Below are 46082 nucleotides of genomic sequence, written 5' to 3'. Positions count from 1 at the left end.
CTGGGCTTCGATGAACTGAAGCAAGTCGCTGTCGAATCCTGCGTAACTACTTGTTTACCAAGGAGTTTTCCGTTTCGACTGCGCCGGAAGTGGGGCGAATTATAGACTTCCAGAATCTGCCGTCAACCCTTAATTACGCTTTTGTTGCAGAAAGTGGTTTTTTCGCAATAAGGCGCGGGATTCGACGCATCACGGGCGGTATCCGCAGCACCAGAAGCAACGCACCTATAGAGGCATAGATAGCCCACTCCTTCAGATCCGCACGCACGATCCACAACATATGCAACAAGCCAAGCCCAAGAATCACATACACCAGACGGTGCAGCTTCTTCCAACGACTACCCAACCGGCGCTGACTGTAACGATTCGACGTCACCGCCAATACCAACAGGAACAGGAAACCCAACGCCCCCACAATAATGTAGGGTCGCTTACGCAGCTCCACCCCCAGTTGCGACCAGTCCAGCCCAAGCACAAACACACAATAAGCAGCCAGGTGCAGCGCCACATAGGTAAAGCACCACAACCCCAACTGCCGGCGCACCGCTATCCACCCCGCCCAACCGCTGAGCTTCTGCAGCGGGGTCATTGCCAGAGTGACCAGCAACAGAATCAATGTACCGAGCCCCAGCCGATCTACCAGCACCTTGCCCGGATCCGGCCCCAGGGCAGAACTCCACGCCTCATAGAGCCACAACAGCGGCCATATCATCGCCACGATGAAGACGCCAATACGCCAGATCGGGTAACGCATCAGTAGTTCTTCCGCAGGTCGAGATCGGTATAAAGAGACGCCACCTCATCCGAGTAACCGTTGAACATCTGGGTCTCACGCACATTGGGACTGAACAGGCCACTCGGCAGACGACGCTCCCGCGCCTGAGTCCACCGAGGGTGATCGACCGTCGGGTTCACATTCGCATAGAACCCGTACTCATTGGCAGCAATGCTTTGCCAGGTGGTTTTTGGCTGCTCACTCACGAGACTGATGCGTACAATGGATTTCACACTCTTGAAGCCATACTTCCACGGAACCACCAGACGCAGCGGCGCGCCGTTCTGGTTAGGCAATTCACGCCCGTACATCCCTACTGCCAGGATCGCCAGAGGGTTCATCGCCTCATCCAGACGCAGCCCCTCTACATAAGGCCAGTCGATCAAGCCAAAACTCGAACGCTGCCCCGGCATGCTCTTTGGGTCCTGGAGGGTTTCAAAACGGATGTACTTGGCTTTAGAGGTCGGTTCAACCTGTTTGAGCAAAGCCGAGATCGGGAAACCGATCCAGGGAATCACCATGGACCACGCCTCGACGCAGCGTAGACGGTAGATCCGCTCTTCCAACTGATAGGGTTTCATGAAGTCTTCCAGGGCATAGCGGCCTGGCTTCGCAACCTCGCCATCAATGACAACACTCCAGGGTTCGGTCTTGAGTGAGCCCGCATTCGCTGCCGGATCACCCTTGTCGGTACCGAACTCATAAAAGTTGTTGTAGTGCGTGGCGTCCTTGAAAGGCGTGATCGCCTCGTCCTTCACCGTGACAGCTTGCCATTTTGTGCCTGGCAGCTTGTCGGCAAACCAGCTCGGCGCCCTGCCCGCCTCGACATCGGCATAACGCGAGACCTCGTCAGCACTGGCCCAGCGCGGCAAGCTGCTGGCTGCAATGCCGGCAAGCGCACCACCGAGCAAGCTGCGGCGAGAGAGATAGAAGGATTCAGGGGTGACATCCGACTCGTGGCAATCGGACGCTTTGGGCAATTTGATTAACATGGCAACTCCGCAGCATTGGAGAACTGATGCACCAATAGACTGCGGAGTATGGGGGAAATTACATTAAGGCAATGTTTTGTCGCGGCGCAGATGCAGCAAGTACTGAACCGGCCCCGAAGCAGCGTAGACAAGGAACGCCAGCAACAGAATGCGCGGCGGATCACTGAACACCACGGCGAACACCAGCACCACTGCCAGAATTGCCACGAAAGGCACGCGCCCCTTCAGGTCCAGCTCCTTGAAGCTGTTGTACTTGATGTTGCTGACCATCAGCATGCCGGCAGCCGCCACCATCAAGGCCACCAGGAACGACATCTTCGAACCCTGGATGCCGTAATCACTGAACGCCCAGACGATACCCGCCACCACGCCCGCCGCAGCGGGGCTGGCCAGACCAATGAAGTAACGCTTGTCGGCAGTCCCTACCTGGGTGTTGAAGCGCGCCAGACGCAAAGCGGCACCCGCGACATAGATGAAGGCGACCATCCAACCGACCTTGCCCATATCACCCAGCGCCCACGCAAATGCGAGCAACGCAGGGGCGACGCCAAACGCGACCATGTCCGACAGCGAGTCGTACTCTGCACCAAAGGCGCTTTGCGTGTTGGTCATGCGCGCCACACGGCCATCCAGGCCGTCGAGCACCATCGCGACGAAGATTGCGATGGCAGCAAAACCGAAATACTTGCTGGCGCTCACTGCATCACCCGCCGCCAGCGCGCTTTGGGCGCTCATGGAGTTGATGATGGAATAGAACCCGGCAAACAGGTTCGCCGTGGTGAACAGATTGGGCAGCAAATAGATGCCACGATGCCGGACCTTGCGGCCTTCAGCGTCATGCCCTTCTTCGACATGCTCATCGATCGGTAGCAGGCTTTCGGCGTCAGGAGCCTGGTTTGGCTCTTCGGGACGTTCGCTCATGGACTTTACCTTGCAACGGTGTGAAAAAAATTCGACCAATACTTGCGGCGAGTGTTCGCCCGCAAACGATGCAGCTTTATACCAGAACCCGCCTCCCAAACGAAAAAACGCGGCATAAGCCGCGTTTTCTCTGGATACGTACGACTTAGTTCTTGGCTTTGTCGACGATCTTGTTGGCACCGATCCACGGCATCATGGAGCGCAGTTGCTCGCCGATGACTTCGATACCGTGAGCGGCGTTGTTACGACGCTTGGCGGTCATCGAAGGGTAGCCGGTAGCGCCTTCGCTGATGAACATTTTGGCGTATTCGCCGTCCTGAATACGTTTCAGGGCGTTGCGCATGGCCTGACGGGACTCGGCGTTGATCACTTCCGGGCCAGTCACGTACTCGCCGTATTCGGCGTTGTTGGAGATCGAGTAGTTCATGTTGGCGATACCGCCTTCGTACATGAGGTCAACGATCAGCTTCAGTTCGTGCAGGCATTCGAAGTAGGCCATTTCCGGCGCGTAGCCAGCTTCGACCAAGGTTTCGAAGCCGGCTTTTACCAGTTCGACGGTACCGCCGCACAGTACGGCTTGTTCACCGAACAGGTCGGTTTCAGTCTCGTCCTTGAAGGTGGTTTCGATGATGCCGGTACGACCGCCACCGACGCCAGCAGCGTAGGACAGTGCTACGTTCTTGGCGTTGCCCGATGCGTCCTGGTAGATCGCGATCAGGTCAGGGATACCGCCGCCTTTGACGAACTCGGAACGCACGGTGTGACCCGGTGCTTTCGGCGCGATCATGATCACGTCGAGGTCAGCGCGAGGCACAACCTGGTTGTAGTGGATCGCGAAGCCGTGGGAGAAGGCCAGGGTAGCGCCCTTCTTGATGTTCGGCTCGATTTCGTTCTTGTACAGCGCGGACTGGAACTCGTCCGGAGTCAGGATCATGACCAGGTCGGCAGCAGCAACAGCGGAAGCAACGTCAGTCACTTTCAGGCCGTGGGCTTCAGCCTTGGCAACCGTGGCCGAGCCTTTGCGCAGACCAACAGTCACGTCAACGCCGGAATCTTTCAGGTTGCACGCTTGGGCGTGGCCCTGGGAACCGTAGCCGATGATGGCGACTTTCTTGCCCTGGATGATCGACAGGTCACAATCTTTATCGTAATAAACTTTCATGAGGTTCCTCTATATATCCAGGCCTTAAGGCCATTCGCTAATTTGGGTTAAATGCTGAGTACTTTGTCGCCACGGGCAATCCCGGTGACACCACTGCGTACTGTTTCCAGAATCGAGGCCGTCCCGATCGACTGGATGAAGCTGTCCAGCTTGTCGCTTGTACCGGTCAGTTGAACGGTATAAACGCTGGCGCTCACATCGACGATCTGCCCGCGATAAATGTCGGTAGTCCGTTTGATCTCGGCACGTTGGGCACCCGTGGCCTTGACTTTAACCAGCATCAGCTCGCGCTCGATGTGGGCACTCTCCGACAGGTCGACCAGCTTGACCACTTCGATCAGCTTGTTGAGGTTCTTGGTGATCTGCTCGATCACCTCATCGTGACCAACAGTCGTCAACGTCAGGCGCGACAGTGTCGGGTCTTCGGTCGGGGCCACGGTCAGGCTTTCGATGTTGTAGTTGCGTTGCGAAAACAGGCCGACAACACGAGACAGAGCGCCGGGTTCGTTCTCCAGAAGCAGGGAGATAATGTGCCGCATGATTAAGTACGCTCCGTCTTGTTCAGCCACATGTCGCGCATAGAGCCGTCTTTGATCTGCATCGGGTAGACGTGCTCGCTGGTATCCACCTGAATATCGATGAACACCAGGCGGTCCTTCATGGCGAACGCCTCTTCCATCTTCGGCTTCAGATCTTTCAAATCGGTGATGCGAATGCCGACATGGCCATAGGCTTCAACCAATTTTACGAAATCTGGCAGCGACTCCATGTAGGAATGGGAGTGACGGCTGTTGTAGCTCATGTCCTGCCATTGACGAACCATGCCCAGCACGCCGTTGTTCAGGCAGACGATCTTCACCGGAAGGCCGTACTGCAGGCACGTCGACAGTTCCTGGATGTTCATCTGGATGCTGCCCTCACCGGTGACGCACGCGACGTCGGTGTCCGGGAAGCTCAGCTTCACGCCCATGGCCGCTGGGAAACCAAAGCCCATCGTGCCCAGGCCACCGGAGTTGATCCAGCGGTTAGGCTTGTCGAACTTGTAGTACTGCGCGGCGAACATCTGGTGCTGGCCCACGTCGGAGGTCACAAAGGCATCGCCCTTGGTCACTTCGCACAGGGTCTCGATCACGGTTTGTGGCTTGATGATGCTGCCGTCGCCCTTGTCGTAAGGGAACAGGCCGCGATCCCCGCGCCATTCGTCGATCTGCTTCCACCAACTGGCAACGGATTCCTTGTTCGGCGTCTCGCCGATGTCCTTGAGCGCGGCAACCATTTCGGTCAATACGCTTTCAACAGGACCTACGATCGGCACGTCGGCCTTGATGGTCTTGGAGATGGACGCCGGGTCGATGTCGATATGGATGATCTTGGCATTCGGGCAGAATTTGCTCGCGCCGTTGATCACTCGGTCATCGAAACGCGCGCCCACCGCCAGGATCACGTCAGCGTGGTGCATGGCCAGGTTGGCGGTGTAGCTGCCGTGCATGCCGAGCATGCCGACGAACTGACGGTCCGAACCCGGGAAGGCGCCGAGGCCCATCAAGGTATTCGTCACCGGCAGGTTGAGCAGCTTGGCCAGCTCGGTCAACGGTGCAGAACCGCCGCCCAGAATCACGCCACCGCCGGAGTAAAGCACTGGGCGCTTGGCCGCCAGGAGCATTTCTGCAGCCTTGCGGATTTGCCCCGAATGCCCACGGACGGCCGGGCTGTAGGAACGCAGCTTGGCTTTCTTCGGGAAGACGTATTCGAATTTTTCGGCCGGGTTGGTCATGTCTTTCGGGATATCGACCACCACAGGACCCGGGCGACCGGACTGTGCGAGGTAGAAAGCCTTTTTCATGACTTCCGGGATTTCCGACGCATGCTTGATCATGAAGCTGTGTTTCACGATCGGCCGGGAGATACCGATCATGTCGGTTTCCTGGAATGCATCGGTACCGACCATGGTACTAGCCACCTGGCCGGAAATGATCACCATCGGGATGGAGTCCATATACGCAGTCGCGATGCCGGTAATGGCATTGGTTGCGCCTGGGCCGGACGTTACCAGTACCACGCCGGCTTTACCGGTGGCACGGGCATAACCGTCAGCCATATGGGTCGCGGCCTGTTCGTGGCGAACCAGGATGTGGGTAACAGCCGGTTCCTTGAACAGTGCGTCGTAGACATGCAGCAGAGCACCACCTGGGTACCCGTAGATATAGTCGACGCCTTCGTCACGCAAAAAGCGGACGAGCATCTCACCGCCAGATAAAAGCTCCACGTTGTTCACCTCTAAAACGCCAGAATACCGTCCGTTGAAAACCGACGGGTCTTAATAGGTTTACTTCTCAACAGAGCATGAGCGACGGTGGTCGCCGACTACGTCAGCACTGACTGAGCAAGTATTGGGATCGTCCCAAGTGTTGCGGGCTTTTCCCACCCAGCGCGAGGTAACGCGTTGCGGGTGTTACAGGTCGGCGCGGATGTGCGCCTCATGATCTGCTGAGCGGGCCTGCTTCTGGCAGTCCCGATACAGCGGACTTTGGATTCTTCTGTTTCAGGCCCTTCAAGTCAAGCAATAATTGCGCTTTTCTCCAACTAAGCGCATGAGAACGTAGAAGAAAGGGCTCTGAGGAGGGATAAAACTCGCCTGAATGTCGTCAAGCGGTAGAAATGTGCGCAAGACTGCCGGAAAAACCGGCAGTCAGGCAATTAACGAGCGTCGACGATCAATTGGTCGAACTTTTTCAGCGCATTACGCAAGCCAAGGCTTTCCAGCGGGCGATCGGCATAGACCATCTCGGCCATTTCCAGGATGCCCGACGCATTGGGCAGCGGCAGGTCCTGTTCGAGGATCTGCTTCATGCGCACCAGGAATATCCATTGGAGCCACTGATGAAAATCCAGGGTATCCACCGAAAACGGCTCGACACTGCTGAGCGCCTCGACGCTGGGGGACACGTCGTCCCACCAGCCCTGCACGCGCAACGCTCGTTCAATCAGCAATAACTGTTCGGCAATGGCGGGAAAGCGTGCATCCATCAGAGGCTGACCTTGGCTTTCTGGCGCGCCTGGGCAGCACCGGCAGCATCGCCTTGTGCGGCACGCGCGTCGCCAATCAGGGCCCACAGGCTGGCTTGCAGGTCAGGACGACCGTTGGCCAGGGTCAGGCCACGACGGGCGAACTGCTCGGCCTGCGGTGCGTCACCCTGGGCCATGCGTACCTGAGCCAGGCGATACAACACTTGCGGCTCACGCGGAGCAACGCGCTGAGCACGCTCAAGGCTCGACGACGCACCATTCAGATCACCACCCGCCTGCTGTTGCTGGGCAGTGGTCAACAGAGCCAGCACCGGGCCGTCCAATTGCTCGTCAGCTGACAGGCCACCGGCGCTGGAGGAGGACGGAATGCCACTCGGCGTCGAAGGCATGTTGTAAGTGCCCTGGTTGACCGGGGCCGTCTGGATCGGTGTGGTATCGATAGGACCGGAGTTGCTCGGCCCTGGAGTCCACGGCTCGGCGCTGATTGGCGCCGATGTCGCTGCGCCACCGCCTGGCACCATCACAACCACGCCCGAATCCTGCGGCATGGCTTGTGGCTTGGCTTGGGCGGGACGGTTGGTCACGGTCTGGCGGAAACCGCCATTGGCCGAGATCCGGTCGTTATTGGAGACGGCGGTGCTCGAGTCCACCACGGGAATGGAGCCACGCTGCACGCTGGCGCAACCATTGAGCAAAGCCAGAGCTGTAATAGCTGGAATCCACCACTTGTTCACTTGAAACCCTCTTTGCTTAATTCATCCAGCCCTTGACCCAATCCATCACCGACTCCGCATCAGCAGGGGCACTACCACCGCATGCGGCGCCGGGTGGCGGTTCGCTGCCGCGAATATACGGCATCTGCACCGCGCCCGGACAGTTGGCATCGGAGCCCTGACCGGTGTGCGGATCAATCCAGGCCTGCACGATGTTATCCGGTTGCGGCATGTTCAATGGCAGCGGGTCGGCCTTGCGCATGAAACTGGTCCAGACCTGCAGCGCACCCGTGGCCCCCGTGAACGGTGTCTTGCCGTTATCGTCGCGCCCCAGCCACACCACCGCCAGCACATCCTGGCCGAAACCCGCGAACCAGCTGTCACGCGAATCGTTACTGGTGCCGGTCTTGCCTGCCAATGTCAGGTTTGCCGGCAGCACGCTGTAGACCGAACGCCCGGTACCTTCACGCATCACGCGCTGCATGGCGTTCTGGATCAGGTAGATGGAGCCGGCATCGAAACGCTGCTGGATCTGGAACGGATAGCGTTTGAGCGGCTCGCCCTCGGCGGTCAACACGCTGCGGATCCCGCGCATCGGGGTATTGAAACCACCGTTGGCGAGGGTCTGGTACATGGTCGCGACCTCCATCGGCGTCATCGCGCCAGCGCCCAGCAGGATCGATGGGAAAGCTGGGAACTCACGATTGACACCCAGCCGCGCGATCGTCTTGAGGACGTTCGGCACGCCGACTTCAAGGCCCAGCCGCGACGTGGAGATGTTGTAGGAGTGCGCAATCCCCTGGTACAGGAACACCGTACCGTGGGAGCGACGATCAAAGTTCTGCGGCGTCCACACCTGGCCATCGCCCCCTTTGACCGACAGCGGGTCATCCGACAGCCAGCTGGTAAGGGTGTATTTGCTCGGTTTTTCCAGCGCCGTCAGGTAAACCGCCGGCTTGACCAGCGAGCCAATCGGCCGCACCGCATCCAGCGCACGGTTGAACCCGGCAAAACTGGCCTGGCGGCTGCCGATCATGGCCTGCACTTCACCGGTTTCCGGGTTGGTCACGACCATGGCCGCTTCCACTTCATCGGAACCTTTACGGCCTGTCAGGCGCTTGAAGGTGTCATTGACCGACGCTTCGGCTTTCATCTGCAGGATCGGGTCGAAACTGGTGAAGATTCGCAGGCCTTCTTCGGTCAAGTCTTCATCGCGGTAGTCTTCACGCAACTGGCGCTTGACCAGGTCGATAAAGCCCGGGAAGGAGCTGTCCGCAAGCTTGCCACGAGTGGTTACACCCAACGGCATCTTCTTCGCTGCTGCCACCTGCTCAGCCGTGGCGACGCCCTGCTGTTCAAGCACATCCAGCACAAGGTTGCGGCGTTCCAGCGCACGCTCTGGATTGCGGCGCGGGTTGTAGTAGGAAGGCCCCTTGACCATGCCCACCAGCAGCGCAACCTGGTGCAGCTTCAGCTCGGACAGCGGCTGACCAAAGAAGAACTGACTGGCCAGGCCGAAACCATGCACTGCGCGCTGGCCATCCTGGCCGACGAAGACCTCGTTGAGGTACGCCTCAAGGATTTCCTGCTTGCTGTAGTGCAACTCCAGCAGCATTGCCATCATCGCTTCGGTGAGCTTGCGGGTCAGGCTGCGCTCGTTGGTCAGGTAGAAGTTCTTGACCAATTGTTGCGTCAGCGTACTGCCGCCCTGGGTCATCTTGCCGCCGGAGGTGTTCACCCAGACCGCACGGGCGATCGACTTCGGCGAGACGCCCCAGTGATGGTAGAAATCGCGGTCTTCAACGGCAACCAGGGTTTCCAGCAGGTAAGGGGGTACCTGATCAAGCTTGATCAGGATGCGATCTTCAAGGTTTTTCGGGTAAATGCCGCCGATCATCAGGGGTTCGAGACGAACCACAGGCAGCTTCGAGCCGTTGAGGGACGACAACTCGGCGACGTAATCACCGGAAAAACGCACGCGCACAGGCTGGGATTTTTCCAGGCCTTCGTAGAACTGGAAGCCACGGGTGTTCAGGTCGACAGTGTTACCACTGACGGCGGCCGCGCCCGGACCATTGCTCACAGGCTCGCGGCGATAGCCCAAGGCGTCGAGCTCGGTCAGGAAGTCATCCTTGCTCAGCTTCTGGCCGGTGAACAATTCCAGCGGGCGCGCGTACACCTTGGCCGGAATGGTCCAGCGCTTGCCGGAGAACTTCTCCTGCACCACGGCGTCGAGGTACACCGCAAAGCCGGCGAGCACCACGAGGCCTACAAGGCCGAGCTTGAGCGCCCAGCCCAGCCAGGGGCGCAGGCCGCGGGAAGGAGGTTTTTTACGGGAACGGGGAGATCGGGTTCGAGTCATGGCGGCGGATTATACGCACTTTATTGATGATCAACATGAGCCGGACAGCGGTTTGCACGACTGGCCGCAGCAGCCATAATGCCCGCCATGTTTTCCCCCAGACTCTGAAGGATCGCCCGTGAGCCAGTCCCTGATCGCCGCCTTGCAAAACCCGGCTTTATATCCCCATCCGGTTGAAACGTTCCAGGTCATCGAAACCCATATTTCCTGGGTCGTACTGACCGGTCCCTATGCCTATAAATTGAAGAAACCGATGAACTTCGGTTTTCTGGACTTCACCGACCTGGAAAAGCGCGGCCACTTCTGCAACGAAGAGCTGCGCCTCAATCAGCGCCTGACCGAAGATTTGTATCTTGAAGTGTTGCCGATCACCGGCACCGCCGAAGCCCCGCAGTTGGGCGGCGACGGCCCGGTCATCGAGTACGCACTGAAAATGCGTCAGTTCCCGCAGAGCCAACTGCTCAGCACCCTGCAAGCCAACGGCGAACTGACCAGCGCGCACATCGATGAAATGGCCAAGCAGATCGCGCAGTTCCACCTCGCTGCGCCGAAAGTGCCGCAGGAACACCCGGCCGGCACTCCAGACGAAGTGATGGCACCGGTTCGCCAGAACTTCGAGCAAATCCGTCCGTTCCTCAGCGACAAGGCCGACCTGGCACAACTGGAAGCACTGCAGGCCTGGGCCGAAAGCAGCTTCGAGCGCCTCAAGCCGCTGTTTTCCCAGCGCAAGCTGGAAGGCTTCACCCGTGAATGCCATGGTGATATTCACCTGGGTAACGCCACCTTGATCGATGGCCATGTGGTGATCTTCGACTGCATCGAATTCAACGAGCCTTTCCGCTTCACCGATGTGTACGCCGACACCGGTTTCCTGGCGATGGACCTTGAAGACCGTGGCCTGAAATCCCTGGCGCGCCGCTTTATCAGCCAGTACCTGGAGTTGACGGGCGACTACCAAGGCCTGGAAGTGCTGAACTTCTACAAGGCCTATCGCGCCCTGGTACGCGCCAAGATCGCGCTGTTCAGCATGCCGAGCGAAGCCAGCCCGGTGCAACGCGCCACGACCCTGCGCCAGTACCGCAACTACGCCAACCTGGCGGAAAGCTACAGCACCATTCCGTCGCGCTTCCTGGCGATTACCCACGGTGTTTCGGCCGTGGGCAAAAGCCACGTGGCCATGCGCCTGGTGGAAGCCCTGGGCGCCGTGCGCCTGCGCTCGGACGTGGAACGCAAACGCATGTTCGGTGAGCAACACGTCGAAAACACACCACAGGCTGGCATCTATGCGGCTGACGCCAGTGCGGCAACCTACGCACGCCTGAATGAAATCGCCGATACCGTACTGCGCGCCGGCTACCCGGTGGTGCTGGATGCCACTTTCCTGAAACGCGAACAACGCGATGCAGCGGCCAAGGTTGCCGAAGCCACCGGCGCGCCGTTCCTGATCCTGGATTGCAACGCACCGCAAGCCGTCATTGCCAGTTGGTTGGCACAACGTCAGGCGGATAAAAACGATCCTTCCGACGCAACACTGACGGTTATCGAAGAACAGCAAGCCAACCGCGACCCGCTGACCGCCGAGGAACTGCTCCTCAGCAAGCGCGTCGAGACCAATGAAAGCGGCACCCTCGATGCTTTGGTGGCGCATATTCGCCAGCGCTTGCCAGGTTTGTAAGAAAAATTTCTTGGTCGTGTCGTCTAGATAGGGCGCACGACCGAGCAATAGTGGCACTATAATGGCGTCATAAATCCAACAGGAGTCGCCGTCATGAGTCACCCCAAGCTTCTTGATACTCCGCTCTACTCGCTCCTGCATAAAGACGATATCCGAGGCTTTAACCAGGAACGCCCGAAAGACGGCGTCATCGACATGCGCGGCGGCGACTTCCGCGGGTTGGACTTGCGCGAGCTGAACACCACCGGCGTGGATTTTACCGACGCCTATTTCCGCTCCGCCGATTTGCGCGGCCTGGATCTGCGGGACTGCCCGCTGGAAGGCGCGAGCCTGGCTCACGCGCAGATTTCCGGAACCTACTTCCCGCCAGAACTGACCGCTGATGAGATCCTCATGTCGGTCAATTTCGGCACCCGCCTACGCTATCGTACTCGCTGAACCTCGCTGTTTCAGTCCCGGCATCGCGCAGGCGTGCCGGGCTCCCGCCTGCCTGCTGCCCCCATTCCTCATCTGCCTTTAGGCCGTTTCCGACTAAAGAACCACGCTTTTCTTACTGAGCGCTACACTCCTGTTCAGGCCTGCCTGGTCACGATACCCACCGCACCATTCGGCCGTCGCAAGGAGGCTTGATGAACGATGAGCTGCAACACCTGAAAAACCTTGGCAAGACGTCGGCACAGTGGCTGCATGCGGTGGGCATCCACAGTGCGTCCGACTTGCGTCGCCTGGGTGCTGTCGATGCTTACCGGGCCGTGCGCACCCGCGGGTTTCGCGCATCGAAAGTGCTGCTGTACGCAATCGAAGGCGCATTGATGGACGTGCACTGGAACGACATTCCTGCCGAGCGTAAGGAAGCGTTGAACCGTCAACTGGACGCTATTTCGGCGCGCCAAAAAAACTAGATCAACTGCCAAGACCAACGTTTACAGGCATTCCGAACGCACGTTTGAGAAAACCTGAAGAGACCCTGAAAACAAATGTTGACTCTCAAATGAGAATCGTTATGATTATCACAACTGGTCGCGAGATCAGCCGATAACTGAAAGACCATTGGTTCGGACTCTCAGATTATCTCCTCATCAGGCTAATCACGGTTATTTGACCCGGCTCTTGCCGGGTCTTTTTTTGCCTGTAGAAAGCTATCGGTAGAAACCTGCGCGCACGGAAACTCAGCGCGCAATGATCAACGGATGGCCGCGCTCCGGATGGGGCTGAACGAGCACATCCAAACCGAACACCGCCTTCAGCGGTTCAGGCTGCATCACGTGTGCCGGCGTATCCAAGGCATGGGGTCGCCCCGCCTCCAGCAACAGAATACGGTCACAGTAACGGGCTGCGAGGTTCAAGTCATGAAGGATCACCAGCACCGCCGCCCCACGATCGGCGAAGGTACGAATGGCCTGCAAGGTGGTGTGTTGGTGCAAAGGGTCCAGCATCGAGGTCGGCTCATCCAGCAATAACGTCTGCCCCGCCTCTCCTGGCCATAATTGCGCAAGTACGCGCGCCAAGTGCACCCGCTGGCGCTCGCCACCGGACAAGGCCAGATAACTGCGACCGCTCAAGTGCCCAACATCTGCCGCCTGCAGGGCAGCCGCGATAATCTCGTCATCGCGCACGCGCCCGGTCTGGTGGGGCAGACGCCCCATGCCGACAACCTCTTCAACGCGAAAAGCGAAGTCCAGCGTCGAGGTTTGCGGCAATACCGCCAGGCGCTGGGCCCGTTGCGAGCCACTCCATTCGTTCAGTGGACGTTGATCCAGCCACACTGTGCCTTGGTCAGGATGCAACTCGCCGCACAACGCACCGAGCAATGTACTTTTGCCCGCACCATTGGGGCCCAGCACGCCGAGCACTTCGCCTGGCAGCAGATCGAGCGTGACATCTGCCAACACCGTCTTGTGACCGCGACGGATCTGCAAGTCTTCCACACGCAGCATCAGGCACGCCCCCGCAATAACAGGTAAAGAAAAAACGGTGCGCCGATGAACGCAGTGACGATACCAATCGGCAGTTCGGCCGGCGCCAAGGCAAGCCGCGCAACCAAGTCGGCAAACAACAGCAGGCTTGCACCCGCCAGGACTGAAGCCGGCAACAACACACGGTGATCAGGCCCCGCCAGCAAACGCACCAGATGCGGCACCACCAGCCCCACAAAACCGATCATGCCCGCTGCGGCCACCGCGGCCCCTACACCTAACGCCGTGCAGAAGACCAATTCGCGCTTGAGCCCCTCCACATCGATGCCCAGGTGATTGGCCTCTGACTCACCCAGCAGCAAGGCATTCAGCGCTTTGGCCCGGCGTGGCAACCACAGCGCCACACCCGCGCTCACCAGCAACAGGGGCCATAACCGCGAATAGCTGGCGCCGTTGAGGCTGCCCAGGTTCCAGAACGTCAGGGTGCGCAAGGTGGCGTCGTCGGCCAGATAGGTGAACAGGCCCACCGCCGAACTGGCGAGGGCTGTCAGGGCGATGCCGGCAAGCAGCATGGTCGCGACGTTGGTCTGGCCGTTGCGTCGCCCCAGTCGATAGACCAGCGCAGTGACGCCCAGGCCACCAAGGAATGCGCAGAGGGACAAAAGATAAGGCGCGAACGCATCCGGCAACCCGCCAAAAACCGCGCCCCCGACAATCGCAACTGCCGCCCCCAGCGCGGCACCGCTGGAAACCCCCACCAACCCCGGGTCAGCCAAAGGGTTACGGAACAACCCCTGCATCGCCACACCCGACAAGGCCAACACGCCGCCGACGGCCAACCCCAGCAGCGTGCGCGGCAAACGGATCTGCCCCAGGATCAGCTCGGCCTGCTCCAGGCCTTGGGCCTCGATGGGCACGCCCATCAACCGTAACGCGGCCTTGAGCGTATCCAGCAACGGCAAGCTGACCGGCCCCAGCGCCAGCGAGAGCCAGATCGCCAATACACACAACAGCGCCAACCCTATAAACAGCGTCTTCGGTTTAACCAGAGTGGTCATGGGGCAGGCTTAGTCTGAAGCGGATAAAACCCGGCCGACAGACTCACCAGGCTTTGCGGCAGACGCGGCCCAAGCCCGCCGACCAGCAAGGTGGGATCCACCTCAAACACTCGCCCGCTCTTGGCCGCCGGAGTGGCCGCCAAGATCGGGTTTTCCTTGAACAGTGCGGCACGCGCCGCATCACCGGAAAGGGCACGATCAGCAAACACCAGCACATCCGGGCTCAACCCCGCCAACGACTCCACAGAAAACGGCTTGTAACCACTATGGGTCGCCAGATTGCGCCCGCCGGCCTGTTGCAGCACCCAGTCAGCCGCCGTGTCTGTGCCTGCGATCAGCGACTTGCCGCCCGAATGGCCGATCAACAGCAACACGCCTGGTGCCTTTTGCGTAGATTGGGCCTTGGTAACCCAGCGCTTCTGCTGGTCCAACGCCTGCTCATATCCGGTAAACAGTTCGTTGGCCCTGGCCTCATTGCCAAGCAACTTGCCCAAGTGCTGAAGGTTGCCTTTTAACGTCGGCAGATCCGGCTCCGCCGAGAACATCTCCACCTTGACACCCGCGTTGCGAATCTGCGCCAACACAGGCGGTGGGCCCATTTCTTCAGTACCGACCAGCACCTGCGGGCGCAAACTCAGAATGCCTTCAGCCGATAGCTGCCGCTGGTAGCCAATGCTCGGCAATGCCTTGAGCGACTCCGGGTGCTGGCTGGTGGTGTCCACGCCCACCAATTTCGACTCACCGCCCAGGGCCGCCACCCATTCCGACAGCGCCCCACCGGCACTCACCCAGCGTTGTGGCAGTTCAGAGGCTTGAGCCCCGTGGTTGACCAGCAGTCCGACAACAAGCGCAATAGCGCTGGCACTCAGGCGCATAACAGGGTTTCCTTCCAAGGGCAGGGCCGCTCAAGCGCTCATCGATGTGACAGGGAACGCCTGCCTGGCATCGTATTGAGCGCCCGACCAGCTAACGGGCGAAGCCGGCATTTGATAATTGTTTGCATTTGAACGTCAAGGCACTTAAAGGATTGAAATGAAGTTTCTCTGCTCCTCCGAAGCCCTCGCCCCCAACTGCAGCCTCGGTTTTGATATCGACGGTTGCAAGCTGTTGGCGGTGCGCCGGGACGGCATTGCCTACTTCTACGTCAATCGTTGTCCCCATCGCGGCATTCCACTGGAATGGCAGCCCGACCAGTTTCTCGACACCAGCGCCAGCCTGATCCAGTGCGCCACCCACGGCGCCCTGTTCCTGATCGAGAGCGGCGAGTGCATCGCCGGCCCTTGCGCCGGCCAGAGCCTCACCGCCGTGCCCGGCCGCGAGGACGCCCAAGGCCTGTGGGTGGAACTCTAGTCGAGCAGCACGTCCAACCGCCGGTCCACACAGATGTCTTCGGATGTCACCCGCACGCCATACGCCAGCACTTCTACCCCCGCCGCCTTGGCTTCACGCAGGGCGGCAGCGTAGGCCGCGTCGATTTCCACGGCCGGGCGCACGGCCTCAATCCCTGAAAGATTGACGCAATACAACTGCACCGCACGCACACCCTCCCGCGCCAGATGCGCCAGCTCGCGCAAATGCTTGGCGCCACGCTGGGTCACAGCATCGGGAAACGCCGCGACCGCAGAGCCATCGAAACCCAGTGTCACACTTTTGACTTCGACATAAGCCGCGCCGTCGGGATAGTCCAGGCGAAAGTCAATGCGGCTTTTCTCCTGACCGTAAGGCACTTCGCGCTTCAATGCGGTAAAGCCATTGAGTTCGGTGATGACCCCCGCCAGCAACGCCTCTTCGACCAACTGATTGGCGCGCGCGGTGTTCACGCACGCCAAACGGCCCTGGGGCGTCTCGGCGATTTCCCAGGTGCCAGGCAACTTGCGCTTGGGGTCATTGGAACGACTGAACCAGACCTGCCCGCCTTCGACCATGCAATTGAGCATCGAGCCGGTGTTGGGGCAGTGAATGGTAAGTAACTCGCCGGTAACGGTTTCGATATCGGTGAGAAAGCGCTTGTAGCGGCGAATCAGCCGCGCTTCTTCGAGGGGAGGATTAAAGCGCATCAGCCTTGCCAGCTCCGCAAGCCACGGGCGATGCGTTCTACCGCCTCCTGCAGCCGATCGAGGTTTTGCGTGTAGGCAAAGCGCACATGATGGCCAGCTTGATAGCGACCGAAATCCAGGCCGGGGGTAAAGGCCACATGCTCGGTTTCGAGGAAGTGACGACAGAATGCGAAGGCATCACCGCCGAACGCGCTGATATCCGCGTACAAATAGAACGCCCCTTCCGGCTCGACGGCGATGCCAAACCCCAGCTCGCGCAAGGCGGGTAGCAGGAAGTCGCGACGACGGCCGAACTCAGCGCGGCGCTCTTCCAGAATGCTAAGGGTTTGCGGGGTGAAACAGGCCAATGCCGCATGCTGGGCCATGCTCGGCGCACTGATGTAGAGATTTTGCGCGAGCTTCTCCAATTCACCCACCGCCGCCGGTGGTGCTACCAGCCAACCCAGGCGCCAACCGGTCATGCCGAAATACTTCGAAAAACTATTCAGGACGAACGCGTCGTCGTCGACTTCCAGCACGCTAGCCGCATCGGTGCCATAGGTGAGGCCATGGTAAATTTCGTCCACCACCAAATGACCGTTGCGCGCCTTGATCGCGCCGGAAAGCTCGGCCAATTCGTCGCGTGTGAGGATCGTGCCGGTCGGGTTGGCCGGGGATGCCACCAATGCGCCCACACTGTCCTGATCCCAGTGTTTAGCCACCAAGTCAGCGGTCAACTGATAGCGCACTTCAGGACCGACCGGCACCAACTGCGCCGCGCCCTCCACCAGTCGCAGGAAGTGGCGATTGCACGGGTAGCCAGGGTCGGCGAGCAGCCAATGCTTGCCCGGGTCCACCAGCAGGCTGCTGGCGAGCAACAAGGCACCGGAGCCACCGGGCGTGATCAGGATGCGCTCGGGGTCCACGTTCAGCCCATAGCGCTGCTGGTAGAAACCGCTGATGGCCTCGCGCAACTCGGGCAGGCCACGGGCCGCGGTATAGCGCGTCTTGCCGTTGGCCAACGCTGCCTGGCCCGCCTGGATGATGGGCTCGGCGGTGGTGAAATCCGGCTCGCCGATTTCCAGGTGGATCACGTCATGGCCAGCGGCCTGCAGCTCATTGGCCCGTGCCAGCAATGCCATGACATGAAAAGGTTCGATGGCGCGACTGCGCGCACTGTAGGGCTGAGCCATTAGCCTTCCTTAACGGTGAGGACAAAATCTGGATTCTACCGAACCCGCGCCGTAAAACATGTTCTATTGCCTGCCCGACGGCAGGTACTGCCCGGGCAAGCGCCTGCAAAACGACTAAAATCAACATTCGAGGGGAACCATACCCAGTCATGGCGGGCTGCTGCAGTTTGCAACCCCCGGGTGATGGGCCTCGACAACCGGGAGTGGCGCACCCCGAATCTATCTGGTAAGTTCGCCCGCTTGCAGCCGCAGGGCCGGCAGGTGTCGGTGACGTTGCAATCCTGCGCAATGGATTAGAAGAGTGAGAGGCGGTCTATTCATGTCCACCCAAGCAAAGCAACAGCAGACTCAAGGCCTCAACGGCTTCGAACCTTACGTAGAAAAGAAAGGTGAGGAGTACATGGGCGAGCCCATGCGCGAGCACTTCACCAAGATCCTGAACAAGTGGAAACAGGACTTGATGCAGGAGGTCGACCGCACCGTTGACCATATGAAGGACGAAGCAGCCAACTTCCCTGACCCGGCCGACCGTGCGAGCCAGGAAGAAGAATTCGCCCTTGAACTGCGCGCCCGTGATCGCGAGCGCAAGTTGATCAAGAAGATCGACAAGACGCTGCAACTGATCAAGGACGAAGAATACGGCTGGTGCGAATCCTGCGGCGTCGAGATCGGTATTCGTCGCCTGGAAGCCCGCCCAACCGCGGACCTCTGCGTAGACTGCAAGACCTTGGCCGAAATCAAGGAAAAACAGGTCGGCAAGTAATCCAGCCGAGCTGAACGAATGGGGCGTGCGAACGCCCCATTTTTGTTTCTGGCGTTTACCGAATTTCCAGTAGTATCCGGCCCATGACAGCCTCTACCTATATCGGGCGTTTTGCCCCCACACCCAGCGGCCACTTGCATTTTGGCTCCCTGGTCGCCGCCCTCGCCTCCTACCTCGACGCCCGCGCCAATCAAGGCCGATGGCTGATGCGCATGGAAGACCTCGACCCACCTCGTGAAGAGCCCGGCGCCCAGGCGGCGATACTGCATGCCTTGGAAAGCTATGGCTTCGAGTGGGACGGTGAACTCGTCCGACAAAGCGAGCGGCATGAAGCCTACGCCAAAGTCCTTAACGACCTGTTCAACCATGGCCTGGCCTACGCGTGCACCTGCTCGCGCAAGCAGCTGGAGCCTTACAACGGCATCTATCCGGGGTTGTGCCGCAACGTCGGGCATGACCAGCAAGACGCCGCTATCCGCCTACGCGTTCCTGAGTTGGAATACCATTTTACTGACCGCGTACAGGGCGAATTCCGACAGCACTTGGGTCGCGATGTCGGCGATTTCATCATCCGTCGCCGCGACGGTCTGTATGCCTATCAACTGGCCGTGGTGCTCGACGATGCCTGGCAAGGCGTCACCGACATCGTGCGCGGTGCCGACTTGCTCGACTCCACGCCCCGCCAGCTCTACCTGCAAGAGCTGCTGGGCCTGCGCCAACCGCGTTACCTGCATGTGCCGCTGATCATCCAGCCGGACGGCAACAAGCTGGGCAAGTCCTACCGTTCCCCGCCGTTGACACCCGACCAGGCCACGCCTTTGCTATTGAGAGCCCTGCGCGCCCTCGGCCAGCAACCCGGTGGTGAACTGCTGCATGCCACCCCACGTGAACTGCTGGATTGGGGCATTGGGCACTGGGATGCAACCAAGATCCCGCGCACACTGACGCTGGCCGAAGCGCAATTGAGCTGAAGGCGCTTGCAGCTTGCCAAGCATCCGTTACCATCGCCGCAGTTTTTCAATCAGAGGCCAACATGTACATCTATCGATTGGTCCTGCTGCTGGTCGTCGGGATCTACCTGTTCTCCCCCGCCATCATGGATTGGTGGATCGACGCCACGGGCGCCTGGTATCGCCCCTATCTGCTGTGGCTGATCCTGATCGTCGTGACTTTCATCCTGCAGAGCCAAAAAGATGCCGATGAGCTTTAGCCTCACCCAGATGCTGCTGATCAGCGCCGCCTACCTGGCTGCGCTGTTCGGGGTGGCCTGGATCAGTGAGCGCGGAATGATTCCGCGGGCGATCATTCGCCATCCGTTGACCTACACCTTGTCCCTGGGCGTCTATGCCAGCGCCTGGGCGTTCTATGGCACCGTGGGCCTGGCCTACCAGTACGGTTATGGCTTCCTTTCCAGTTACCTCGGGGTGTCCGGCGCGTTCCTGCTGGCGCCGGTGCTGCTGTACCCGATCCTGAAGATCACGCGTACCTACCAGCTCTCATCCCTCGCCGATTTGTTCGCCTTCCGCTTTCGCAGCACCTGGGCCGGCGCGCTGACTACCGTCTTCATGCTGATCGGCGTGCTGCCGTTGCTGGCCCTGCAAATCCAGGCCGTGGCCGACTCCATCAGCATCCTGACCCGCGAGCCGGTGCAACATCGGGTCGCCCTGGCCTTCTGTGCACTGATCACCCTGTTCACGATTTTCTTTGGTTCGCGCCACATCGCCACCCGTGAAAAGCACGAAGGCCTGGTGTTTGCGATTGCCTTCGAATCGGTGATCAAGCTGATCGCCATCGGCGGCGTCGGCCTTTATGCGCTGTACGGCGTGTTCGACGGCCCGCAACAGCTGGAACTGTGGCTGCTGCAAAACCAGACTGCCCTCGCCGCCCTGCACACGCCATTGCAGGAGGGCCCGTGGCGCACACTGCTGCTGGTGTTCTTCGCTTCGGCCATCGTGATGCCGCACATGTATCACATGACCTTCACCGAGAACCTCAACCCGCGCTCGCTGGTCAGTGCGAGCTGGGGCTTGCCGTTGTTCCTGTTGCTGATGAGCCTGGCGGTGCCGCTGATCCTGTGGGCAGGCTTGAAACTGGGCGCCACCACCAACCCCGAGTACTTCACTCTCGGCATCGGCATCGCCGCCAACAGCCCGGCGTTGGCGCTGTTGGCATATGTGGGCGGGTTGTCGGCTGCCAGCGGATTGATCATCGTCACCACCCTGGCCCTTTCAGGGATGGCGCTCAACCACCTGGTATTGCCGCTGTACCAGCCGCCGGCGGAGGGCAATATCTACCGCTGGCTGAAATGGACGCGCCGCGCCCTGATCGTCGCGATCATCATGGCGGGTTACGGGTTCTACCTGTTGCTGGGCGCCGGGCAAGACCTGGCCAACCTGGGTATCGTCGCGTTTGTCGCCACCTTGCAGTTCCTGCCGGGCGTGTTGTCGGTGCTGTATTGGCCGACCGCCAATCGCCGCGGCTTCATCGCCGGGTTGCTGGCAGGGATCCTGGTGTGGATCGTGACCATGCTGCTGCCGCTGGTCGGCAATCTGCAGGGCTTCTACATCCCGTTGCTGAACATGATCTACGTGCTGGATGACACCAGTTGGCACATGGCGGCGATTGCGTCATTGGCCGCCAACGTCTTGATGTTCACCCTGATTTCGCTGTTCACCAACGCCAGCCCGGAAGAAACCAGCGCCGCCGAAGCCTGCGCGGTGGACAACGTGCGTCGCCCGCAACGCCGCGAACTGCATGCGGCCTCGCCCCAGGAGTTCGCCACGCAACTGGCCAAGCCCCTGGGCGCCAAGGCCGCGCAAAAGGAAGTCGAACAGGCGCTGCGCGACCTCTACCTGCCGTTCGATGAGCGGCGCCCTTATGCGCTGCGTCGCCTGCGTGACCGTATCGAAGCCAACCTGTCCGGGCTGATGGGGCCGAGCGTGTCCCAGGACATGGTGGAAACCTTCCTGCCCTACAAGGCCGGCGGCGAAAACTATGTGACCGAAGACATCCACTTCATCGAAAGCCGGCTGGAGGATTACCACTCACGCCTTACCGGTCTCGCCGCCGAACTCGATGCCTTGCGCCGCTACCACCGCCAAACCCTGCAGGAATTGCCCATGGGCGTGTGCTCCCTGGCCAAGGACCAGGAGATCCTGATGTGGAACAAGGCCATGGAAGAACTCACCGGTATCGCAGCGCAGCGCGTCGTCGGTTCGCGCCTCAATACCTTGGGCGATCCCTGGAAAGAATTGCTGCAAGGCTTCATCAACCTGCCCGACGAGCACTTGCACAAGCAGCACCTGGCACTCGACGGCCAGACCCGCTGGCTCAACCTGCACAAAGCCGCCATCGACGAGCCCCTGGCGCCCGGCAACAGCGGCCTGGTGTTGCTGGTGGAAGACCTGACCGAAACCCAGATGCTCGAAGACAAGCTGGTGCATTCCGAACGCCTGGCCAGCATTGGCCGACTGGCGGCGGGTGTGGCCCATGAAATCGGCAATCCGATCACCGGTATCGCCTGCCTGGCGCAAAACCTGCGGGAAGAGCGCGAAGAGGACGGCGAGATCACCGAGATCAGCGGGCAGATCCTCGAACAGACCAAGCGCGTTTCGCGCATCGTGCAGTCACTGATGAGCTTTGCCCATGCCGGCGCCCACCAGAACCAGGACGAAGCCGTGTGCCTGGCCGAGGTGGCACAGGATGCCATTGGGCTGCTGGCCTTGAACCGGCGCAATTTCGAAGTACAGTTCTTCAACTTGTGCGACCCGGAACATTGGGTCGACGGCGACTCACAACGCCTGGCCCAAGTGCTGATCAACCTGCTGTCCAACGCCCGTGACGCAACCCCTGCCGGCGGTGCGGTACGCGTCAAGACCGAGGCTTTCGAACATACGGTCGATCTGATCGTCGAAGATGAAGGCAGCGGTATTCCACAGAACATCATGGACCGATTGTTCGAACCCTTCTTCACCACCAAGGACCCAGGTGAAGGTACCGGTCTGGGCCTTGCACTGGTCTATTCCATCGTTGAAGAGCATTATGGACAAATCACCATCGACAGCCCGGCTGACACCGAAAGCCAACGCGGCACCCGTATTCGGGTGACCTTGCCGCGTCATGTCGAAGCGACGTCCGCTGTGAACTGAGACCGTCGAGAGAATTGAATCAATGCCGCACATTTTGATCGTCGAAGACGAAACCATTATCCGCTCTGCCTTGCGTCGCCTGCTTGAACGTAATCAGTACCAGGTCAGCGAAGCCGGCTCGGTGCAGGAAGCCCAGGAGCGTTTCAGCATTCCCACGTTCGACCTGATTGTCAGTGACCTGCGCCTGCCTGGCGCGCCTGGCACCGAGTTGATCAAGCTCGGCCAGGGCACCCCGGTGCTGATCATGACCAGCTACGCCAGCCTGCGTTCGGCGGTGGACTCCATGAAGATGGGCGCGGTGGACTACATCGCCAAGCCTTTCGACCATGACGAGATGCTTCAGGCGGTGGCCCGTATCCTGCGTGACCGTCAGTCGGCCAGCAGCGCGCCGGCCGAACAACGTCCGGCAGGAAAAACGGCCGACAAACCAGGCGTCGACAACAGCAACGGCGAGATCGGCATCATCGGCTCCTGCCCACCGATGCAGGACCTGTACAGCAAGATCCGCAAAGTCGCGCCAACCGACTCCAATGTGTTGATCCAGGGCGAGTCAGGCACCGGTAAAGAACTGGTGGCCCGCGCCCTGCACAACCTGTCCAAGCGTGCCAAGGCGCCGATGATCTCGGTGAACTGCGCGGCGATCCCCGAATCCCTGATCGAGTCCGAACTGTTCGGCCACGAGAAAGGCGCGTTTACCGGCGCCAGCGCCGGGCGTGCGGGCCTGGTGGAAGCGGCCGACGGTGGCACGTTGTTCCTCGATGAAATCGGCGAGTTGCCTCTGGAAGCCCAAGCGCGCTTGCTGCGCGTGCTCCAGGAAGGTGAGATTCGCCGCGTAGGCTCGGTGCAGTCGCAAAAGGTCGATGTACGCCTGATCGCGGCCACTCACCGAGACCTGAAGAGCCTGGCCAAGATCGGCCAGTTCCGTGAAGACTTGTACTACCGCCTGCACGTGATCGCCCTCAAGCTGCCGGCCCTGCGCGAGCGCGGCGCCGACGTCAACGAGATCGCCAACGCGTTCCTGCTGCGCCAGAGCGCGCGCATCAACCGTACCGACCTGAAGTTCGCGCCGGACGCAGAGCAGGCCATTCGGCATTACTCGTGGCCGGGTAACGTGCGGGAGCTGGAAAACGCGGTGGAGCGTGCGGTGATCTTGTCCGAGAGCCCGGAAATTTCCGCCGAACTGCTGGGCATCGATATCGAACTCAGCGACCTGGAGGACGACGACTTCATCGGCCTGACCCCACAACAGGGCGGCGGTAGCAATACCAGCCATGAGCCGACCGAGGATCTGTCACTGGAAGATTACTTCCAGCATTTTGTCCTTGAGCATCAAGACCATATGACCGAGACCGAACTGGCGCGCAAACTGGGCGTGAGCCGTAAATGCCTGTGGGAACGCCGCCAGCGTCTGGGCATTCCTCGGCGCAAGACCGGTGTGGCCAGCGAGAGTTGAGGGCCTGCCCCCACAGGTAACACCCAACGATGTGAAAAAACTGTTACCGCGGATATTTCGCGTAACAAAAGCCGGGGCTTACGGTAACGAAGCCCCGGCTTTTTTTGGTCCGTCAAAAACCCGAAACCACCTAAACCCCCCGGATTTGCTGGGCGGTGCAAAAGTTGGCACGCACCCTGCTATATGCTTAGTACAAAAACAATAACAAGCTTTGTACAAGACAATAAAAATAAGACGAATCGACTCACGCATAACAAAAACAACACGGCGGAGGCGCAGCTAACTGATTCTTTTGGAGAGGCGTTGCATTTGGGGCTTGCCCCGCAACCAGGCCGAGAACAACAAAAACTGCCCTAAGGCAGAGCCTGAACTGGTTGGATCGTAGATCAGCAACACAGCGACCAAAGCAATCCGTTTGCTCTTGACTCCCGATTGGGAGTGTCATGAAGGTGAAGCTTCATGGCGAGGGCGATCAACAAAAACAAGAAGCCCGAAACCAATAATAAAAATAGAGCACGCAACTACTTCTGGGGGAGCTTCGGCTCCCCTTGTAGTTTCCGGGATTTGGCTTTCGTGATTCACCGTAAAGGCTTATGGCGCAATGCCTGTAGCTTGTTCCTACACCATCCCCTGACTAAATGCTAGAATCCCGGCCCATCATGCGGTCATTCTTCGTTATGGCCGAACATTCCTTCAAACAGTGCATCCCATGCTGAAGAAGTTGTTCCAGTCATTCCGTTCTCCCTTGCGTCGTACGCAACACAAACGCAGCACGCCTGAAGTGCTCAATAGCAGCCAGCATTCGCTGCAACGTGCTCAGTTCAGCCGTTATGCAGTGAACATCGTCGAACGTTTGCAGAACGCCGGCTACCAGGCTTATCTGGTGGGCGGGTGCGTGCGCGACATGTTGCTCAATATCACGCCCAAGGACTTCGACGTCGCCACCAGCGCCACGCCCGAGCAGGTACGCGCCGAGTTTCGCAATGCGCGGATCATCGGCCGACGCTTCAAGTTGGTGCATATCCACTTCGGTCGCGAAATCATCGAAGTCGCGACATTCCGCGCAGGCCACCCGCAAAATGATGAAGAGGAAGACACCAACCAATCCTCGCGCAACGAAAGCGGGCGCATTTTGCGCGACAACGTCTACGGCACCCTGGAAGAAGACGCGCAGCGCCGCGACTTCACCATCAACGCCCTGTATTACGACCCGGTCAGCGAGCGCATCCTCGATTACGCCAATGGCGTACACGATATTCGCAACAACCTGATCCGCCTGATCGGCGACCCGGTCCAGCGCTACCAGGAAGACCCGGTGCGCATGCTGCGGGCCGTGCGTTTTGCCGCGAAGCTGAACTTCGGCATCGAGAAACACACCGCCGCGCCGATTCGCGACCTGGCACCGATGCTGCGGGAGATTCCCTCGGCACGCCTGTTCGAAGAAGTGCTCAAGCTGTTCCTCTCGGGCTACGCCGCCGACACCTTCGAAATGCTGGTGGACCTGCAGTTGTTCGATCCACTGTTCCCGGCCAGCGCCGAGGCCTTGGAATACAACCCGACGTACACCCACACCTTGATCAGCGAAGCGCTGATCAACACCGACCTGCGCATCAAGCAGAACAAGCCGGTCACCCCGGCGTTCCTGTTTGCCGCCCTGTTGTGGCCAGCCCTGCCAAAACGCGTACTGCGCCTGCAGGAACGTGGCATGCCGCCGATCCCGGCCATGCAGGAAGCCGCGCATGAGCTGATCGCCGAACAGTGTCAGCGCATCGCCATCCCGAAACGCTTCACTATGCCGATCCGCGAAATCTGGGACATGCAGGAACGCCTGCCGCGCCGCAGTGGCAAACGCGCAGATCTGCTCCTGGACAACCCGCGCTTCCGCGCCGGCTACGACTTCCTGCTGCTGCGTGAAAACGCCGGTGAGCAGACCGATGGCCTGGGCGAATGGTGGACCGACTATCAGGACGCCAACGACAGCGAGCGCCGCGACATGATCCGCGACCTCGGCAGCAAAGGCGATGGCGCCGGCGAAGGGCCGAAGAAGCGTCGTCGCAGCGGTGCCAAGCGCAAGCGCAGCAGCGCTGATGCCTCGGGCGCTGCAGGCGAATAAACGTGGAACGCATCTACATCGGCATGGGCAGCAACCTGGCGGCCCCGGATCGGCAATTGCGCAGCGCTATTGAAGCGCTGGCGCAATTGCCAGGCACCACCGTCGCCGGTGTCTCGGCCTTCTATCAGAGTGACTCACTGCTGCCGGGCCAACCGCGCTACACCAATGCGGTCGCCGCCCTGGACAGCCGCCTTGCGCCCCTGGAACTGCTCGATGCGCTGCAAGCCATCGAGAACGACCAAGGCCGCGAGCGCCTTGAGCGCTGGGGCCCACGCACGCTCGACCTGGACATCCTGCTGTTCGGCGATCGCCTGATCGACGAGCCGCGCCTCAAGGTGCCACACTACCAGATGCACCTGCGCGCATTTGTGCTGTACCCACTGGCCGAGCTAGCGCCCGCATCGCTGCAAATGCCCAACGGTCAAACGCTCAACGACTTGCTGACCGCCTGCCCGTTTGTCGGCCTGGAACGCTTGCCCCAAAACTGACTCAATCAATGTGGGAGCTGGCTTGCCTGCGATAGCATCACCTCGGTTTCACTGAAAGACCGAGGCGCATGCATCGCAGGCAAGCCAGCTCCCACATTTTGTTCACCTACGCCCTCAAAATCGCTTTCCCACTTGCTGAATCGCGTCAGTAACAGCGGTAACACCGCCATCGTAACAATGCGGTAACACATCCAATTGACTTCCCGTGTCCTCCTCACGACTATAGGCGTCCCGCTGCCGCCAACCCGGCGCTAAAGGGCGCAATCCAGGCCTTATAAGCACTGCTCTCAAGACAGTGCGCCTGTATAAACGAAGACTCACGCGCGTTACTCGCTGTTTCCAAGCGCCTGAACGAGGACCCTTTTCATGCCAGACATTACCCTGACCACCTTGCAGAGCCTCAAGCTCAAAGGTGAAAAAATCACCATGCTGACCTGCTATGACGCCACCTTTGCCCATGCCAGTTGCCAGGCTGGGGTTGAAGTGCTGCTGGTAGGCGATTCCCTGGGCATGGTTCTTCAAGGGAATGACAGCACCCTGCCCGTCACCACCGATGAACTTGCGTACCACACCGCCAGCGTCAAGCGCGGCAACGATGGCGCCTTCATCATCGCCGACCTGCCGTTCATGGGTTACGCGACGCTCGAACAAACCTTCCAGAATGCCGGCAAGCTGATGCAAGCCGGTGCGCACATGATCAAAGTCGAAGGCGCGGTATGGCTTGCCGAGTCGATTCGCCTGCTCGCGGAACGTGGCGTGCCGGTGTGCGCGCACATGGGCCTGACGCCACAGTCGGTGAACATCCTTGGCGGCTACAAGGTACAGGGCCGCAATGAGGCCCAGGCGCGCCAGATGCGTGCCGATGCCATCGCCCTGGAGCAAGCCGGCGCGGCCATGATCCTGCTGGAATGCGTGCCGAGCGAGCTGGCCGCAGAAATCACCCAGGCCGTGAAAGTGCCGGTGATCGGTATTGGCGCAGGTTCGGCCACCGATGGCCAGGTGCTGGTGCTGCACGACATGCTCGGCCTGTCGATCAGCGGCCGCGTGCCGAAGTTCGTGAAGAACTTCATGACGGGCCAGGCCAGCATCCACGACGCATTGAGCGCCTACGTCGCCGAAGTCAAAGGCGTGACCTTCCCTGGCGCCGAACACGGATTCTCTGCATGAACACCGTAAAAACCCTACGCGAACTGCGCGCTGCCGTGACTCACGCCCGCAGTGCCGGCAAGCGCATTGGCTTTGTGCCGACCATGGGCAACCTGCACAGCGGCCACGCCACCCTGGTGACCAAGGCCGCCCAGCAGGCAGATTTCGTGGTGGCGAGCATTTTCGTCAACCCGCTGCAGTTTGGCGCCGGCGAAGACCTGGACAAATACCCGCGCACCCTCGTCGCCGACCAGGAAAAGCTGCTGCAAGCCGGCTGCAACTTGCTGTTCGCGCCGACCGTCGAGGAAATGTACCCCGGCGGCATGACCGGCCAGACCCGTGTCAGCGTTCCGCAATTGTCTGAAGGCCTGTGCGGCGCCAGCCGTCCGGGGCACTTCGAAGGCGTGGCGACGGTGGTCAGCAAGTTATTCAACATGGTCCAGCCGGACATCGCCGTGTTCGGCCAGAAGGATTACCAGCAACTGGCGGTGATCCGCGCCATGGTCCACGACCTGAACATGCCGATCCAGATCATCGGCGAGCCCACCGTGCGCGCCGACGACGGCCTCGCGCTGTCGTCGCGCAACGGTTACCTCTCCGACGAGCAACGTGCCATCGCCCCCGTGCTGTACCGCTGCCTCAGCGAGATTGGGGCAGCGATCAAAGCCGGGGACCACGACTTCGCCAGGCTGCGTGCCGAACAGGTGCTGCAGATCGAAGCGGCCGGGCTGCGCCTGGATTACCTCGAAGTGCGTCAGGGCGTGCATTTGCGCCCGGCCACACCCGAGGACCGCGATATCGTGATTCTGGTAGCCGCCTATCTGGGAACTACCCGCCTCATCGACAACCTGCACCTGACCCTCGACTGACCTCTTCCAGTTGCCCCCATCGCTGCGTAGATAAAAAGTGCCGGTATAAAAAAGTACCGGCCTGAGCGCAGACAAAGCCAAGACATATCGACCCGCTAGGTTTAATGTAATCGCCCTGCGCTATGGTTAGCGCTGTCTGGAACCCATTGCTTGATGAAAGACTGGACGTTCCGGACTTAGAAGTGTCCTAAAGGCAGTCCCCGTAATAAAAGGAAACCCGCAGCGATGGCGTACTACCGCACTCCTCATGACGTTACCGCTCTGCCCGCCTGGCAAGCGCTCAATCAACATCGCCAAGCCATGCAGGATTTCAGCATGCGCGAAGCGTTCAATGCCGATCCTCAGCGTTTCTCCCAGTTCACCTTGAGCAGCTGCGGACTTTTCCTCGATTACTCGAAAAACCTGATCACCAGCGAAACCCGCGACCTGCTCGTGGGCCTCGCCAAAGAAGTCGGCCTCAAAGACGCGATCAACTCGCTGTACGCCGGCGAGCCGGTGAACTCCTCCGAAGGTCGCCCGGCCCTGCACACCGCCCTGCGCCGCCCGGTGGGCGACAAGTTGTCGGTGAACGGCGTGAACATCATGCCGGACGTGCACAAGGTGCTGAACCAGATCACTGACCTGGTCGGCCGCATCCACGACGGCCTGTGGCGTGGCTACACCGAGAAGCCAATCACCGACGTGGTGAACATCGGCATCGGTGGCTCGTTCCTCGGCCCGGAGCTGGTCTCCGAAGCACTGTTGTCCTACGCCCACAAAGGCGTGCGCTGCCACTACCTGGCGAACATCGACGGCAGCGAGTTCCACGAACTGACCATGAAGCTGCGCGCCGAGACCACGCTGTTTATCGTCTCGTCGAAATCCTTCAACACCCTGGAAACCCTGAAAAACGCCCAGGCCGCCCGCGCCTGGTACCTGGCCCAGGGTGGCTCGGAAGCCGAGCTGTACCGCCACTTCATCGCCGTATCCAGCAACAACGCGGCAGCCGTGGCCTTCGGTATCCGCGAAGAGAACATCTTCCCGATGTGGGACTGGGTCGGCGGCCGTTACTCGCTGTGGTCGGCCATCGGCTTGCCAATCGCCCTGGCGATCGGCATGTCCAACTTCAAGGAACTGCTGTCCGGCGCGTACACCATGGACCAGCATTTCCAGAACGCGCCATTCGAAGCCAACATGCCGGTGCTGCTGGGCTTGCTGGGCGTGTGGTACGGCAACTTCTGGGGCGCGCAGAGCCATGCGATCCTGCCGTACGACCATTACCTGCGTAACATCACCAAGCACTTGCAACAGTTGGACATGGAATCCAACGGCAAGAGCGTGCGCCAGGACGGCACCCCAGTGGCGACCGATACCGGCCCAGTGATCTGGGGTGGCGTAGGTTGCAACGGTCAGCACGCGTATCACCAACTGCTGCACCAGGGCACCCAACTGATCCCGGCCGACTTCATCGTGCCGATCGTCAGCTTCAACCCGGTGTCCGACCACCATCAGTGGCTGTACGCCAACTGCCTGTCCCAGAGCCAGGCGCTGATGCTCGGCAAGACCCGCGCCGAAGCCGAAGCCGAGCTGCGCGACAAAGGCATCCCGGAAGACGAAGTGCAGAAGCTGGCGCCGCACAAGGTGATCCCGGGCAACCGTCCGAGCAACACCCTCGTGGTCGAACGCATCAGCCCGCGTCGCCTGGGCGCGCTGGTGGCCATGTATGAACACAAAGTGTTCGTACAGAGCGTGATCTGGGGCATCAACGCTTTCGACCAATGGGGCGTGGAACTGGGCAAGGAGCTGGGCAAAGGCGTCTACAACCGCCTGACCGGCGCCGAAGAAACCTCGGCCGAGGATGCTTCGACCCAGGGCCTGATCAACTACTTCCGTGGTCGTCACCGCGGCTAAGGGATCGGCACTACACTTATGGTCTGAAATTGCGGGAGCACACCCTTGTAGGCGCCGCCTTGCCGGCGTCTACAAAGGTTGTACAGCTCCCCTCTTGTCCCTAAAACAAGAATAAGGACCGCTCATGTTCGACCTCAGCCAATTCCCCACCGCCGATGCCGTCCGCCGGGCAGCGCAGCTCAGTCAAGAGGACTACCAGCGCCTCTACCGCCAATCCATCGAACAGCCAGATACCTTCTGGGCTGAACAGGCCACGCGCTTTCTCGACTGGATAACGCCCTGGCACACCGTCCAGCAATCAGACATTCATACCGGCGCCGCTAAATGGTTTGCCGGCGGCCAACTGAACGTCAGCTACAACTGCATCGACCGTCATCTGGCGCAGCGCGCCGATCAGCCAGCCTTCATCTGGGAAGGCGACGATCCGACAAAGTCTTCCACAATCACCTACCGCCAACTGCACCAGAACGTCAGCCGCCTGGCCAACGTGCTGAAAGGCCGTGGCGTGCAGAAAGGCGACCGGGTGTGCATCTACATGCCGATGATCCCGGAAGCCGCCTACGCCATGCTCGCCTGCACGCGCATTGGGGCCGTGCATTCGGTGGTATTCGGCGGCTTCTCGCCGGACGCCCTGCGCGACCGCATTCTCGACGCCGACTGCCGCACCGTGATCACCGCTGACGAAGGCGTGCGCGGCGGCAAGCCGGTGGCGCTGAAACAGAATGTCGACAAGGCCCTGGCCAGTTGCCCCAACGTCAGCACCGTGCTGGTGGTGGAGCGCACGGGGGCTGACCTGAGCTGGGTGAAAGACCGCGACATCAAGTATCAACAAGCCCTGGACGCCGCCAGCGATGACTGCCCGCCCGAGCCGATGGACGCCGAAGACCCACTGTTCATCCTCTACACCTCCGGCAGCACCGGCAAACCCAAAGGCGTGCTGCACACGACTGGCGGCTACCTGCTGCAAGCAGCGATGACCTTCAAATACGTGCTCGACTACCGCGACGGCGAAGTGTTCTGGTGCACCGCCGATGTGGGCTGGGTCACCGGCCACAGTTACATCGTGTACGGCCCGCTGGCCAATGGCGCGACTTCGCTGATGTTCGAAGGCGTGCCGAGCTACCCGGACAGCTCACGCTTCTGGCAGGTGATCGACAAGCACAAGGTCAATATTTTCTACACCGCGCCCACCGCCTTGCGTGCCTTGATGCGTGAGGGCCACGGCCCGCTGGAGAACACGTCCCGCACCAGCCTGCGCTTGCTGGGCAGCGTCGGCGAGCCCATCAATCCGGAAGCCTGGGACTGGTACTTCAATGCGGTGGGCGAACAGCGCTGCCCGATTGTGGATACCTGGTGGCAGACCGAGACCGGCGGCATCATGCTCAGCCCCTTGGTCAGCGCGCAACGGATCAAGCCTGGCTGCGCAACCCAGCCGATGTTCGGCGTGCAGCCCGTATTACTGGATGAACACGGCCAGGAATTCAGCGGCGCCGGCAGTGGCGTGCTGGCGATCAAAGCCAGCTGGCCTGGGCAGATCCGCAGTGTGTACGGCGATCCGCAGCGGATGATCGACACCTACTTCAAACCCTACCCTGGCTACTACTTCACCGGTGACGGCGCACGACGCGATGAGGACGGCGACTACTGGATCACCGGGCGCATCGACGATGTGATCAACGTGTCCGGTCACCGTATCGGTACCGCCGAGGTGGAGAGCGCCCTGGTGCTGCACGACCAGGTCGCCGAGGCCGCCGTAGTGGGCTATCCCCATGACGTCAAAGGCCAGGGCATCTATGCCTTTGTCACGCCCATGAATGGCGTGGAACCCAACGACGCGCTGAAAAAACACCTGCTGGATCTGGTCAGCAAGGAAATCGGCAGCTTCGCCAAGCCGGAATTGATTCAATGGGCCCCGGCCTTGCCGAAAACCCGCTCCGGCAAGATCATGCGCAGGATTTTGCGCAAGATCGCCTGCAACGAACTCGACAGCCTCGGTGATACCTCGACGCTGGCCGACCCGAGCGTTGTAGAAGGCCTGATCGACAAGCGCCTGAATCGATAGAAACCCCACGTCGCCATGGAATTTATCCGCAGCCGTATCGAAAACCAGTTGATGAGCCTGACCGGCCTGTCGCTGGGCCAACTGGACCTGGAAAACCCCAAGGGTGATCCCGGTCTGTTCGGGCCCGATTCGGTGAGCTGGCAAGTCCATGGCGACTTCAGCGGCATGCCCATCGGCGGATGGGGTTGATGTAGGCGGCGGCGCATAGCTGTTAAACTTCGCGCCCTCAATTCCCCAGCAAGGCGCGCTCCATGTCTTCCCTGAATCAGGCGCTGCGCGCCGCCCTCGATCATCGCCAAGACCTGATCAGCGAACTGCACGCCCAGGGCACCGACTGCTACCGGCTGTTCCATGGCAGCCAGGAAGGCGCCGGCGGCCTGACCATCGACCGCTACGGCCCGCAATTGCTGGTGCAGAGTTTCCACCAGTCCCTGGAAACCGAAGACCTGCTGGCGCTGCATCAACAGATCAACCAGTCCATGGGCCTGGAATTGTTGCTGGTGTACAACGACCGCTCCCGTGGCAATTCGCGCATCGACCGCGAAGACACGGTGTATCGCGCCGAACCCGCGGCGCTGGAAGACCTGGTCGGCCACGAGTGGGGCCTCAATTACCGGGTGCGGGGGCGTCATCCCGGGCAAGACCCGCTGCTGTTCCTTGATCTGCGCAACACGCGGGGCTGGGTCAAGGCCCACAGTGCCGGCAAAAGCGTGCTGAACCTGTTCGCCTACACCTGCGGCGTTGGCCTCAGCGCCGCCGCCGGGGGGGCGCGTGAGGTGTGCAACCTGGATTTCGCCGAGGGCAACCTGGCAGTCGGTCGCGAGAACGGTCTGCTGAACCCACAGTTGCCGGCCATGGAGTTCGTACAGTCGGACTACTTTCCGGCCATTCGCCAACTGGCGGGCCTGCCGATCACCCAGCGGCGCGGACAGAAGCTGCCGAGTTATCCGCGCCTGGAGCAGCGTCAATACGACCTGGTATTGCTGGATCCACCGGCCTGGGCCAAGAGCGCATTCGGCACCGTTGACCTGCTGCGCGACTACCAGAGCCTGCTCAAGCCTGCACTGCTGGCCACCGCCGATAATGGCGTGCTGATCTGCTGCAACAACCTGGCAAAAGTCAGCATGGATGACTGGCGCGAACAGGTCCTGCGTTGCGCGGAAAAAGCCGGACGTCCTGTGCGTGACTGGAGAATCATGGCCCCAGGCGCGGACTTTCCTTCACAGGACCAACAGCCCCCGCTGAAAACCCTGATACTTCAACTGTAAGACGTTTCTCAAAGGGCACTGTTCTTCGGAACCGAAAACCCGTGCCATACTCCAAGGCACTCCTGTTTGACATAGATGGCGTCACCCCATGCCCAAAGGATTGATTCGCGCCGCTGGCGCCTTGTTGACCGCCCTTGCCCTGTACAGCTTGCTGGGCTTTTTGATTCTCCCCGGTATCGCGCTTCGCATTGCCAACCAGCAACTGGCCAATTACGCCACGGTGCCGGCACGGATCGAGCGGATCGAGCTCAACCCGTTCAGCCTGGAAGTCACGGCATGGGGGCTCAAAATCGGTGAACCCGGCAAGGAACAGGTGGGTTTCGAGCGTCTTTACGCCAACCTGCAGATCGACAGCCTATGGACCCGCGCCCTGCACCTCGCCGACGTGCAACTGGACAAGCCGAAGACCGAACTGCTGTTCGACAAGTCCGGCCAGTTGAACCTGGCGCAGTTGTTCAAGCTGCCACCCAGCGAGCCAACGCCTGCCGATCCAGACGCCAAGCCATTCCCATTGCGTATCGACAGCATCAAGCTGGCGGGCGGCTATGTGCACTTTCAGGACCTGCGCCCCAGCGAACCGATCGAATTCCTCTACGACACACTCGACTTCGAGCTGAAAAACCTCAGCACCTTGCCTGAAGACAATGCCGACATGACCCTCGTGGCGGCCGGGCCTGAAGGTGGGCAGATCGACTGGAAAGGTAATTTCAGCCTGGTGCCGATCACCTCGGAAGGCACGTTGAAAGTCACCGACGGCAAGATGAAAGCCTGGTGGCCCTATGTCCGTGATGCGCTGCCGCTGGTGCTTGAAGACGGCGTGCTCAACTTCAGCACCGAGTACACGTTCAGCCTCGCCAAAGAAACCGAACTGAACCTGACCAACACCGCCGCCAGCATCGCGCCATTCGCCATCAAGGCGCCCGACGGCCGCCCACTGGTGCGCCTGGAACGCCTGGACGTCAGCGAGACCACGGTGGACCTGGCCAAGCAGCAAGTAGTGGTCGGCAAGATCCGCAGCAACAAACTGGAAACCTGGGCCGCCCTTGAAGCCGACGGGCAACTGGACTGGCAAAAACTGTTCGCCAGCCAACCGAGCAAACCGGCCAAGGCGCCCGAGCCCGCAACCGCACCGGCCACCGCCGACTCGCCAAAAGCCGAACCCGCCGCGCCTGCCAAACCCTGGCAAGTGCTGCTCAAGGACGTGCAACTGCGTAACTATCAGGTGCACCTGGCTGACCGCCAGGCCAAGCCGGCGGTCGCGCTGGAAGTGGGCCCGCTCAACGTCGATGTGCAGAACTTCGATAGCCTCAACCAAAGCCCGTTTACCGTGAAGGTCGACACAGGCCTGGGCAAGCAAGGCAAGGTCCAGGCGGCCGGCGAGGTCAACCTCAACCCGGTCAGTGCCAAGCTCAAAGTGAACACCCAGGACATTGACCTCCGGGTCGCCCAGTCCTACATCAGCCCGTTCATTCGCCTGGAACTGCGTAGCGGCATGCTCGGCAGCAATCTCGATGTGAACCTGAAAAGCACCGACCCTCTCAAACTGCAGGTCACCGGTCGTGCCCAGGTCGACCAACTGCACACGCTGGACACCCTCAAGACCCGCGACTTCCTCAAATGGCAGCGCCTGGTGCTCGAAGGGGTGAACTACCAGCACGGCGACAGCCTGTCGATCGACAAGGTCAACCTGCTGCAGCCGTATGCGCGCTTCATGATCAACGATGACCGCACCACCAACGTTGATGACCTGCTGATTCCACAACCGGCCGACAAAGGGCCCAAGCCCGCCAGCAAAGAAAAGCCCTTGGGCATTCGTATCGGGCAGATTGCGATCAACGACGGTTCGGCCAACTTTGCCGACTTCAGCCTCACACCTAACTTCGCCACGGCGATTCAACAGCTCAACGGCCAAGTCGGCACCATCGACAGTCGCCAGGCCAAACCGGCCAGCGTCGACATCAAGGGCAAGGTGGACCGCTACGCGCCTGTCACGATCAAAGGCAGCGTGAACCCGTTTGATCCGATGGCGGCGCTGGACATCGCCACCAGCTTCAAACGCGTCGAGCTGACCACCCTGACGCCCTACTCCGGCAAGTTCGCCGGGTTCCGTATCCGTAAGGGCCGTCTCAACCTCGACCTGCATTACGTGATCACCAAAGGCCAGTTGAAGGCCGAGAACAAAGTGGTGGTCGAGCAATTGCAACTGGGTGAGAAAGTCGACAGCGCCGATGCGGTGGACTTGCCGATTCGCCTGGCGATCGCGCTGCTCAAGGACAGCGACGGCAAAATCTCCATCGAGCTGCCGGTAACCGGCGACTTGAACAACCCTCAGTTCAGCGTAATGCCGATCGTATGGCAGACCTTGCGTAACCTGGTGGTGCGCGCAGCGACGGCGCCCTTCAAGTTCATCGGTGGGTTGGTGACCGGCGGCGGTTCGGAAGACCTTGGGAATGTGTCGTTCGCCGCAGGCTCCAGCGAGCTGAACAAAGACGCCGAAGGCGCCTTGAACACGCTGGCGAAGGCGCTGAAAGAGCGCCCTACCCTGCGCCTGGAAATCGAAGGCACCGCCGCTGCCAGCAGCGACGGGCCGTTCCTTGCCGCACAGCGCCTGGAACGCGAATACCAATACAACTACTACAAGATGCTCCAACGCCGTGGCGACAAGGTTCCCGCCCAGGCTTCCCTGCTGGTCGTACCGGAAGGTGAAAAAGCGCCACTGCTTGAAGGCATCTACCGTACTCGCTTGAAACAACAGCCGCCGGCCGAATGGAAAGACCTGAGCCGCGATGACCGCACAGCGAAGCTCAAGGACGGCGTAATCAAGTTCTGGAGTGCAAGCGATGTGTTGCTGCGTCAACTGGGCCAGGACCGCGCCAGCACCATCAAGGACTACCTGGTGGATAAAGGGCAACTGGAAGATGACCGGGTGTACTTCATTGATGCCAACCTGGGCCAGGCCGAGAAGGATGGCCGGGTCGTTACGCCCATGCACCTGGACGCCGAATAAGCCCTGTACACCCGTAGGAGCTGGCTTGCCGGCGATAGCATCACCTCTGTTCAACTGAATGACCGAGGTGTTTGCATCGCAGGCAAGCCAGCGCCTACAGGTGGTGTTTGTAGGCCTGAGGATTTTTAGCCTCCATAGAAAAGGCCCCGACACGAATGTCGGGGCCTTTAATGACCACATCCTTGTGGCCGGTCGCATGAACCTGTGTGGTGCATTGAGTGGATAACTAGCTCACTCTCTGCCGCCTAGTTCAGACGAATTCCTCTAGCGTTACTCTGCTTTCAGGCCGTCGGCCGATACAGCTTTAACGCCTTTGATTTTCTTGGTGATATTCACCGCGGTGGTTTTCTGTGCCTCTGTCACTGCGACAGTGGAGGACAGGGACACTACGCCTTTGTTGGTTTCGACTTTGATGTCGGTGCCAGGAATGCCTTTCTCGGTGACCAGGTCACTTTTCACTTTAGTGGTGATCCAGGTATCGGAGGTCGCCTCTTTAGCCTTGGTCACTTCACCTGCGGCTACAACCATTGGAGCCTGGGAAGTTTGGGCGAACGCGACGTTAGCCATGGTCAGGGTCAGCGCGGTGGCAGTTGCAGCAGCGATAGCGAACTTCTTCATACGAGTAACTCCTGTTTTTTCGAAAGTCTGCAGCGTGTCTACGTTAATGCTGCAGGGTTACCAGTACTATTGCAGGCGCTGTGCCAAGTCCTAAACATCCATAAAGTCATTTAAAAACAAAGACTTATAAAATCGACCTGTTTTCGAAATCGTGCAAGTTGCATGAACCTCATCGTGCCTGCATGCAAGTTGCGGCTTTTTCTTGGCCTAAACGGCTGATTTCCCTTCACTTTCCAAGCGCCCATAAAAAAGGACTCCGAAGAGTCCTTTTTTCAGCGTGAAGCTAGAGCGTGATTAAACGCCCGAAGCCTTGGCTGCTGCTACGTCCTTGATGGACAGCTTGATACGGCCGCGGTTGTCCACGTCCAGTACCAGCACTTCCACTTCCTGGCCTTCTTTCAGAATGTCAGTCACTTTCTCAACGCGAGCATCGCTCAGCATGGAGATGTGAACCAGACCGTCTTTGCCCGGCAGGATGTTGACGAATGCGCCGAAGTCGACGATGCGCTCAACCTTACCGACGTAGATCTTGCCGATCTCGGCCTCAGCGGTGATGCCCAGAACGCGCTGACGCGCAGCTTCTGCAGCTTCCTTGGTTTCGCCGAAGATCTTGATCGAGCCGTCGTCTTCGATGTCGATCGAAGCCTTGGTCTCTTCACAGATCGCACGAATAGTCGCGCCGCCTTTACCGATGACATCACGGATTTTGTCGGTGTCGATTTTCATCGCGATCATGGTCGGAGCATTTTCCGACAGTTCGGTACGCGACTGACCAATGATCTGGTTCATCTGGCCGAGGATGTTCAGGCGCGCTTCCAGGGCTTGGCCCAGGGCGATTTCCATGATCTCTTCGGTGATGCCCTTGATCTTGATGTCCATCTGCAGCGCGGTCACACCTTTGGCGGTACCGGCTACCTTGAAGTCCATATCGCCCAGGTGGTCTTCGTCACCCAGGATGTCGGTCAGGATGGCGAACTTCTCGCCTTCTTTAACCAGGCCCATGGCGATACCGGCAACCGGCGCCTTCATCGGCACACCAGCGTCCATCAGCGCCAGGGAAGCACCGCAAACGGAAGCCATGGAGCTGGAACCGTTGGACTCGGTGATTTCCGACACAACGCGAATGGTGTACGGGAACACGTCAGCAGCCGGCAGCATGGCCTGGACCGAACGACGGGCCAGACGGCCGTGACCGATTTCACGACGACCAGCACCACCCATGCGACCACATTCGCCCACCGAGAACGGAGGGAAGTTGTAGTGCAGCATGAAGGGGTCTTTTTTCTCGCCTTCCAGGGTGTCCAGCAGCTGTGCGTCACGGGCAGTACCCAGGGTCGCGACAACCAGGGCCTGGGTTTCACCACGGGTGAACAGGGCCGAACCGTGAGTCTTCGGCAGAACGCCGACTTCGATGTTCAACGGACGTACGGTGCGGGTGTCGCGACCGTCGATACGTGGCTTGCCGTTAACGATGTTTTCGCGAACGGTGCGGTATTCGATTTCACCGAATGCAGCTTTGACGTCGCTGGCGGAAGGCTGGCCTTCTTCACCGGACAGCTTGGCCACGACCTGGTCCTTCAACTCGCCCAGGCGAGCGTAACGGTCGGCCTTGACGGTGATGGTGTAGGCGTCGGAGATGGCAGCGCCGAACTCGGAGCGGATAGCGCCCAGCAGTTCGGTGGCTTCCGGGGCAGCAGCCCAGGTCCAGGTTGGCTTGGCAGCTTCGGCAGCCAGTTCGGTGACAGCCTTGATGACTGCCTGGAATTCGTCGTGGGCGAACAGTACGGCGCCCAGCATCTGGTCTTCGGTCAGCTCTTTGGCTTCCGATTCAACCATCAGTACGGCTTCCGAGGTACCGGCAACGACCATGTCCAGGCTCGATGCTTTCAGTTGCTCGTAAGTCGGGTTCAGCAGGTAGCCGGTGCTTTCGTGGAACGCGACGCGGGCAGCGCCGATCGGACCATCGAAAGGAATACCGGAAATAGCCAGGGCAGCCGAGGTACCGATCATCGCAGCGATGTCCGGATCGGTCTTCTTGCTGGTGGAAACGACGGTGCAGACAACCTGCACTTCGTTCATGAAGCCTTCTGGGAACAGCGGACGGATCGGACGGTCGATCAGTCGGGAAGTCAGGGTTTCTTTCTCGGAAGGACGGCCTTCGCGCTTGAAGAAACCGCCAGGGATCTTACCGGCAGCGTAAGTCTTTTCCTGGTAGTGAACGGACAGAGGGAAGAAGCCTTTGCTCGGGTCAGCGGTCTTGGCGCCAACAACGGTCACCAATACGGTGACGTCATCGTCAACGGTAACCAGCACTGCGCCGGAGGCTTGACGGGCGATACGGCCTGTCTCGAGGGTAACGGTCGACTGACCGAACTGGAATTTTTTGATAACCGGGTTCACGGTGTCCTACCTTCTTTGTGGCTCTTGGGGAACTTGTCTTCTTGCGAAATTCTTGGGCAATGGCGGGAATCGGCCCGACGCTAGTCCAGGGTAAAACATGTATCCAGATAAAACTTGAGGCTGGGAGCCTGCCGTGGGCCAGCGGGAATCCCACTGACACACGGCAGACAACCAACCTCTAGCGCAATCGCTTATTAGCGACGCAGACCCAGGCGACCGATCAGAGTCTGATAACGACCCAGATCCTTGCCTTTCAGGTAGTCCAGCAGCTTACGGCGCTGGTTTACCATGCGGATCAGACCACGACGGGAGTGGTGATCTTTACCGTTGGCCTTGAAGTGACCTTGCAGCTTGTTGATGTTGTGGGTCAGCAGTGCAACTTGCACTTCTGGCGAACCAGTGTCACCAACAGCTTGCTGATAGTCAGCAACGATTTGTGCTTTTTCTTGAACGTCGAGAGCCATGAGGCAATCCTTTTTTCAGGAAACCACCCAAAAGGCAGTTTCAACAGGCCAGGGACAAATCCCTGTATCTAAAAATGAGTGTTGACCGTGCCTGTTAACAGCCACACTCGTTCGGTCATTCTGACCGAATCAGCCGACGTGGCGCTATACGCCCGTCTTCGCTCACTTCACCGATACCGATAAAGCGACCGTTATGATCCTGTACCCGCACCATGCCGAACTTCGGGGCATCCGGGGCGCGTACCGGCTGGCCGTTGAGCCAGTAGAACGCGCTGTGCTCCGAGAAGTGCAGCAATGGCCAATCGAGCAAACCGCTGTCCGATGGCATCAGGAAGCGATCAACCGCTTCATTGCCGCCTTCGGCGTGTACCGCTTCCAACTCTTCCAGCGTGACCGTCTGTGCCAGGCTGAAAGGACCGGCCTGGGTGCGTCGCAGTTCCGCAACGTACGCGCCGCAACCGAGCTTTTCACCGATATCTTCCACCAGGGTACGGATATAGGTGCCTTTGCTGCAGTCCACGGCCAACCGGGCGGTGTCGCCTTCACAGGCGAGCAATTCCAAGCGCGCAATAGTAACAGAACGCGGTTCACGCTCCACTACTTCGCCCGCACGTGCCAGCTTGTAAAGAGGTTGGCCATCACGCTTGAGCGCCGAGTACATCGGCGGTATCTGACTGATTTCCCCACGAAAACCGGGTAAAGCAGCTTCAATGTCAGCACGACCAACGGTCACGTCGCGCACCTGCAGAACATCACCCTCGGCATCGGCCGTGGTGGTGGTCTTGCCCAGTTGCATGAGGGTTTCATAACCCTTGTCGGAATCGAGCAGGTATTGCGAAAACTTGGTGGCCTCGCCAAAGCACAACGGCAGCACGCCAGTGGCCAGGGGATCGAGGCTGCCGGTGTGCCCGGCCTTTTCGGCGTTGAGCAGCCAGCGAACCTTCTGCAACGCGGCATTGGAGGTAAAGCCAATGGGCTTGTCGAGCAGGATTATGCCGCTGACGTTGCGACGGATACGTTTGACCTGAGCCACCGCTTACTCCTTGGCGTCTTCAGGTGTGGACGGATGCTGGCTGTCTTCAGCCACGGCGCGCTCGATCAGTGCCGACAGGTGCGCACCCCGCACGACGCTTTCGTCGTAGTGGAAGTGCAACTGGGGAACACTGCGCAGCTTCATTTCACGGGCCAACTGCATGCGCAGGAAACCTGCCGCCGAATTGAGCACCTTGATGCTTTGCGCGATTTCTTCGCTGCTGTCCTGCCCCATCACGGTGATGAAGATCTTGGCGTGACCCACGTCACGGCTCACTTCAACAGCGGTGATGGTGACCAGGCCAACACGCGGGTCTTTGACTTCGCGACGGATCAGTTGGGCCAGCTCACGCTGCATCTGATCGCCGATACGTTGGGTACGGCTGTATTCTTTTGCCATGTCTTGTTACCTGTTACTGCCACACGGTGAAACCCGTGGGGTCTGAAAGCGGCAAACGCCCGGCCTGACAAAAGCCAGACCGGGCGTTGCGTTTAGAGTCCGTACGCGGAGCGGGGCATTTGCATGCCCACACGCCGCGTGGCTCCGGAAGTGCGCGAGTTAGAGGCTGCGAGCAACCTGAACCTTCTCGAAGACTTCGATCTTGTCGCCAACCTTGACGTCGTTGTAGCTCTTGACGCCGATACCGCATTCCATGCCGGCACGTACTTCGGAAGCGTCATCCTTGAAGCGGCGCAGGGATTCCAGCTCGCCTTCGAAGATAACGATGTCTTCACGCAGTACACGGATTGGACGGTTACGGTACACGGTGCCTTCGACAACCATGCAGCCGGCGATCGCGCCGAATTTCGGCGAGCGGAACACGTCACGTACTTCGGCGATCCCCAGGATGTTCTCCCGGACGTCACTGCCAAGCATGCCGGTGAGGGCTTTCTTGACGTCTTCGATGATGTCGTAGATGACGTTGTAGTAACGCATGTCCAGGCCTTCCTGCTCGACGATCTTGCGAGCGCCAGCATCGGCACGCACGTTGAAGCCGAACAGTACAGCGTTGGAAGCCAGTGCCAGGTTGGCGTCGGACTCGGTGATACCACCGACACCGCCACCGACAACACGCACTTGCACTTCGTCGTTACCCAGGCCGTTCAGGGCGCCGTTCAACGCTTCGAGGGAACCACGCACGTCAGATTTGAGGACGATGTTAAGCGTCTTCTTCTCTTCCTGGCCCATGTTCTCGAAGATGTTTTCCAGCTTGCCGGCGTGAGCACGTGCCAGCTTGACTTCACGGAACTTGCCTTGACGGAACAGAGCCACTTCACGGGCTTTCTTCTCGTCGGCCACTACGCTCATTTCGTCGCCAGCGTCCGGGGTACCGTCCAGGCCGAGGATCTCGACCGGGATAGCAGGGCCGGCTTCCTTGATTGGCTTGCCGTTCTCGTCGAGCATGGCACGTACACGGCCGTAGTTCGAACCGACCAGGACCATGTCGCCCTGGCGCAGGGTACCGTCTTGAACCAGAACGGTCGCAACCGGGCCACGGCCCTTGTCGAGACGGGACTCAACCACAACGCCACGGCCTGGAGCCGATGGAGTCGCAGTCAGTTCCAGCACTTCGGCTTGCAACAGAACGGCTTCGAGCAGTTCGTCAACACCGGTACCCATCTTCGCGGAGACTGGCACGAATGGAGTGTCGCCACCCCACTCTTCGGAGGTCACGCCGTGAACCGACAGTTCGCTACGGATGCGATCGAGATCAGCGCCCGGCTTGTCGATTTTGTTCACCGCAACAACCAATGGAACGCCAGCAGCCTTGGCATGCTGAACGGCTTCGATGGTTTGTGGCATCACGCCGTCGTCCGCTGCAACCACCAGGATCACGATGTCGGTCGCCTTGGCACCACGGGCACGCATTGCGGTAAACGCGGCGTGACCAGGGGTATCGAGGAACGTCACCATGCCACGGTCGGTTTCAACGTGGTACGCGCCGATGTGCTGGGTGATACCGCCGGCTTCGCCTGCAGCAACCTTGGCACGACGGATGTAGTCGAGCAGGGAAGTTTTACCGTGGTCAACGTGGCCCATTACGGTCACAACCGGTGCACGGGAAACAGCCTCACCTTCAAACTTCAGGGACTCGGCCAGGGAATCTTCCAGGGCGGTGTCGCTGACCAGGGTCACTTTGTGGCCCAGCTCTTCAGCAACCAGTTGGGCAGTTTCCTGATCCAGTACCTGGTTGATGGTGGCTGGAGTACCCAGCTTGAACATGAACTTGATGATTTCAGCTGCCTTGACCGACATCTGCTGGGCCAGATCGCCCACAGTGATGGTCTCGCCGATCTTCACTTCACGCACGACAGGGCCGGTTGGGCTCTGGAAACCGTGGGCGTTGCGCTTCTTCAGCTTGGCCTTGCCGCGACCACCACGACGGAAGCCATCGCTTTCTTCGTCGGTAGTTCGTGGGGCAACGCGTGGAGCAGGCGCTTTCTCTTTGACCGAAGCACGATGTGGAGCGTTTTTGCGCTCGCCATCGCCACCACCACCGCGACGATTGTTATCGTCAGCACGTGGCTTGTCCGGACGACGAGGCTCGTCGCGTTTACGGGCGTCAGCAGCAGGTGCTGGTGCAGCGGCAACCGGAGCGGCCTCACGCACAGCTTCTACTGGCGCGCTTGGCGCGGCGACCGCTTCAGTGGCAGCAGGTTGCGCAGCAGCAGGCTGGCGACGCGCTTCTTCTTCGGCGCGACGCTTGGCTTCTTCTTCAGCCTTCTGACGAGCAGCATTTTCTACTGCGCGACGTTCTTCCAGTTCGCGTTTGCGCTCGGCTTCGATTTCTTCCGGGCTGCGCTGTACGAAGACTTTCTTCTTGCGTACTTCAACGCTGATGCTCTTGCTACCAGCAACACGCAGGGTGCTGGTGGTTTTGCGCTGCAATGTAATCTTGCGCGGTTCTTCCACTTTCGCCTTGTGGCTGCTCTTCAAGTGAGTCAGCAAAGACTGCTTCTCACTGTCGCTCACACCTTCATCGGCGGCGGTGTGCGGCAGACCTGCCTCACGCATCTGCTGCAACAGGCGCTCTACCGGTGTTTTGACCTCATCGGCCAGTTGTTTCACCGTGACTTGCGTCATGCACTTCTCTCCTCAGGCCGCGCCTAGTTACTCGAACCAATGGGCTCGGGCGGCCATGATCAACTTGCCGGCACGATCATCGTCAATGCCGTCGATGTCGAGCAGATCGTCAATAGACTGCTCGGCCAGGTCTTCGCGGGTAATTACGCCGCGCACCGCCAGTTCCATCGCCAAATCCTTGTCCATACCCTCAAGCGAGAGCAGGTCTTCGGCCGGATGGGCGTCTGCCAGCTTTTCCTCAGTAGCGATGGCTTTAGTCAACAAACGATCCTTGGCCCGAGCGCGAAGCTCGTTGACGGTGTCTTCGTCAAAGCCGTCGATGTTGAGCATTTCTTCCAACGGTACGTAGGCAATCTCTTCCAGGCTGGTGAAGCCTTCATCTACCAGCACCTGCGCCAGGTCTTCATCGACTTCCAGCTCTTCGATGAAGTTGCGCAGGATGTCACCGGTTTCAGCTTGCTGCTTAGCCTGGATGTCCGATTCGGTCATCACGTTCAGGGTCCAGCCGGTCAGTTGGCTGGCCAGACGCACGTTCTGACCACCACGACCAATGGCCTGAGCCAGATTGTCTGCGCCAACGGCGATGTCCATTGCATGGGCATCCTCGTCAACGATAATTGCCGCCACTTCAGCTGGCGACATGGCGTTGATCACGAACTGCGCCGGGTTATCGTCCCACAGGACGATGTCCACACGCTCACCGCCCAATTCGCCCGACACTGCCTGGACGCGCGAACCGCGCATACCGATGCAAGCGCCTTGCGGGTCGATGCGTTTGTCCTTGGAGCGGACCGCGATCTTGGCGCGCGAACCCGGATCGCGGGACGCAGCCATGACTTCGATCAGGCCTTCGGCGATTTCCGGCACTTCGATACGGAACAGCTCGATCAGCATTTCCGGCGCGGTACGCGACAGGATCAGCTGAGGGCCGCGGTTCTCGGTGCGGATTTCCTTGAGCAGCGCACGCAGGCGCACGCCAACACGGAAGGTTTCGCGAGAGATGATGTCTTCGCGGGCCAGCAACGCTTCGGCATTGTTGCCCAGGTCAACGATCACGTTGTCGCGGGTCACTTTTTTCACGGTGCCGGAGATGATTTCACCCAGGCGCTCGCGATAGGCGTCAACGACTTGAGCGCGCTCGGCTTCGCGAACCTTCTGCACGATGACCTGCTTGGCGGTCTGTGCAGCAATACGGCCGAATTCGATCGACTCGATCTTTTCTTCGACGACATCACCGACCTTGGCGCCAGGATGCGTTTCGGCAACCTTGCTTGGCCAGGTTTCGATGGCCGGATCATCAAGATCGGCTTCTTCGACGACCGTCCAGCGACGGAAAGTCTCATAGGCACCGGTGTGGCGGTTGATTTCCACACGCAGATCAACTTCGTCTTCAAAACGCTTTTTGGTAGCAGTGGCCAGGGCCAGCTCCAGCGCTTCAAAAATCAC

General features: G+C 59.8%; 38 protein-coding genes and 1 pseudogene (1 of these 39 only partly in view). 18 read left to right on the top strand and 21 right to left on the bottom strand.

Annotated features, from left to right (window positions below):
- Positions 1-133 precede the first annotated feature (133 nt).
- The 9 genes from msrQ to mrcB form a co-directional block, all read right to left on the bottom strand.
- The gene (gene msrQ / locus BM70_RS0117160; RefSeq protein ID WP_025857143.1) at positions 134-754 is read right to left on the bottom strand and encodes a protein-methionine-sulfoxide reductase heme-binding subunit MsrQ; all 621 of its coding nucleotides are present in this window, start codon (positions 752-754) and stop codon (positions 134-136) included.
- Positions 754-1767 (bottom strand): protein-methionine-sulfoxide reductase catalytic subunit MsrP, encoded by a 1014-nt coding sequence (msrP, locus tag BM70_RS0117155; RefSeq protein WP_025857142.1) that lies wholly within the window; start codon positions 1765-1767, stop codon positions 754-756. The genes msrQ and msrP overlap by 1 nt, the downstream gene beginning before the upstream one ends.
- A 63-nt stretch (positions 1768-1830) precedes the next feature.
- A complete protein-coding gene (gene pssA / locus BM70_RS0117150; protein ID WP_017734128.1) occupies positions 1831-2688 on the bottom strand; it encodes a CDP-diacylglycerol--serine O-phosphatidyltransferase in 858 nt (285 codons plus the stop codon).
- A 145-nt stretch (positions 2689-2833) separates the two neighbouring features.
- The gene (gene ilvC, locus BM70_RS0117145; protein ID WP_003176099.1) at positions 2834-3850 is read right to left on the bottom strand and encodes a ketol-acid reductoisomerase; all 1017 of its coding nucleotides are present in this window, start codon (positions 3848-3850) and stop codon (positions 2834-2836) included.
- A 47-nt stretch (positions 3851-3897) separates the two neighbouring features.
- Positions 3898-4389, bottom strand: coding sequence for an acetolactate synthase small subunit (gene ilvN / locus BM70_RS0117140; RefSeq protein ID WP_003176102.1), 492 nt, complete (start codon positions 4387-4389; stop codon positions 3898-3900).
- Positions 4390-4391: 2 nt separating this feature from the next.
- Positions 4392-6116, bottom strand: a complete 1725-nt coding sequence (locus tag BM70_RS0117135; protein WP_025857141.1) for an acetolactate synthase 3 large subunit — start codon at positions 6114-6116, stop codon at positions 4392-4394.
- Between the two features lie 431 nt (positions 6117-6547).
- Positions 6548-6877 (bottom strand): YqcC family protein, encoded by a 330-nt coding sequence (locus BM70_RS0117130; protein WP_025857140.1) that lies wholly within the window; start codon positions 6875-6877, stop codon positions 6548-6550.
- Positions 6877-7611, bottom strand: a complete 735-nt coding sequence (locus BM70_RS0117125) for a M48 family metallopeptidase (protein ID WP_025857139.1) — start codon at positions 7609-7611, stop codon at positions 6877-6879. Before BM70_RS0117125 ends, BM70_RS0117130 begins: the two co-directional genes overlap by 1 nt.
- Before the next feature lie 16 nt (positions 7612-7627).
- Positions 7628-9952: a penicillin-binding protein 1B gene (mrcB, locus tag BM70_RS0117120; RefSeq protein WP_025857138.1), complete on the bottom strand. Its 2325-nt coding sequence runs from the start codon at positions 9950-9952 to the stop codon at positions 7628-7630.
- A 118-nt stretch (positions 9953-10070) separates the two neighbouring features.
- Between mrcB and BM70_RS0117115 the strand changes: the two genes are divergently transcribed.
- The 3 genes from BM70_RS0117115 to BM70_RS0117105 all read left to right on the top strand — a co-directional run bounded on the left by BM70_RS0117115 (position 10071) and on the right by BM70_RS0117105 (position 12529).
- On the top strand, positions 10071-11627 hold the full coding sequence (locus BM70_RS0117115) for a bifunctional aminoglycoside phosphotransferase/ATP-binding protein (protein WP_025857137.1): 1557 nt from the start codon (positions 10071-10073) through the stop codon (positions 11625-11627).
- Positions 11628-11720: 93 nt separating this feature from the next.
- Positions 11721-12065: a pentapeptide repeat-containing protein gene (locus BM70_RS0117110; RefSeq protein WP_025857136.1), complete on the top strand. Its 345-nt coding sequence runs from the start codon at positions 11721-11723 to the stop codon at positions 12063-12065.
- Positions 12066-12256: 191 nt separating this feature from the next.
- Positions 12257-12529, top strand: coding sequence for a TfoX/Sxy family protein (locus BM70_RS0117105; protein ID WP_010562703.1), 273 nt, complete (start codon positions 12257-12259; stop codon positions 12527-12529).
- A 267-nt stretch (positions 12530-12796) separates the two neighbouring features.
- Here the strand turns inward: BM70_RS0117105 and BM70_RS0117100 are convergent, their stop codons facing one another.
- Genes BM70_RS0117100 through BM70_RS0117090 form a run of 3 tightly spaced genes read right to left on the bottom strand, consistent with a single transcriptional unit; the run spans position 12797 to position 15476 of the window.
- Positions 12797-13564, bottom strand: coding sequence for a heme ABC transporter ATP-binding protein (locus BM70_RS0117100; RefSeq protein ID WP_025857134.1), 768 nt, complete (start codon positions 13562-13564; stop codon positions 12797-12799).
- Complete coding sequence (locus tag BM70_RS0117095; protein WP_025857133.1) at positions 13564-14601, bottom strand: iron ABC transporter permease; 1038 nt, start codon at positions 14599-14601, stop codon at positions 13564-13566. Before BM70_RS0117095 ends, BM70_RS0117100 begins: the two co-directional genes overlap by 1 nt.
- Positions 14598-15476: a hemin ABC transporter substrate-binding protein gene (locus tag BM70_RS0117090; protein ID WP_025857131.1), complete on the bottom strand. Its 879-nt coding sequence runs from the start codon at positions 15474-15476 to the stop codon at positions 14598-14600. The genes BM70_RS0117095 and BM70_RS0117090 overlap by 4 nt, the downstream gene beginning before the upstream one ends.
- Positions 15477-15633: 157 nt before the next feature.
- Here BM70_RS0117090 and BM70_RS0117085 point away from each other — a divergent pair, with 157 nt between their 5' ends.
- The gene (locus BM70_RS0117085) at positions 15634-15951 is read left to right on the top strand and encodes a Rieske 2Fe-2S domain-containing protein (protein ID WP_025857130.1); all 318 of its coding nucleotides are present in this window, start codon (positions 15634-15636) and stop codon (positions 15949-15951) included.
- Here BM70_RS0117085 and sfsA read toward each other — a convergent pair.
- Both sfsA and BM70_RS0117075 read right to left on the bottom strand, forming a co-directional pair.
- On the bottom strand, positions 15948-16658 hold the full coding sequence (gene sfsA, locus BM70_RS0117080) for a DNA/RNA nuclease SfsA (protein WP_025857129.1): 711 nt from the start codon (positions 16656-16658) through the stop codon (positions 15948-15950). The genes BM70_RS0117085 and sfsA overlap by 4 nt on opposite strands.
- Entirely contained in the window at positions 16658-17830 is a 1173-nt protein-coding gene (locus BM70_RS0117075; RefSeq protein ID WP_025857128.1) for a pyridoxal phosphate-dependent aminotransferase, read from the bottom strand. The genes sfsA and BM70_RS0117075 overlap by 1 nt, the downstream gene beginning before the upstream one ends.
- A 319-nt stretch (positions 17831-18149) precedes the next feature.
- On the opposite strand from BM70_RS0117075, the gene dksA reads away from it, so the two are divergent.
- The 14 genes and pseudogenes from dksA to BM70_RS0117005 all read left to right on the top strand — a co-directional run bounded on the left by dksA (position 18150) and on the right by BM70_RS0117005 (position 37037).
- Positions 18150-18593 (top strand): RNA polymerase-binding protein DksA, encoded by a 444-nt coding sequence (gene dksA, locus BM70_RS0117070; RefSeq protein ID WP_025857127.1) that lies wholly within the window; start codon positions 18150-18152, stop codon positions 18591-18593.
- An 83-nt stretch (positions 18594-18676) separates the two neighbouring features.
- Positions 18677-19564 (top strand): tRNA glutamyl-Q(34) synthetase GluQRS, encoded by an 888-nt coding sequence (gluQRS, locus tag BM70_RS0117065; RefSeq protein WP_025857126.1) that lies wholly within the window; start codon positions 18677-18679, stop codon positions 19562-19564.
- Between the two features lie 62 nt (positions 19565-19626).
- A complete protein-coding gene (locus BM70_RS33120; RefSeq protein WP_003176118.1) occupies positions 19627-19803 on the top strand; it encodes a hypothetical protein in 177 nt (58 codons plus the stop codon).
- Positions 19787-22741, top strand: a complete 2955-nt coding sequence (locus tag BM70_RS0117055) for a sensor histidine kinase (RefSeq protein ID WP_025857125.1) — start codon at positions 19787-19789, stop codon at positions 22739-22741. The genes BM70_RS33120 and BM70_RS0117055 overlap by 17 nt, the downstream gene beginning before the upstream one ends.
- A gap of 22 nt (positions 22742-22763) precedes the next feature.
- The gene (locus BM70_RS0117050) at positions 22764-24194 is read left to right on the top strand and encodes a sigma-54 dependent transcriptional regulator (RefSeq protein ID WP_025857124.1); all 1431 of its coding nucleotides are present in this window, start codon (positions 22764-22766) and stop codon (positions 24192-24194) included.
- A gap of 709 nt (positions 24195-24903) precedes the next feature.
- Positions 24904-26307 (top strand): polynucleotide adenylyltransferase PcnB, encoded by a 1404-nt coding sequence (locus tag BM70_RS0117045; protein WP_025857123.1) that lies wholly within the window; start codon positions 24904-24906, stop codon positions 26305-26307.
- Positions 26308-26309: 2 nt separating this feature from the next.
- Positions 26310-26795, top strand: coding sequence for a 2-amino-4-hydroxy-6-hydroxymethyldihydropteridine diphosphokinase (gene folK, locus BM70_RS0117040; protein ID WP_025857122.1), 486 nt, complete (start codon positions 26310-26312; stop codon positions 26793-26795).
- A gap of 366 nt (positions 26796-27161) precedes the next feature.
- Positions 27162-27962, top strand: coding sequence for a 3-methyl-2-oxobutanoate hydroxymethyltransferase (gene panB / locus BM70_RS0117035; protein WP_025857121.1), 801 nt, complete (start codon positions 27162-27164; stop codon positions 27960-27962).
- Positions 27959-28810: a pantoate--beta-alanine ligase gene (gene panC / locus BM70_RS0117030; protein WP_025857120.1), complete on the top strand. Its 852-nt coding sequence runs from the start codon at positions 27959-27961 to the stop codon at positions 28808-28810. Before panB ends, panC begins: the two co-directional genes overlap by 4 nt.
- 225 nt (positions 28811-29035) lie before the next feature.
- On the top strand, positions 29036-30700 hold the full coding sequence (pgi, locus tag BM70_RS0117025) for a glucose-6-phosphate isomerase (protein WP_025857119.1): 1665 nt from the start codon (positions 29036-29038) through the stop codon (positions 30698-30700).
- Positions 30701-30824: 124 nt separating this feature from the next.
- Positions 30825-32762 carry an acetate--CoA ligase gene (gene acs, locus BM70_RS0117020; protein ID WP_025857118.1) on the top strand — a complete coding sequence of 646 codons (1938 nt, stop codon included), beginning with the start codon at positions 30825-30827 and terminating at the stop codon, positions 32760-32762.
- 15 nt (positions 32763-32777) lie between these two features.
- Positions 32778-32942: pseudogene (locus BM70_RS32490) on the top strand (histidine kinase); the annotation flags it as partial.
- A gap of 71 nt (positions 32943-33013) precedes the next feature.
- Entirely contained in the window at positions 33014-34030 is a 1017-nt protein-coding gene (locus BM70_RS0117010) for a class I SAM-dependent rRNA methyltransferase (RefSeq protein ID WP_025857117.1), read from the top strand.
- A gap of 88 nt (positions 34031-34118) precedes the next feature.
- On the top strand, positions 34119-37037 hold the full coding sequence (locus BM70_RS0117005; RefSeq protein WP_025857116.1) for a DUF748 domain-containing protein: 2919 nt from the start codon (positions 34119-34121) through the stop codon (positions 37035-37037).
- 270 nt (positions 37038-37307) lie between these two features.
- On the opposite strand, the gene BM70_RS0117000 is transcribed toward BM70_RS0117005, so the two are convergent.
- The 7 genes from BM70_RS0117000 to nusA all read right to left on the bottom strand — a co-directional run.
- A complete protein-coding gene (locus BM70_RS0117000; protein WP_025857115.1) occupies positions 37308-37655 on the bottom strand; it encodes a BON domain-containing protein in 348 nt (115 codons plus the stop codon).
- 294 nt (positions 37656-37949) lie between these two features.
- Complete coding sequence (gene pnp / locus BM70_RS0116995; protein ID WP_017528788.1) at positions 37950-40055, bottom strand: polyribonucleotide nucleotidyltransferase; 2106 nt, start codon at positions 40053-40055, stop codon at positions 37950-37952.
- 194 nt (positions 40056-40249) lie between these two features.
- The gene (gene rpsO, locus BM70_RS0116990; protein WP_003177875.1) at positions 40250-40519 is read right to left on the bottom strand and encodes a 30S ribosomal protein S15; all 270 of its coding nucleotides are present in this window, start codon (positions 40517-40519) and stop codon (positions 40250-40252) included.
- A gap of 115 nt (positions 40520-40634) precedes the next feature.
- Complete coding sequence (truB, locus tag BM70_RS0116985) at positions 40635-41552, bottom strand: tRNA pseudouridine(55) synthase TruB (RefSeq protein ID WP_025857114.1); 918 nt, start codon at positions 41550-41552, stop codon at positions 40635-40637.
- Positions 41553-41555: 3 nt separating this feature from the next.
- The gene (gene rbfA, locus BM70_RS0116980; protein WP_016973761.1) at positions 41556-41951 is read right to left on the bottom strand and encodes a 30S ribosome-binding factor RbfA; all 396 of its coding nucleotides are present in this window, start codon (positions 41949-41951) and stop codon (positions 41556-41558) included.
- Positions 41952-42110: 159 nt separating this feature from the next.
- On the bottom strand, positions 42111-44636 hold the full coding sequence (gene infB, locus BM70_RS0116975) for a translation initiation factor IF-2 (RefSeq protein ID WP_025857113.1): 2526 nt from the start codon (positions 44634-44636) through the stop codon (positions 42111-42113).
- 27 nt (positions 44637-44663) lie between these two features.
- A protein-coding gene (gene nusA / locus BM70_RS0116970; protein WP_025857112.1) for a transcription termination factor NusA crosses the window boundary here: on the bottom strand, positions 44664-46082 show its 3' portion. 63 nt of this gene lie beyond the right edge of the window; 1419 of the gene's 1482 nt are visible here — the last part of the coding sequence; the start codon falls outside the window, past its right edge — the gene reads right to left on this strand; it ends in the stop codon at positions 44664-44666.

The sequence above is a fragment of the Pseudomonas sp. CHM02 genome (genome assembly GCF_000612585.1).
GTDB lineage: Bacteria > Pseudomonadota > Gammaproteobacteria > Pseudomonadales > Pseudomonadaceae > Aquipseudomonas.
This window is presented reverse-complemented; position numbering and strand designations above follow the sequence as displayed.

What these genes read in the sequence shown, in the direction of transcription:
- msrQ (WP_025857143.1), bottom strand. Translation starts at nt 754, where the DNA reads ATGCGTTACCCGATCTGGCGTATTGGCGTCTTCATCGTGGCGATGATA.
- msrP (WP_025857142.1), bottom strand. Translation starts at nt 1,767, where the DNA reads ATGTTAATCAAATTGCCCAAAGCGTCCGATTGCCACGAGTCGGATGTC.
- pssA (WP_017734128.1), bottom strand. Translation starts at nt 2,688, where the DNA reads ATGAGCGAACGTCCCGAAGAGCCAAACCAGGCTCCTGACGCCGAAAGC.
- ilvC (WP_003176099.1), bottom strand. Translation starts at nt 3,850, where the DNA reads ATGAAAGTTTATTACGATAAAGATTGTGACCTGTCGATCATCCAGGGC.
- ilvN (WP_003176102.1), bottom strand. Translation starts at nt 4,389, where the DNA reads ATGCGGCACATTATCTCCCTGCTTCTGGAGAACGAACCCGGCGCTCTG.
- BM70_RS0117130 (WP_025857140.1), bottom strand. Translation starts at nt 6,877, where the DNA reads ATGGATGCACGCTTTCCCGCCATTGCCGAACAGTTATTGCTGATTGAA.
- mrcB (WP_025857138.1), bottom strand. Translation starts at nt 9,952, where the DNA reads ATGACTCGAACCCGATCTCCCCGTTCCCGTAAAAAACCTCCTTCCCGC.
- BM70_RS0117110 (WP_025857136.1), top strand. Translation starts at nt 11,721, where the DNA reads ATGAGTCACCCCAAGCTTCTTGATACTCCGCTCTACTCGCTCCTGCAT.
- BM70_RS0117105 (WP_010562703.1), top strand. Translation starts at nt 12,257, where the DNA reads ATGAACGATGAGCTGCAACACCTGAAAAACCTTGGCAAGACGTCGGCA.
- BM70_RS0117100 (WP_025857134.1), bottom strand. Translation starts at nt 13,564, where the DNA reads ATGCTGCGTGTGGAAGACTTGCAGATCCGTCGCGGTCACAAGACGGTG.
- BM70_RS0117095 (WP_025857133.1), bottom strand. Translation starts at nt 14,601, where the DNA reads ATGACCACTCTGGTTAAACCGAAGACGCTGTTTATAGGGTTGGCGCTG.
- BM70_RS0117090 (WP_025857131.1), bottom strand. Translation starts at nt 15,476, where the DNA reads ATGCGCCTGAGTGCCAGCGCTATTGCGCTTGTTGTCGGACTGCTGGTC.
- BM70_RS0117085 (WP_025857130.1), top strand. Translation starts at nt 15,634, where the DNA reads ATGAAGTTTCTCTGCTCCTCCGAAGCCCTCGCCCCCAACTGCAGCCTC.
- sfsA (WP_025857129.1), bottom strand. Translation starts at nt 16,658, where the DNA reads ATGCGCTTTAATCCTCCCCTCGAAGAAGCGCGGCTGATTCGCCGCTAC.
- BM70_RS0117075 (WP_025857128.1), bottom strand. Translation starts at nt 17,830, where the DNA reads ATGGCTCAGCCCTACAGTGCGCGCAGTCGCGCCATCGAACCTTTTCAT.
- dksA (WP_025857127.1), top strand. Translation starts at nt 18,150, where the DNA reads ATGTCCACCCAAGCAAAGCAACAGCAGACTCAAGGCCTCAACGGCTTC.
- gluQRS (WP_025857126.1), top strand. Translation starts at nt 18,677, where the DNA reads ATGACAGCCTCTACCTATATCGGGCGTTTTGCCCCCACACCCAGCGGC.
- BM70_RS33120 (WP_003176118.1), top strand. Translation starts at nt 19,627, where the DNA reads ATGTACATCTATCGATTGGTCCTGCTGCTGGTCGTCGGGATCTACCTG.
- BM70_RS0117055 (WP_025857125.1), top strand. Translation starts at nt 19,787, where the DNA reads ATGCCGATGAGCTTTAGCCTCACCCAGATGCTGCTGATCAGCGCCGCC.
- BM70_RS0117050 (WP_025857124.1), top strand. Translation starts at nt 22,764, where the DNA reads ATGCCGCACATTTTGATCGTCGAAGACGAAACCATTATCCGCTCTGCC.
- BM70_RS0117045 (WP_025857123.1), top strand. Translation starts at nt 24,904, where the DNA reads ATGCTGAAGAAGTTGTTCCAGTCATTCCGTTCTCCCTTGCGTCGTACG.
- panB (WP_025857121.1), top strand. Translation starts at nt 27,162, where the DNA reads ATGCCAGACATTACCCTGACCACCTTGCAGAGCCTCAAGCTCAAAGGT.
- panC (WP_025857120.1), top strand. Translation starts at nt 27,959, where the DNA reads ATGAACACCGTAAAAACCCTACGCGAACTGCGCGCTGCCGTGACTCAC.
- pgi (WP_025857119.1), top strand. Translation starts at nt 29,036, where the DNA reads ATGGCGTACTACCGCACTCCTCATGACGTTACCGCTCTGCCCGCCTGG.
- acs (WP_025857118.1), top strand. Translation starts at nt 30,825, where the DNA reads ATGTTCGACCTCAGCCAATTCCCCACCGCCGATGCCGTCCGCCGGGCA.
- BM70_RS0117010 (WP_025857117.1), top strand. Translation starts at nt 33,014, where the DNA reads ATGTCTTCCCTGAATCAGGCGCTGCGCGCCGCCCTCGATCATCGCCAA.
- BM70_RS0117005 (WP_025857116.1), top strand. Translation starts at nt 34,119, where the DNA reads ATGCCCAAAGGATTGATTCGCGCCGCTGGCGCCTTGTTGACCGCCCTT.
- BM70_RS0117000 (WP_025857115.1), bottom strand. Translation starts at nt 37,655, where the DNA reads ATGAAGAAGTTCGCTATCGCTGCTGCAACTGCCACCGCGCTGACCCTG.
- rpsO (WP_003177875.1), bottom strand. Translation starts at nt 40,519, where the DNA reads ATGGCTCTCGACGTTCAAGAAAAAGCACAAATCGTTGCTGACTATCAG.
- rbfA (WP_016973761.1), bottom strand. Translation starts at nt 41,951, where the DNA reads ATGGCAAAAGAATACAGCCGTACCCAACGTATCGGCGATCAGATGCAG.
- infB (WP_025857113.1), bottom strand. Translation starts at nt 44,636, where the DNA reads ATGACGCAAGTCACGGTGAAACAACTGGCCGATGAGGTCAAAACACCG.